Consider the following 52,530-nt stretch of genomic DNA (forward strand, 5'->3'; position numbering starts at 1 on the left):
ATGATAGATTTGCCATCGTTCAATGGCTGTCATCATTATAAAGGAGGGGGCATAGTTAACTATAGTTTATCGAAGTCCGTTCGCCCCGCAACGCGTCCGTTTTGCTTCGCAAAACTGTCTGTTGGAGTCCGCAGAATGCAAATTATATGTATTACCATAGAAACAAAAAAATTAATTCTAAATTTTATTGTAAATTTATCATCTCGTATTTTTATTAATTCAGAGCAATAATTGAACTATAGTCAAGAAAAAGGACACGGTTTTTAATGATTTTTTACTGGAACCAGAAAATATCAGGCCTGATTCCAGTAAAGATCTTCCATCTCATTTGGAGTTAAATATCCCAGTGAACCATGTGGACGCCTGGTGTTATAGAAACCCTCGATGTACTCGAAGACAGATTGATGGAGTTCAGTATAGGTTCTGAAGTTGTGACGGTTGGTTTCTTCTTTTTTCAGATATTTGAAGAAGGACTCGCATACAGCATTGTCAAAAGGATAGCCTTTCTTAGAAAACGATTGCACAACATTAAGAGAATCTAATAACCTTCTGAATGCAAAGGCGGTATATTGAGATCCTCTGTCTGAATGGAACATAAGGCCATATGGAGCTTTTCTTGCGGAATAAGCTTTTTTGAAAGTAGTGATCACTAAATCGACATCTGGCTTGTTTGAAATATGCCAGGAAATTACCTTTCTGGAGAATAAATCTATAATTACGCAAAGATAATACCACTTATCACCGGCTTTGATATAAGTGAAGTCACTGACCCAGACAAGATTCGGAGCATTCTGAATGAATTCCTGATTTAAGTGGTTTGGACAAGCGCCGTTTTCATTTGAAGTGTTGTGTCGTTGTCTGGGTTTGTCTGTTGACATTGAGGGAAGCTGCATATTTTTCATCAGTCGGTACACTCGTCCGACACTGATGTGAATGCCATAATCACGTCTGAGGATATATGTAATCTTATAGGCGCCGAAACGTTTGTTATAATCAGCATAAATGTGCAGAATCATAGACTTGATGTATTGATTTTCGCTGGTGCGGGGAGCTGGCTCTGAATGGTAGTGTTTGTAGTAAGTGCTTCTATTTACACCAAGGATTCTGCAGAGAGTCTTGATATTATGTTGAAATCTAAGTTGATGAACGGCTTTTAGTCTTTCTGAGAGTGTGGCGTGAAGATGGCAATCGCTTTTTTTAGGATCAGATTTTCTTCTTCTAGCTGTGCATTGCGGCGCTGAAGTTCTTTGATCTGTTTGGCGGTAAGAATTTCGCCGTCTTCTGTTTCAACAGTTGAATACTGCTTAATCCAACGGGTAAGAGCAGTTTGAGAAATACCGTATTCTTTGACAATAGAAGACTGGGTTTTGCCATTTTGATAAAGTGAAACGAGGGATTTTTTGAAATCTTCATCGTATCGATTTCTGTGTTGATTGGACATATGGATACCTCCTTTTTGTGTATGATTTATTGTAACAACTATTTATAAAATGTGTCCACTTTTTTAATATAGATCCAGGTTATGACGACTGGGCGGCAGAGGCGATTTATGCCGCCGTGGATGAATATGATTGTGATATCATCAATATGAGTTTTGGCGAGGGGATACCCTCTACAGTTTTTATGGAAGCAGTGGAGTATGCTTATGAAAAGGGTGTCATCATGGTGGCCGCTGTTGGGAATTATGGTTCCAAGACTGAACTCTTTCCTGCGGCCTTTGACGAAGTGATCGGCGTAGGGGCCGTTGGAGCAGAGAAAGAATGGTGTGATTTTTCCCAGTATAATGAATCTGTTTTTATTACTGCTCCCGGTGATTTGATGGTAACGGCTGAAAAAACAGCATCTGATGCATATGAAACAGACCGAGAAGGAACATCATTTTCTTCTCCCTGTGTTGCAGCGATTGCTGCGTTAGCCCTTCAGGTGGATAATACATTGACACCAACCGAGTTCAGGGATCTGCTGAAGGAAACGGCAGAGGATCTAGGGGATGCAGGATATGATATTTATTATGGCCATGGTTTGGCGGATATAGAGGCTCTGCTGAAGGCTTTGGAGGTGTCTTTGGGATCCTGTTACAGCCAAAGAGAAGGCCTCTGAGACGGATGTATCCGGCTTCATAGAAGGGTTTCAGCCTATGGAAGGAAAAAGATTGATCATCGCAGGATATCAGACGGATGGGAGAATGCTTGCAGTAGCGATTCCTGAAATTTATCAGGCAGATAAAATCGGGGTTCTGGACATCAGAGAAACTCTGGAAGAAGATTTCAGCGCTTTTTCCGAAGTCAGATTGTTTTGGCTGACGCTGGCCGCAGATTTCCCTGTGCCGGAGAAACTTTTTGAAGAAATTATTATGGAACAGTAAATAAATTCTTTGAGTGAAAGTAAGAGGTTAACAACAGAATGCCTTGAAATATGAAAGGAGAATGGCGTATCATGCCATTCTCCTTTTTTACTTACTTCATTCAACAGGTGGTTATGATTTATGGTTCTATTATGTTAAATGCGGAAAAACTTCCTGTGGACAATTCTGTCAGATTGGAAACAAACAGGTTTAATTTTTCTGCGTCACCCTTAATTTGAGCAGATTTCTGGAATGCTGCCATGTTTCCCTGCATGAAATAAAGCAGCGCATTCTTTTTCGTAGTGATTTCGATATCAGCATCATGGATAGATGTGTTTTCATATACCAGAACAACGCCATTTTTGATTTGTAACAAATATTGTTCTTTTGTATCTACAAGATTAAAACCAATCGTAAAATTCTGATCAGCCATGTTCTGTTTGTTCAATATAATACTGATATAATCGAAGAGCATGGAAGCAGTCATTTCTTTCTGTACATCTCCGTTGGAAACAGCCTGTACAGCGAGTGCTGCAGAATTTCCGTTTCTCAATTCCAAAGCTGCAGTCAGGTAAGCATTACGCCAAGGCCCGGATTCAGACTGGTAACCAAGCTGTTCCAATGCATCAGCACACAAAAGGCGTGCAGCTTTATTTTCCGGATCAGCAAAAATAATCGTATTGGTAATTTCTGCTACCCATTGGTAATTACCGGCATCATAATCGGCTTTTGCCATACGCAGTACTGCATCAGTATCTCCTAAATATTCTACCCATTTTTGTGCACTTTCGGAAGGGGTCAGTGGATTCAGATTTACAGGGTTGGCATCATACCATCCCATATACTTCTGGTAAACTGCCTTGGAATTGTGGGCGACGGTACCATAATACTGTCGAGTATACCAGGTTTTAGCCAATTCCTTTGGAAGTTCGATCATGTTGGAAATTTCGTCAGATGTATAACCTTGATTGATATAAGTAAGGGTCTGATCGTTGATAAATTTATACACAGCCGCAGTGTTGACCAGATACTCATTTACCACAGCATTTCCCCAATGAGGCCAGTTGTGTGACTGGAAAGCAATCTCAGCCTGTTTACCATAGCGAGAAATGGTTTCTGTAATGTATTTCGCCCAAGCAGCGCCATCACGAACCTGTGCGCCGCGTAAGGTATAAAGGTTATGCAGGGTTCCGGTACAGTTTTCAGCCATCCAAAGAGCTTTGAACTGAGGGAACCAGGTATTCATTTCTGCAGGAGCCTCTGTTCCCGGAGTTAGTTGAAATTCCATTTCAATACCATCGATCACAAAGGTTTGTCCAGTCTGAGAAATCTCATAAGTTGGTGCAATGAAAGAAATAGTACCTGTAGATTGACCCATACCGATACCCATAGCAACTTTCCCGTTCAATCCGGGTTCCAACAAAACGCCGTATTGGTAATTTGCACGACGGCTCATAGCTTTTCCGGCATAAACATTTTCAGAAACAGCGTGTTCCATAAATCCTTCCGGTACGATGACAGGAACTTTTCCGCTTGCAAGCTGCTGTTCAATAGACAGTTTTTCGTCAGCAACATTTTCTTCAGATAAAATACCTTTGATACCACCATAGTGGTCTACATGGGTATGAGAAATAATAACAGCTTTTACAGGACGCTGTCCCAGATTTTTTTCTACCAACTGCATGGCCGCTTGGGTACATTCTACGCTCATCAGCGGATCAAATACGATCCAGCCTGTTTCACCTTCGATCAGTGTCAGGTTCGCCATATCGTAACCACGTACCTGATAGATCTTATCTGTTACCTTAAATAAACCATAGGCATGATTATTACGGGTGTTTTCCCATAAGCTTGGGTTCACAGTATCAGGAGCGGATTTATAGTCTTCCAGAAAAGCATACGCTTTCTGGCTCCAGATAACATCTCCATTGGCATTTTTTAATTCTAATTCTTTGGGTGCATCGATCAGCCCGCGAGTAGCATTTTTATATTCACTGGTATCTTTAAAGTCCAAAATAGAATATAATGCGGAATTAGCTTCGATGGTATAACTGGACGCCGGTTTGCTTTCAGAGGTCAATTCTAGCTCATCAATCAGGTTTGATCCAGTTTCACCTCTGACTACTTGACCGTGTCCCATAACAGGTAATATTAAGCCTGTAATAAGAAGGGGTGCTATTATTTTACGAACAGCTTTTTTCATGTTATTCCTCCTTGCAGAGTATCTTAAGATATCACTTGATTTGATAATGGATTATCCTGTTATCATATTATCATAAGAAAAAATAGCATTCAAGGAAATGACCGCGATAATGATCTGGATGGCTAAGTGAGAGTGGCTGATTTGGCAAATTCGTTCGGTTGCGTCTATAGAGGAAGAGAGATATAATATAGTTGTATGCAAAACCAGATCTCCAAAGGAGGTCTAGGAAATGGATATTTTTAAAGTAAGAGAAGAAATGAGATATCGGTCGATTCGTGATATTCCTCTGAGGGTGACTTATTATGCCCGTGTCAGCAGTGAAAGAGATGAACAGTTGAATTCCCTGAACAACCAGCAGTTGTACTATGAGGAATATATCAAATCCAATCCACGCTGGGAATTTGTTGCCGGATATGTGGACGAAGGGATTACAGGTATCACAACAAAGAAAAGAGAAAATTTCCACCGAATGATTGAAGATGCCGTAGCAGGTAAATTCGATTATATCGTGACGAAGGAGATTTCTCGTTTTGCAAGAAATACATTGGATAGTATTGGTTATACCAGAAAGTTGCTTGCAAATGGCGTTGCAGTTTTCTTCCAGAATGACAACATCAATACCCTGGATGAAGACAGTGAGTTCCGATTGACCATCATGGCTGGTGTAGCCCAGGACGAAGTCAGAAAGCTATCCAGCCGTGTCAAGTTCGGGCATAAACAGGCAATCAAAAACGGTGTTGTGTTGGGAAATTCTCATTTTTATGGCTACGATAAAGAAAAAGGAAAATTGGTCATCAATGAAAACGAAGCTGAGATGATCCGCTATATTTTCGAAACCTATGCTACAGGGGATTCTTCTACAAACAGGATCGAAGAAGAGCTCTATAAGATGGGCTATCGCAGCTATAAAGGCGGTAAAATCAACAGCAATGTGATCAAAAACATTATCCGCAATCCGAAATATAAGGGATATTATTGCGGCAATAAAGTAAAAATCATCGATATGTTTACCAAAAAGCAGCACTTTTTACCGGAAGATGAGTGGGTCATGTATAAGGACGAGGAGGGCGAAGTTGTTCCTGCAATCGTAAGCGAAGAATTGTGGGAAGCAGCCAACAGAGTCTATCGTGTGCGGAGTGACATGGTCAAAGGCAGAAAAAGTTCCTGTAAGAAGGAAAAACTGTTTACAGGGAAAATTATCTGTGCAGAGCATGGGGTGCCTTACTGGCTGAAAGCAAAAACAGACCGTTCTGGCAATGCAAATGGTACATGGCTTTGCAGCCACAGGATCAAAAATGGCATGACATCCTGTGATTCGATCCCTTTGAAGGATAACGAATTGTCGGAGATTCTCTCGGATGTTCTGAAAGAGATCACAGATGATTTTGATATAGTGGCAGAACGATATATCCAGCTCTATGAAGATGCTGCAGAAGCGGCAGACCATAGTGAAGAGATTGAAAAGTTGGAACAGGAACTGGAACAGATCAATCGTAAGAAAGACAAGCTTCTGGAATATAGCCTGGCTGGTCAGATCAAAGACAGGGAATATCTTCGCCGAAATGCATTATTGAATGAAGATGCAGATAAGATTGAAGACAGGATCGCAGAATTGAAAAGTCAGCAGACAAATACAGGATTGCAGCTGGAAGAGGTTTACCGCTTAAAAAAAGAGTTGAAGAATTATGATTGCATTGCCCCGGAAGACTTTACACAGGGCATCATCAATCTTCTGATTGATAAGATTTATGTAGAACCCATCGGTTCTTCGGAAGATTGCAGAATGCGTCTGAAAATCGTGCTGAACACCGGTGAACTACGCAGAAAAGTGTATGAAAGGGAAAAAATGGCGGAAAATCAAGGTCTGCGTTCGGGCCAACTGTTTTTGAACAAATATGGGGAACGTATTACCACCCGTGGTATCTCTGGGCAGCTGAAAAAACTGGCGGTGAAGTACGGAATCAATCCTGCGGTCGTGTATCCGCACTCGTTCCGTCACAGGTTTGCTAAGAGCTTCCTTGATCGTTGTAATGATATAGCGTTCTTGGCTGATCTCATGGGGCATGAAAGCATCGAAACCACCCGTATTTACCTCAGAAAATCAGCCACCGAGCAACAAGAAATCGTTGATACAATCGTAGATTGGTAAAGAAAAGGCATACACTTCGGATTGTTGAAGTGTATGCCTTGTGCTTTATAAATTACTGTAAATAGCGAAAGCAGTCTTTAGTTTTTCGACAATACGAATTTGTTCTGCCAATGGAGGTATTGCAATCAGAGTGTTTGAAATGTCTCGCATTACCCAGTTTTTATTGCCTACACCACGGGTATTTTCTTCTGCCTGTCGTTGCACTAAAGGTGAATTTATCAGATGCATCAAATATTCATTGTACAGCAATTCTTGATTAAATTTCAGAAGCGCTACGCTTACAAACAAGCTATACTCATCCGTTGTAGTTTAACATCAGGGTTTTTAACATCAAATAATAAACCAATATTTTTCTATAACAGAATCAGAAAAACGTACACTGAGAGTGTGTTAAGCTTGGAAATCTCAGCTTTTGCGTCATCAAAATTAACATGTGTATAAGTGTTCAATGTTACGCCAATGTCAGAATGACCCATTAATGTTCTTTGCTGTACTCTGTTCTTTATTACAATATGCCGCGTGAATGTCGTTATAAAATAGTTCAACTCCGGTAAATACTTGATATTGAGATATGGCACCAATACCCGTATTGCTTGTAATGTGGAATATTTTACACGATGTTTCTGTATCGCGTTGATGAGCTACATTCCCATACAAATGGATTCCGCGAAAAGAAGATTTATCATCATCAAAACTGCGTTCGCTCAGAATTTGAGATAAAAGCGTAACTGCGTTTTTATCACTCATACAATCACCTCCTTAAGGTGGTTAGTCAAAGTTAACAGATATTACTATACCATTTTTATGCGTCTAAATCCAGAACATTTTGTTACTTTTCAAAAGAGAGAGTCGATAATCCTTGACTAATGGTAAGGAGAATGTAAATGCCATCATGGTAGATGGGTGATATTTTGTCTGTTAAACCTTTACCACCTTCGGTTAACCGCGGTGATATCTATTTTGCGGATTTATGCGATATTGAACCAACTGGCTTTGTGATTGAAAAGAGAATAACTGAATCCGATTTGCCGAGCACAACAGCTAGTATTCCTTTCTGAAATCGAACAGTACATAGTTTCACATTCTAAAACAAAAAATCCCACAGTCCACTCTCTGAAAAGAAGAGAGAAGACTGTGGGATTTTCAATGCCGCACGCATGGAATGATTTTGGTTAATCACAAAGGGAATTCTCAGCTCATATTAAATCGCAGCAGCCTGCTGAAGACGTTCATCGCCATAGCTGTTCAGCTCTTAGCATACAACCAGAACCTGTGATTTCAGTTTTTCCAGCTTAACTCAGCACTCCAGCATTTCCAGTGTACAGATCTTAGCGATGCTCTGACGAATGGCGGCACGAACAGGCAGAACAGCAGCGGGAGAAACGGACAGTTCATCGATGCCCATAGCCAGGAAGGTAGGCAGCATACTGATGTCTGCGCCTAGCTCGCCGCAGATACCGATCCAGATACCGGCCTTATGAGCTGCATCGGCAGCCATCTTGATGGCACGCAGCAGAGCGGGATGATGGGGATCGTAGAACTTGCCCAGATTATTTGCCTGACGGTCACAGGCCAGAGTGTACTGAGTTAGGTCGTTGGTTCCGATGGAGAAGAAATCCACCAATTTCGCCAGCTCTTCTGCAACAAAAATGGAAGCGGGAGTTTCAATCATGATACCCAGTTCGGTATCCTTATCATAGGGAATGCCCTCTGCCTCCAGCTCATTCATGACGCTCTGGCAGGCACGTTTGCATTCCTTGACCTCCCAAACAGAGGTAATCATGGGGAACATAATGGCAATCTTACCATATACGGATGCCCGGTACAGCGCCCGGAGCTGGGTACGGAATATTTCGGGGCGATTCAGACAGATACGGATCGCACGAACACCCAGCGCAGGATTTTCTTCCTTCTTCATATCGAAGTAGTCCACCTGCTTGTCAGCGCCGATGTCAAGTGTGCGGATAACCACCCGCTTGCCATTCATGGCGGAAGCAACGGAGCGGTAGGCTTCAAACTGTTCGTCTTCACTGGGATAATCGGAAGCGCTCAGATACAGGAATTCAGACCGGAACAGACCGATGCCCTGTCCATCATTGGCCTGGACAGCAGCAACATCCTCAGGAGAGCCAATGTTACAGTATAACAGCAGTTTCTTGCCGTCCAGAGTCACATCTTCCTTGCCTTTCATGGTTTCCAGAAGACGCTTGGTTTCCTGCTGCTTTTCGAACTTTTCTTTCAGAGCAGCCAGAGTCAATGCATCGGGATCGATGATCAGCTGACCAGTTTCGCCATCGATGTAACTGGCGCGGCCATGGTAGTTTTCTTGCAGAGCTTCCCCTGCACCGCAGATAGCGGGGATGCCCATAGTACGGGCCAGGATAGCGGTGTGGGAGTTGCCGGAACCGCCCTGTGTCACAAAGCCCAGAATCTTGGATTTGTCCAGCTGTAAGGTCTCGGAAGGAGCCAGATCGTCAGCAGCCAGAATGACAGGAACATCAGAGTTGATACCGCCGTCCACAACGCCCAGCAAGTTATTCAGGATGCGCTTGGTAACATCCTTGATGTCAGCAGCACGGGCCTGCATATAGGAATCGTCCATTGCTGCAAACATGGCGGAGAATTGTTCTCCGGCTTGTTCAACGGCATATTCTGCGTTGCAGGATTCTTCCTCGATGAGAGAGGTTATGTATTCGACAAAATCCTCATCCTCCACAAACATAGCGTGAGTCTCAAAGAGGGTCGCCATTTCCTCGCCGGCATCTTCCTGACACTTCTCTACCAGGATGTTCAGCTGTTCGATAGAAGCTGCCTGAGCAACAGCGAGGCGAACTTTTTCGGCTTCGATATCAGTAACAGTCTTCTGGGTAACCGTCGTATCAGGACGCTGGAAGAAATAGAGCGGGCCTTTTGCAATGCCCTTGGATACGCCTTTACCTTGAATTGTGATCATATTTCAGTGTCCTTTCTATATTGAAAGAGATGGGGAAGCGCCGAATGGTATGGTAGGAGGCCGGCGCTTCCCTGTAATCAGGAACAATCGATCTTACAGATTATTGTTTAAAAAATCGGAAATTGCCTTGATAGCAGCATCTTCGTTGGTACCTTCTGCGGCAACAGTGACAACGTCGCCTTGCTTGACGCCCAGGCTCATGAGTTTCATCAGCTGGGTAGCCTTAACGGTGGTACCACCCTTGGTAATGGTAACTACGGTGTCAGCAAAAGCCTTTGCTTCCTTAACCAGCATACCGGCGGGACGGGCATGAATGCCCAGAGGATCTCTTACGGTAAATTCAAACTGTTTCATAATGATTTCTCCTTTTTATTTATTCTTCTTTTTATTTAACATTTAACAGGTCGGTGCCGTTCTGGATGGTACCGGAAGTCAAAACACGAATGGATGCATAATCATCGGTATTGCAGATGATCATGGGAGTGGTCAGAGGGTATCCTTCAGCCTTGATGGATTCCATGTCGAAGGAAACCAACAGATCGCCTTTTTTGACCTTCTGTTCGGGAGCAACGTGAGCCTCAAAATACTTGCCGCCCAGTTTGACAGTATCGATGCCGATGTGCATCAGCAGTTCTACACCGTCGTCGGTGGTCATGCCCACAGCGTGTTTGGTATCGAAAACAGTCTCGATTACACCATCAGCAGGAGCATACAGTTTGCCTTCCTTGGGCTCGATGGCAACGCCGTCGCCCATCGCACCAGATGCAAATGCTTCGTCATCCACCTCACACAAAGCCAGAACAGTACCGTTCATGTGGGCAGCCAGGACAGCGGCCTTGGCTTCCTTGGCAGGTGCAGCAGGGGCTTCAACAACGGGAGCTGCAGCTGCAACTGCATCCATGTTATCGGACTCAGGGGACTCCATGAAGTCAACCAGATTGGATTTGATAACAGCGACCTGGGGGCCATAGATAACCTGAATACCGTTACCCTTATGAATAACACCGGATGCGCCGGATGCCTTCAGAGTCTTATCATCCACCTTACCCTCGTCCACAACAGTGATACGCAGGCGGGTAGCACAGCAGTCCACATCGGAGATGTTCTTCTTGCCGCCCAGACCTTGCAGGATCATAGGGGAAACAGGATCGGAAACGCCAGCGTTTGCACCATCGGGGCCGATACCAGTCTTAGCCTTGTAGTCGGAACGGGTGAACAGCTTGGGATCTACATCGTCGGATTCTCGGCCGGGAGTTGCCAGATCCATCTTTGTAATCATAATACGGAAGGTAAAATAATACAGGAAGAAGTAGACAACACCAACAATGACAACCCAGATCCAGTTTGTTCTGGCGTTACCCTGCAGGATACCGAACAGTGTCAGGTCGATCAGACCGCCGGAGAAGGTCATGCCGACACCGACATTGAAAATGTGCATCAGCATGTAGGAAAGACCAGCATAAACGCAGTGGACAACATACATCAGAGGTGCAACAAACAGGAAGGTGAATTCCAGAGGCTCAGTGATACCGGTGAGCATGGAAGTCAGAGCTGCAGACAGCAGCAGACCGCCCACAACCTTCTTCTTTTCGGGGCGAGCAGTGTGGTACATAGCCAGTGCAGCACCCACCAGACCGAAGATCATAAAGGGGAACTTACCGGACATGAAGCGGGTAGCAGAAACAGAGAAAACAGTAGTAGACTTAGAAGCCAGCTCTGCAAAGAAGATATTCTGTGCGCCCTGAACGACAACTTCATCGACGATAGCAGTGCCGCCCATAGCCGTCTGCCAGAAGGGCATGTAAAACACATGGTGCAGGCCGAAGGGAATCAGGGCACGTTCAGTGATGCCGTAGATCCAGGTGCCGATGTAACCGGAGTTAATTACCAGATTGCCCAGCATTGCGATGCCCTGCTGTACAATAGGCCATACGTAGAACATTGCGATACCAACCACCAGATAGACTGCCGTACAAACAATGGGAACGAAACGGGTACCGCCGAAGAAGCTCAGAACGGTGGGCAGTTCAATCTTATAAAATTTGTTATGCAGAGCAGCAACGCCCAGACCAACGATGATACCGCCGAACACACCCATCTGCAGGGTAGTGATGCCCAGCATAGAAGTAGTAGAGTTGGCAGCCATAGCTTCCACGCCGCCGTTGGCATTGATCATGGCACTGATAGCAGTGTTCATGACCAGATATGCGATGGCACCGGACAAAGCAGCGACTTCCTTTTCCTTCTTTGCCATGCCGATGGCAACGCCCATGGCAAACAGCAGAGCAAGGTTATTGAAAACTGCACTGCCGCACTGGTTCATGATGTCCAGAATGGTGTACAGAATACTGCCGGGGTAAATGATGGCGGTCAGCCCATAGGCCTCCAGCATGGTTGCGTTGGTGAAGGAGCTGCCAATACCCAGCAGCAAACCTGCTGCGGGCAGCAGTGCGATAGGCAGCATAAAGGAGCGGCCTACACGCTGCAAAATACCGAAAATCTTGTCTTTCATTGTAATCCTCCTGAGTTCATAATAGTATTTATTTGAAATATATATAAAAAAACCCATACCAAGGGCGTAATATGCATCTTACGTCCTTGGTATGGGTTTAGCTCACATCATTTTTGTGTGATAACTATCCCATCGCCCTGTACTTTACAGGGGAGGATATTTTATTGCTTAGACCCCAGATTGATCCGCTTTAAGTGGATCGTCAGATAGGTCAGTTCTTCATCAGAGAGATTCTTCTGATATGCATTCTTGATGTAGTCTGCAATGCACTGGGCACATTTATAGTGTTCCTTACAGTTCTTCATGATCAATTGATGGAACAACTCATCCTGCTCTTCCTGGGCATCCTCCGTGATCTTGCCCTGGAACAGCCGCTGGGCAAAGTAACGCAGATGTACCACGAAACGGTTAAAGTCCAGCGATTCCCGGTCAAACTGCTTCTGGTAGAAGTATTCCACAACAGAGATCGTATCCTCAATGAGTTTGGTGATCTCATACATCTCGCTCATGTTGGTGTTCAGCTCTGCATTAACAATATGAAGTGCAATAAAGGCGGCTTCATCTTCATGGAGGGTAACATCCATCTGCTCACGAATGATCCTCAGGCAATACTGTCCCAGATGGTATTCTGTAGGATAGTAACACATAATGGAGCCCTTCAAGGGATTGCTGAACTCCACTCCCTGTGCCTTGCGCAGAATGGCAAAGCTGATGTGGTCAGCCAGGGTAATCAACAGGGATTCGTTCAGCTTCTGAGGAATCTGAGACGTTATATGCTCAATCAGGCTTTCCGTTAAGGTTAGGTGTTCGATTGGGATTTTCTCCACCAGCTCCTGCAGCTTCCGCTGGCCGGTCTTCTCCTCCATACGGTAGGTATGTTCTATTAGGGATGTGTCAATAATCTCGCCCCGATGACGCTGAAAACCGATGCCTCGTCCGGTGACGATCAGTTCATTTCCCTTTTCATCCACAGCGCAGAGAATGTTATTGTTGATGATTTTCTTGATTCGCATTTTCGCGCTCACCCCAATTTTGCGTAAAAAAAATAACCAGCTCCATCCAATACCCCAACCTTGAGATACTAAATAAAGTTGGTCAAGCCCGCACTACCGGTTACATTCCAACATTTTTCTGCAGAAATTGTAACATGGAATACTGTTCCTGTCAACTGGATAAAAATAGATTATGAACATTTTGTGACTTTGTATAATTTTGTAGATATTTTTTTAGCTATTTATCCTACCCACGGGATAATTCTATTGCGGAGCAGTGTTTCGCTAATATTTATAAGAAATGTATGAAAATCCCCAACTGCCGAAGCGGTTGGGGATTTCATGTCTTTCAAATGAATTGTTTTAATTTTGGTATTCCCTTTTATAAAATCGTTTTCCATTGACTGCGCTTAATTTTGCGATGATCTGTGACCAGAAATCAGCTTTGAAGAAGATCGTCAGCAGGAGAGACATGAGCAATACCTCTGCAACAGCGATATATTCATTCCGGCTCAGGATGCTGTAAAAGCCGCCGTAAATCAGGAAGTCTTTAAAAAGACGGTGGAACACATAAATTCCAAGAGTATTTTTCCCTGCTTTAGCGAGGAAGGTGCTCTTTTTTGGGCAAAGAGCAAAAAGACCAAACAGAATGAGCATGGTGACTGCCATCCAGAGAATGCAGGTCAAAGGTGCGATGCTGTAGTAAAAATCAGATAACTTGAGCAGCTTTTCATAGGGGGAGACCCCGTAGAAGAATACCCCCAGCCATTTCTGCACAGCACGCCCGTTGGGAATGATGAGGAGGGCGGAAAGGATAAACACAGCGGAAAGGATTTTCTTGCCGCTGGTATGATTCACGATTTGGTCAAATCGCTCTTTCGTCATGTAAAAGCCAAACAGGAAGAACGGCATGAAGTTGATCGTACGGGACAAACTTAAAAATTTGTCGACGTTTTCCTGATAACCTATCACAGCGGCAAAAATGATCGCTGTTGTTAAGACGTACTTTGGCTTCATATGCCTGGTCAGGTAAAGGACGATGTGCCACCATACAAGAGCAAGCAGATACCATGGCGCGGCGCCTACGGTAAAGACATTTACCTTTAGCAGAGAAATGCCGATAACGAGCAGGATAAATACGGGCTGAAACTTTGGAAAACGGCTGTATATCATAGATAAAAGCCAGATGCCGAAACAAATTAGCGCCACGATCAGAATCAGTTCCATGGTATGGCTGTTGCCTTCGAAATAGGGCCGTTTGAAAATAAAGTGCACCAGATCGATGGCATCTTTGAATAAAAGGTAAAGCCAGGCATAGGAGAGCAGTTTTTCGCCTTTGTATTGCTTTTTCGGAAATCCTTTCGCCAGATAGCCCGACATGAAAATGAAACCGGGCATATGGAAAAAGTAGATAAAGGCTCTCACGCCGATGGCGAGGGTGGAATTTGCTTCCTGCAGAGTGCTGATCAGATGACCGCAGACGACCAGAAAGATGAGCACGCCTTTGATGTTGTCAATATGATGATCTCTTGTATGGGAAACGACCGCAGTCGGTTTTTGTTCCATAGTGATTCTCCTATTTCAAAGATGCATCAGGACTGCATCAGTTTCAAAAAAACCTGCATGGAGGGTTCCAGCAGTGCATCGGGATATTCATAATGTTCTGTATGGAGGGGAGGGTGGGCTTCTCCTGCGCCGATGCCGAAAAAGGCACCCTTACAATGGTTCAGATAATGGCCAAAGTCTTCGCTCCAACGCATGGGAACGGAAAGCAGTTCGCCATTGCAAAGTTCCAAAACTTTTTCAGCACATGCGGGAGTGTTTTCAGTGGCGGGGAAAACGTCCTGTACTTCATGAGAGAAGGTAAGATGATATTCTTCCGCCAACTGTTCGGAAAGAGCCAGAATACTTTCATGCAGAGAGGCTAAATCACAGTCATGTTCCGCTCTTAATGTTAGCCACACTTCTGCATTTTCCGCAGATGCTCCGAAGGCTTTTTCGCCCATTTCCATGCCAATAACAGTGCAAAGCGTCATACCTGTATATTTTTCGGGCGCAGATAAAACGGGAATCTCGCAAAGCAATCGGCCAACAGCAGTAGCGGGGGAGATGCCATTTTCGGGATATGCCGCATGGGCGGGCTTTCCTTTCAAATGAAGTGTGACACCGCGGGACGCACAGGCGAAGGTATCGGGGCGTGTAGTCACCAGACCCAGAGGAACACCGGGCAGATTGTGCGCGCCGTAAATTTCGTCGATTGTTTCTTTCCGGAACAATTCACAGCAGGGCTCTGCGCCGGCTCCTGTTTCTTCTGCGGGCTGGAAGAGGAAAAAGATGTTTCTGTCAAATTTTTTCCCTTCTGCCATCAGTGCTGCGCCGCAAAGGGCGGCAGCATGACCATCGTGGCCGCAAAGATGGCTGGCAGAACCGTCAGGCATAGCCAGGGCGTCATAATCGGCACGAAGGGCGATAGTTGGCTTCGTTGCATTTTCTTCTCTGTGGGCGGCGTAGAAGCCATCACCGCAGGGGCAGAGTTCCAGCGTTGTATTCTTCTTCAGATAGTCCATCAGAAGGGCTTTCGTTTTTTCTTCCTTGCCGGAGATCTCCGCGCAGTTATGCAATTCTGTTCTGAGTTGCGTTATTTTTTCGAGTATCATAAAAACACCTTCTTATTCTGCATGGTGTTTTTTCCAAAGAGAGTGGTACAGTTCGGGTTTTCTGTCGGCCTTCAGAGGGAAGCTCTGACGGTATGCATCTACTTCACCGGGGTTGATGTCCACGATGGTCAGGCCGTTGCCGCCTTCCACGTGAGCCAGCACATCACCTGTGGGGGAGACTGCCATACTGTCGCCGATATAGGACAGGCCGCCGCCTTCGCCGCTGCGGTTCACGCCGATGATGAAGCATTGATTTTCGATGGCACGGGCTTTCAGCAGAGTCATCCAGTGTTCACGGCGAGGTGTGGGCCAGTTGGCGATGACTGTGATGATCTTGCTCTTTTCAGATGCTACCTGAAAGGGTTCGGGGAAGCGCAGGTCATAGCAGATAAAGGGAGAAAGAGGAACGCCCTTTACTTCGCAGAACTGCAGTTCACTGCAGCCAATGTAATGTTCGGATTCTGCACCGAAGGAGAAGGGGTGGATCTTGCCGTAATCCGCCAGCTGTTCGCCGTTTTCATCGAAAATAACGCAGTGATTTGTGGAAACACCGTCTTCATGGACGGGCAGACCAAAGCAAACTGCTACGCCGTTTTTCTTTGCTTCTTCTTTGAAAAATGCGATAGATTTGCTGTCTTTTCTGTTTTCTCCGTAAATTTCGGGCTGCATGGTAAAGCCTGTCAGTGTCATTTCGGGGAAGACCACCAAATCTACGCCTTTTTCTTTGGCTTCGGCCATCAGCTGACTGCACAGAGCCATTGTTTTTTCCTTTTCTTCAAAACCCATATCGATTTGTCCGAGTGCGATTCTCATAATTTTTCCTCCTGACTTTTCTTTTGTCTTATTCCCAGTTTTTCCAGATATCGGGGCAGTAGCCCAGTGTGAATTCCTTTCCGTTGCGTACGATGGGGGTAGCGAACAGTTCGGGGTTTTCAAAGAGGGTTGGCTCCCGTTTGGTTTCGTCGATATAATCCATGTACAGTTTGGTGTAAGCCTTGGCCTTGCGGTCGATCATATCCTCTACAGGGATGCACTTTTTCGCCGCTTCGAACACAGCCTTTGCCATGCCAAACTGATGCAGGTCGATATATTGATATTTTACTTTCCGTTCCTTGAAATAACGCTCCGCCTTTTTGGTGTCGAAGCATTTTTTGGAACCATAGATCTGGATATTCATAAACAAAACATCCTTTCTGTAGATTTCTTTTCTAATACTTCATTTTATAATATTTTCTGCTATGGGGCAAGACAAAGGCGACATGTTCTGTTATACTTATGTTACTTTCAACAAGAGGAGGTAATGAAAAATGAGAATGATTTCCTGGAATGTTAACGGTTTAAGAGCCGCTGTGGGCAAAGGCTTTCTGGATTACTTCAAAGAAGCCGATGCAGATATATTTTCTCTGCAGGAAACAAAACTGCAGGCAGGACAAATTGACTTGGAAACAGAAGGATACCACCAGTATTGGAACTATGCGGAAAAGAAAGGCTATTCCGGCGTGGCGGTGTTTACGAAGAAAGAACCTATTTCTGTGACATATGGCATCGGCGTGGAAGAACATGACCATGAAGGCCGTGTCATTACTTTGGAATTTGAAGATTTCTACCATGTGACCGTATATACACCTAATTCTCAGCAGGAAAATGCCCGTTTGGCGTACCGTATGGATTGGGAAGATGCATTCCGTGCATACGTAAAAGGATTGGATGAAAAGAAACCCGTCATCATCTGCGGCGACCTGAATGTTGCCCATAATGAAATCGATCTGAAAAATCCTAAAACAAACCGTAGAAGTGCTGGCTTTACAGATGAAGAACGCGGCAAATTCACGGAACTGCTGGAAGCGGGATTTGTGGATAGTTTCCGTCATTTTTATCCCGATGTGGAAGGTATTTACTCCTGGTGGAGTTACCGTTTCAAAGCAAGAGAAAAGAATGCCGGATGGAGAATCGACTATTATGTGACTTCCGAAAGCCTGCGGGAAAAACTGGTAGATGCAAAAATTCATACACAGGTGATGGGTTCTGACCATTGCCCTGTGGAACTGGAAATCGAACTGTAAGAAGGTGAACCTATGAAATTTAAAAATCCTTTGCTGGTCGTTTCTGATATGGAAAAATCCAAGAATTTTTATAAAGATGTCCTTGGTCTGCGTGTCATCTTGGATTTTGGTGCCAATGTGACGCTGACAGGCGGCCTTTGTCTGCAGACAAAGGAAACATGGATGCAGTTTATTGACGCAAAGGAAGACGAAATCTCTTTTGGTGGAAATAACGCTGAGATTTATTTTGAAGAGGATAACTTTGATGCTTTCGCAGATAAACTGAAAACGGTGGATGGTATTGCATACGTCCATCCTGTCATTGAGCACCGCTGGGGACAAAGGGTGGTTCGCTTTTATGACCCCGACAGACATATCATCGAAGTGGGCGAAAATATGAAAATCGTCTGCAAGCGTTTTCTTGACAGCGGTATGACCGATGAAGAAGTGGCAGAAAGAATGGACGTGCCTCTGAAATTTGTAAATGCCTGTAAGAAATAAAGGAATTAACTATGGAACAGTATTATTACAATACCCTGACAAAACCACAACAGAATAGTTATAATGCCATCAAGGCAGGGCTGCAGTCTTTGGCGCCGTCTTTTCCTGTTCCTTTGCTGGAAAACAGGGAACTTTCCGATGTGTTTATGAAGGTGCGTCTGGATCATCCCCAGCTGTTTTATGCAGGAACCTTCAAATATCGATATTATCCCGACAGCGGCAATGCGGAAATGGTTCCTGAGTATCTTTTCGAAAAGGGAAAGATCAAAGACCATCAGAAGGCGCTGCAGGCGAGGGTGGAAAAGCTGGCGCGACCCATGATGAAGGCAACGGATATGGAAAAACTTTTGTATATCCATGATTTCATCTGCCAGAATGTTCATTACGATAAGTTGAAAAAGCAGTATTCCCATGAGATCATCGGCCCTCTTGGGCATGGCGTGGGGGTCTGCGAGGGGATTGCGAAGTCCGTGAAGATTTTGTGTGATACGCTGAATATCTGGTGTGTCATCGCCCTTTCTGAAGCAAACCCTGAGAATGGCACGAAATACCGCCATGCATGGAATATTGTGAAGGTGGATAAAAAGTATTATCACATCGATTGTACCTTTGATAATTCCCTTGGCAATCCCGAAGAGATTCGCTACGATTATTTCCTCCTGCCTGATAAGCAGATTTTCCGCGATCACGAAAGACTGGTCTGGAAAATGCCTGTCTGCGAGGATGGGGACAGATTCTATTACAAGGAAAAGAAATTGTCTTTTACAAAGATGGAGGATGTGCGGAAACGATCTCAACAGGCGGTGAAAAAGGGGAAAACACTGCTGTTTCACTGGCGGGGCGGCTACATGACCAGAGAAATCGTGCAGGAATTTCTTCAAATCTTCAAAGAAGAAGCAGCGAAGAAGGACAAGCATGCAAAAGTATTCCTGAACTGGGCCCAGGCCGTAGTGAAGGTGCAGTTCATCGAACAGGTACCTGTGGAAGAACTGACCATGGAAGAAGCCAATGAAGGGGAAAAGGATTAAAAGATAAATTGGGATTTGCGGAGGTGCAAGATGAATGAAAAAATATGAATATGTAAATGTTAGCATCAACAAATTTATTGGTGCAAAATCAGAAGAACATCGACAGATTATTGATTAATATGCTGCAAAGGGATATCGATATGTTGGATTTGTACCTACGAACATCAGCGACTACGGAAAAATCAAAGAGATGGATTTGATTTTTGAAATCGACCAGTAAATTCCAATTTTTCATCGATTTTATAAAAATTCAGAGACAACAGAACGAAAATAAAAGACCGTAGATGGATTTTCCATCAACGGTCTTTTTCATATTAAGAAGAAGGATAGTTACCTTGCGGTATCAATTTTATGTTTATGCTTCCAGTTCAGCCAGTCTTTCCAGCAGCAGATTGCTTCTGTCGATGAAGGCTGTTATTTCATCGGAATTCAGGGGGCGATGGCTCATCAGTGCCAGGTCATAGAGCTGGTGGCACAGCAGAGAGGCATCCTCTTTCTTTTCTTCCTTGCCTGCCATGGAAAGCAGTGCTTTTACCAGCTTGTTGTTTTTATTCAGCACCAGAGTTTCGTCGGGCTTCATATTTGCAAACATTGCCTGGAATTCGGCGTTATTTGCGTATGCTTCCATCATTTCCATCATACGTCTGGATTCTTCGGAAAGGAGCATCATGGCGGAAACTTTTTCTGCTTTTAGTGCTTCCAGTTTTACGTTCAGTTTTTCGTTGGAAACAGCGGCGCGGAACATGTCCTGCATCTGGTTCTTTTCGAATTCTGCAGCCTGTTTCTTCGCTTCGGAAACTTCTTCGTCTTTCTTTTCCTGCAGGGATTCGATGTCTGCATCTACACGCTGTACCTTCAGCTTGATATCCTGATTTTTGTATTCCAGGAAGGAAACGAAGGGTTTATCCACAGGCGTATTCATGATGGCTGCTTCCAGACCCTGTTCCTTGAACAGACGGATATACTGTGCCTGCTGGTTTTCGTCTGTAGCAAAGTAGATCACATTTTCATGTTTTTCCTTGTTCTTTTCCAGATATTCAGGGATGGTTTCGTAAACACCGTCTGTTGTTTTCAGCAGCAGTGTGTCTTTTACTTTGTCGTACAGTTTTTCTTCACGCATACAGCCGTATTTGATGAAGATATTGATATCATCCCAGAAACCTTCGAAAGCAGGACGGTCGTTTTTGAACATCTGGTTCAGCTTGTCCGCTACTTTCTTTGTGATGTAGGCGTTCATTTTTTCCACGTAGCCGTCATTCTGCAGGGCACTTCTGGAAACGTTCAGGGGCATATCGGGGCAATCCAGTACACCTTTCAGCAGCAGCAGGAATTCAGGAACCACTTCTTTTACGTTGTCTGCAATATAAACCTGATTGCAGTACAGTTTCACTTCGCCATCCATCATATCCATCTGTTCCACCAGCTTGGGGAAGAAGAGGATACCTTTCAGACGGAAGGGGTAGTCCATGTTCAGATGAATCCAGAACAGGGGATCATTGATATCGCCAAATACTTTATGATAGAAGGCTTTGTAGTCTTCGTCTGTACATTCGCTGGGTTTTCTCTGCCACAGGGGATTTGTGTCGTTTAGGGGCTTTGGTTCTTCTGCTTCCGCCTCTTCTGCGGCTTCCTTCTGCTCCTGCAGCATATCCATAGCCGTTTCCTTTGTCAGGTTTGCAGCATCCTCGGGGGAAATATGCAGTGTGTTTTCTGCTTTTTTCGCAGCGGCTTTCTCTTCTTCTGTTTCTTCTTTTACAACATCTACATAGATGGGCACGGGCATGAAGGCACAGTATTTTGTCATAGCAGCGTAAAGGGGTGCTTCGTTCAGGAATTCTTCGCCGTCTGCGCCGATGAACAGTGTGATGGTCGTACCTCTTGTTTCTCTGGTGCCTGTTTCCATTTCGTAATCAATACCGCCTTCACAGCGCCATTTTGCGGCCTCTGCGCCTGCCTGATAGGAGAGGGAATCGATCTCTACGCTATCTGCGACCATGAAAGCAGAATAGAAGCCCAGACCGAAGTGGCCGATGATCTCATTTTCGCCTTCGCCTTTTTCCTGGAATTTGGACAGGAAATCTGTTGCGCCGGAGAATGCGATCTGGTTGATGTATTTTCTGATCTCATCTGCAGTCATACCAATACCGTTATCGATGATCTGCAGTGTTTTATTGTCCTGATCCAGAACAACGTGAATTTCAAATTTTTCATCTGTGGGGATGTCTGCTTCACCCATCATATTCAGCTTCTGCAGCTTTGTCACTGCATCGCAGGCGTTGGATACCAGTTCACGGATAAAGATATCCTTATCTGTATAGAGCCATTTCTTGATGATAGGCATAAAATTTTCACTATTGATGGAAAGATTGCCTTTTTCCTGCATATTGATTACCTCCTGAAAGATTTTTTTGTAAATGGAAAGCGGCGAAATCGCCGCTGAAATTGTCTCACATATAACATTGTATCACTCAAAAATGAAAAGTCAAGAAAAAATTAGCACTCATTCAGAATGAGTGCTAATAATGCATTTTATATCCAGTTTTTCTGCTTGAATAGAATTGTTTTTTCTTTTAAATTTACCTTTACAATTTTATATCCTGCCTCCATCCGGCTGTAGGCTTTCGTACTGCGGTGCAGTTTGCCCAGAATTCCCGATATTGATAGGCGGATGAATCAAGGGGAAAGCCTATAATATCCCGGATTTGGGAAAGGGTCAGGTTGATTTCTTTTTTTTCCTGTGCTTTTATATTTCCTTGTAAATATAAACCGGAATCGGCGGGTCACCGATACGGTTATGGAATGTATTGACAATGACCGTATATTTTCTGTTGTCGATTGTTGCAAGGTATTCCAGCAATGCATCTCTCTCTTCATAGCCGCTTTCGCCGCCGTAGTAAATGCATAAAGACATGATACCGCCCGGTTTTAAAAGCCGCAATCCAGCCTCTATGGCGGGAATACTGGTGTCGGGATGGGTGAAGATTTTGTGATTGCCGCCAGGCAGCCAGCCGAAATTAAACATAATACAATCAACGGTTTCAGGTGCGGCATATTGTTCCATGTTTGAATGGCTGTCAAGAATCACGGATGCAATCTGATGATATCCGTGCTCGGATATCAAAGCTTGCGTCTGTGCAATTGCTTCGGGCTGGATGTCGAAGGCAAGCACTTTGCCGTTTTCTTTCACAAGACTACATAGAAATACTGTGTCTCTGCCTTTGCCGGCGGTTGCGTCGATGCAAAGATCGCCCGGTTTCACGTGTTCAGAAACAAATTTATGTGCAAGAAAAAGAGTATTGAGTCCCATTCTGCGTTCCTCCTTATTGTTGTAGCACTATTATACGAAAATGGGAAAGCAGAATCAAGGAGGCAGAAGAAGCCGACAAAAGCCAACATTTTCATTGGCTGATGATTTTTGCGTACTTCTATGGTAAAATTGTGATATTCCGAGGGGAGGTATACCTATGAAGCTGATCGCACCTGATTATTATACGAAGTTTCAATGTATCGCTGGACAGTGCAGACACAACTGCTGCATCGGTTGGGAGATCGATGTCGACCCTGATACACTGGAATATTACCATAGTGTCACAGGACCACTGGCCGAACGTCTGCAAAAAGGCATCGACGAAAGGGGGAAAACGCCCCATTTTATTCTGGGAGAACAGGAACGTTGTCCATTTTTGAACCAGAATAATTTGTGTGATCTGATCCTGGGATTGGGCGAAGGCAGCCTTTGTCAGATCTGCCGAGACCATCCCCGCTATCGCAACTTCTTTTCCGATCGTACTGAAATCGGCCTTGGCCTCTGTTGTGAAGCGGCAGGGCAGCTGATTTTGAAACGACAGGAAAAAACGACGCTGATTGTTCTGGAGGATGATGGAAAAGAGGAAGAATTGGACGTTCCTGATGAATCTCTGCTTGTTTGGCGAGAGAAGCTGATCGAACTTGCCCAAGACAGAAGCCGGACCATCGAAGCACGTGTCGCTGACATCTTGAAAGCGGCAGAAATGACGATTCCTGAGAGAACTTCATCTGAATGGGCTGACATTTATCTGGAACTGGAACGGCTTGAGGATAGCTGGACAGAACGCCTGCAGGAATTTAAGCATACAGACATTTCCCACACATTTCCGTTGGATACGCCTGAATGGGAGATGGCCTTCGAGCAGCTTTTGGTCTATTTCCTTTATCGTCAGCTGTCTTTTGCCCTGGATGATGGCGAATACGAGGGACGTGTCGCTTTTGCGGTGCTGAGTTATTTCATGATCAGAGACCTTTGCCGTACCCGCGCTGTCTTGCATGGCAGTGTCGATCTGGACGATCTGGTAGAGATCGCCCGTCAGTATTCGGCTGAGATCGAGTATTCCGATGAGAATGTAGAGGCTCTGCTGGATGCCCTGTTTGAAGAATAAAAGAATAGAAAAAGCCACCCAAAAGGTGGCTTTTACTATGATTTGATTATCCAAGGATGCCATCGAGGAATGCGACCATACCTGCAACCATTTCATCTTTCAGGTCGCTGTAGTTATGGATTTCATGGCGATAGCCTTCGTAAATTTTCGTTGTTACGGTATGGCCTGTTTCTTCCAGCCATTTGGAAACCAGCTCTACGCCTTCGCCGAAGGAACCGCAGGGGTCTTCCGCGCCGGCTACGTTATACAGCGGAATATTGGGAACCTGTTTTGCCCAATCCAGTGTGTTTACTTCCTTGATCATTTCTACGAACTGCAGCAATGCTTCGTTGGAAGTGGGTTTTGTGAACGCATCAAAGGGGTCATTTGCATGATCCAACTGTACATAAGGATCGTGGCAGATCCATTCGTTGCCGATTTTCACTTCTTCGATACGGGAAAACAGACCGCCCAGCAGACTGCCAAGCAGATCAGGGTCAGCTTCTGCGCCTTTGCCTGCATCAACCAGAGGCTTCAGCAGTTCAATACCTTTATCGCAGGGAACGGCATCAGGGCCGACGGTACCGCAGATGATAGCACCAGCCAGTTCACTGCCGTATTTTGCCAGGAACTGACGAGCGATGATGGAGCCCATGCTGTGACCGTACATGAAATAGGGCACATCGGGATATTTTTCCTGAACAAGCTGTTTTAACGTATGTTCATCTTCCATCATGGTCTGACAGCCTTTTGTGCCCCAGTCACCCCATGTGTTGTTCTCCAGTGCTGTTTTGCCATGGCCAACATGGTCATCCGCAGCCACCACATAGCCTGCTTCCATGAATTTAACGATCATGTGGAAATATCTTCTGGAATGTTCCCCGAAGCCGTGTACCAACTGTACAACGCCCTTTACCTTTGCGGCAGGCACATAAATCCAGCCATATACATCGTCGCGTTCATTGTAGGATAAAAATTTCACTTCATGTAACATACGTTTCCCTCCTGTTCTTTTTCTTCCTTGTTTATTGTATATTCCAATTTGTATTTACGAAAATAGTATCAATTTTCCTGCATCTGAATACCGATACCATTCTTTTTAAAAAATTTCAGCACATATTCTTCCCAGAGCTTTTCGGCACTTTTGTCCAGAGAAAAAGTTTCCTGGGAAATAGCTGTGGTACAGAGGATAGTATTCTCTTTGAAGAGGATATTCAGAAAGGCGGCTTTCGTATTAGGCAGGTTGGTGGTCTTCTCTTCGGAAAGGGAAAAGACTAGCTTAATGTGTTTTGGCAGTTTGCTGCCCTTGATAGCTTGGAAAACAAAGGGGCGCATCTCTTCCCAGCGGACATAGCGGGAAAGACCCTGTTCCACCTCTTCGGCGGTATAAAAATCCATATTGCGCTTGCCTTCGATGACAAAAGAGGCAAAAGTGGTCAATTCCCCCTGGCGAAAAAGGAAGGGATCGAAGGTATCGCCCTTCAAAAGAAGATTCATAAAAGATTTTGTGTCATTGACGGTGAAAGCAAGCATAAAAGAAATCCTCCTAAGATTGATAAAATTATTTTACAATCTTTCGGAGGATTTTTCAATTACTTCATTTATTTAAAGGAAATGATGAGCTTGCCGTCATCCCATTGGATGAATTTGGATTCATTCAAAACAGGCTTTGCGCTGTCCTGATAGACTTCCCCTGTGCGGAAGGTAGAAAGCAGGATGCCTGCCAGAGCCATATGAATGACCAGAGCCGTGCCGCCGTAGGAAAGGAAGGGTAGGGCAATGGGGGCGATCAGAGGATAGCCCAGATTTGCTGCGATATAAAGCAAAATTTCTGCTGCGAAAGTGCAGAGAATAGAAAGAGAAACCATCTGACCCAAAACACTTTTCTGTTTCAGGCATTTACGGAATCCGACCCCTAAAAATACTGCCAGCAATGCCACTAAAAAGATAGAAATAGCCCAGCCGTATGTATAGGTCAGATATGTCAGCAGAGAATCTGTGCGGAATCCGAAGTGGTCTAAATATTTTGTTATATCTCCGTCTAAAAAAGTATTTCCGTGTCCGAAAAATACAGAGTTTTCCAGCATACCGCGAAGGATAGATGGCTGATATCCAGAGCCTGCAGGGTCTGTTTCTGGATGCAGGATACCTCCAAGATGTGACAGGCGATAGCGGAATGGAATGGTAGTCAGCAAAATAGCGATACAAAGAATAGCTGCCAGAATAAAGAAAAGCAGAACAGGCTTTGTTTTTTCGCCAAACCAATTTTTCCATGCAGCAACTACCATCAAAATACCAGCGGCGCAGACGAAAACAACAAGACCACCTGCGCTATGGCAGGTCAGCAGCAGGCAGCAAAAAAGGGCTGCGATGACACCGCTGCGGAAGTATCCATTTTTCCCCTTTTCACGTAAACGATAGAACATCCCACAGAAAGCGAGGGGAAACAACAGAGATAGGGAGGCGGAGCTGACGCTGAATGGCCCAAGGATGAACCATCTTTGCCCATACACGCTTGTGCCGAAAATCTGCGTCCAAAAGTCCATGCCCAGAAGTAACACAAAAAGTAGATAAGGATGTTTTCTGATAAGGGAAAAGTCCAGAAAATAAGCCCCGATAAAAACCAGCAAGGCAACGCCAAACATGGCAAATTGATAGGGGATAGAGCCGCTTTTTACTTCCAGAACGGTGTTCACAGTAGTCAGTTTATATTGAATGACGAAACCAAGGAAAAACAGTATCATCAGCAGAAGGAGCATCCCTTTCTGTGGTGCGGGCTTATGGGTGTTATCCAGCGCTGCCCCTACAGCCACAGGGTCGCCCATCTGCAGAAGAGCCTTTTCTTCTGCTATACTTTCGCTGTCGCCCATATCCATATAGGCGGCTTTCTGGTCGATCAGGTGGTTTTCAATTTCCTTAGCCACCATGCCGTGGGCCTTTTTCCAGCGGATCTGTTCGCATACTTTTTCTGTATAATATTTGAATTGTTCAGAAGAGTTCACAGGCGAGCCTCCCTTCCAGAACTTTAGAAACGGCGGAGGAATATTCCTTCCATTCGTCAGTCTTTTCTTTCAGATGTTTTTTACCTTTATTTGTCAGGCGGTAATATTTGCGGATGCGGGCAGAGTCGGCATTTTCTTCGTAGGATTCCAGCAGACCCTTTTTCTCCAGACCATGCAGGAGAGGGTAGAGGGTACCTGCCTTTAATTGGAAGGTATTGTCGGAACGGCGTGCCAATTCTTCAATGATCTGATAACCGTACATGTCTTGTCCGTCCAGTAATTTCAGAATAAGTGTTGCGGTGCTTCCCGCCAGTAATGTCTTATCAATTGTCATGGTATCACCTCTTATATATAGATGTTCGATCTATTTATAGTTTGATTATATATAGAATATCTATATATGTCCAATTAGAAATTTTTATCATAAAGCATATATCGATAATCTATATATTTGCGATGAAAAAAAGTTTTACAGTTTCTTGCCATCAATTTCATATTAGGGTATAATTATATATCATTAATTTTTAGTAAAAAATTTCAAATGAATGAAAATACAGGAGGGCGACCAATGGCTGAAGAAAAAATCATGGAAAACAACAGCGGTCTGGGTGCAACTGGTAACTTTATCCACAATTACATCCAGGAAGACCTGAAGGGCGAACTGAATAAAATCAACACAAGATTCCCGCCCGAACCCAATGGCTACCTGCACATCGGTCATGCAAAATCCATCTGCCTGAACTTTGGTCTGGCAAAACTTTATGGCGGTAAATGTAACCTGCGTTTTGACGATACAAACCCCACAAAAGAAGATGTGGAATATGTAGAATCCATTCAGGAAGACGTTAAATGGCTGGGCTTCGACTGGGAAGACAGACTGTACTACGCTTCCAGCTATTTTGATAAATACTATGAAGTGGCAGTCAAACTCATCAAGGAAGGAAAGGCTTTCGTTGATGAACTGACAGCAGAAGAAATGAGAGAATACCGCGGTACTTTGAGCACACCCGGTAAAGAAAGCCCTTACCGCAACAGAAGCGTGGAAGAAAACCTGGATCTGTTCGAAAGAATGAAAGCAGGCGAATTCCCTGACGGCTCCAAGACACTGCGTGCGAAGATCGATATGGCTTCTCCTAATATCAACATGAGAGACCCCGTTATCTACCGTATCTCCCATTCCACACACCATACAACAGGTGATAAATGGTGTATCTACCCTATGTATGACTTTGCACATCCCCTGGAAGATGCCATCGAAGGTATCACACACTCCATTTGTACCATGGAATTCGAAGACCACCGTCCTCTGTATGACTGGGTGGTTAGAGAGGCTGGCTATACAGTAAATCCTCCCAGACAGATCGAATTTGCACGTCTGGGCATGACAAATACAGTTATGAGTAAGAGAAAACTGCGTGCGCTGGTAGAAAATGGTCTGGTTGACGGCTGGGATGACCCTCGTATGCCGACCATCAGTGGTCTGCGCCGTCGCGGCTATACACCCGAATCCATTCGTGATTTCTGCGAAAGAATCGGTGTTTCCAAAGCAAACAGCATGGTTGACAGCGGCCTCTTGGACTATTGCATCCGTGACGACCTGAAGGCGAAAGCAAAAGTCGTTATGGCTGTTCTGGATCCTCTGAAAATTGTTATCACAAACTATCCTGAAGGTCAGGCAGAAATGATCGAAGTGGAAAACAACCCTGAAAATCCTGAACTGGGTACAAGAGAAATTCCTTTCACAAGAGAAGTGTATATCGAAAGGGAAGACTTCATGGAAGAACCTGTAAAGAAATTCTTCCGTCTAGCTCCCGGCAAGGAAGTGCGTCTGAAAGGTGCTTACTTCGTAACATGCACAGACTTCGTGAAAGATGAAAACGGCGTTGTGACAGAGGTTCACTGCACATACGATCCCGAAACAAGAGGCGGCAACGCTCCTGACGGCAGAAAAGTAAAAGGTACTCTGCACTGGGTAAGCGTAAAAGAAAATGTACAGGCAACAGCAAGACTGTATGATTACATGATGCTGGACAACCCTGAAGATCCCAATGGCGAAATGCTGATGAACCCCAATTCTCTGGAAGTGAAAGAATGTTTCATCGAACCTTCTATCAAAAATGCAAAGAAGGGCGACAGATTCCAGTTTATGAGAAACGGCTACTATATCGTAGATACAAAAGACACAACAGACGAACATCTGGTATTCAACCGTATCGTTCCTCTGAAGAGCTCCTTCAAACTGAAATAAGAATCACAAAAGGGCGAACCGAAAGGTTCGCCTTTTTTAATTTTGTTGACAAATACAAACATGCACAAGATTCGTTGACAGAAAGCATGTGCTTTTAGTATAATTTTCTAAGTGGTTTTGGAAACTATATAAAATGGTAAAAGTTGCCGTTGGTTTGACATGCAGGAGGTTTTTGGAATGAAATTAGAAGCACTTTCTTTTGGTGGTATGACAGCAAGACGCCCCATTGTGCAGGGCGGTATGGGCGTTGGCGTTTCCCTTTCTTCTCTGGCAGGGAATGTGGCAAAGCATGGTGGTGTTGGTACTATCTCCGGTGTACATCCCGGCTACAGAGAACCTGATTTCAAGGAAAACCCCTTCAAAGCAAACATGAGAGCCATTGGCAAGGAACTGGAAAAGGCAAAGGAAATTGCCCCTGATGGTATCATTGGCTTCAACTATATGACGGTCATCAATCATTACGAAGAATATGTAAAAGAAGCTATGGCGGCTGGTGCGGATTTCATCGTTTCCGGTGCAGGTCTGCCTGTGAATCTGGCGAAATATGCGGCTGGCACAAAATCTGCCATCCTGCCCATCGTTTCTTCCGCAAGGGCGCTGAAACTCATCGTGAAAAACTGGCAGCGCGTGGACAGACTGCCTGATGCGGTGGTAGTGGAAGGTCCTCTGGCGGGCGGCCATCTGGGTTTTAAATATAGCGATATGGTGGGCGGTACCTTCGACTCTCTGGAAGATTGCCTGACAGACGTATTGGGGTATGTGAGAGAGCTGGAAGAAGCCAATGGCGTGAAAATTCCTGTTATTGCCGGCGGCGGCGTGCGTACCCATGCAGATGTGGAAAGACTGGTGAAACTGGGTGCAGCCGGTGTGCAGGTAGGCACAAAATTTGTTGCTACAGAGGAATGTGATGCGGCTCTGCCCTTCAAACAGGCGTATCTGAACAGCACCCCTCAGGAGGTCAGACTCATTGAAAGCCCCGTTGGTCTGGCGGCTCGCGCCATCGATAATCCTTTCCTGCAGAGGGTAGATGAAATGGGTCGTATTCCTGTGCAGAAATGCTATCAGTGTATGAATCATTGTAAGCCTGCGGAAACAAAATACTGCATTTCTCAGGCGCTGATCGATTCTGTGCAGGGGAAGGAAGGTCTGGTGTTCTGCGGTGCAAATGCCCATGAACTGAAGGAACTTTCCACTGTAGAAAAAGTGATGAAAGAGCTTTGCGGCGAATAAAAAATAAAAAAGAACGTTATTCTGAAAAGGAATGACGTTCTTTTTGTTTGGGAATTCTTTTAATATTCTTAATGTAAAATTCCTTTTTCATAGAAGAAAAATGGTGTATACTATAAAATGAGGAGAAATTTACAAAAGAAACGGAGCTGAAACTTGTGAGAGAAGAGTTGAAAGACTGTAAAAGAATCGTAGTAAAGGTAGGCACATCTACCATTACATATCCCAATGGCAGACTGAACCTGAAGCGTATCGAGGAACTGGCATGGGTGTTGACAGACCTCAGAAACCGCGGCAAGGAAGTCGTTCTGGTCACCAGTGGTGCCATCGGCGTTGGGGCGGTGCGTATGAATATGAAGGAACGCCCTACCATTACCAAGGAAAAACAGGCGGCCGCAGCCGTTGGACAGGCGATGCTGATGCAGATCTACCATAACTTTTTTGACAGATATAATCAGACCGTTGCCCAGATCCTGCTGACAAAGGAAGAACTGAGCAGCGACAGCAGATATGAAAATACAAAGAACACTTTGGAAACACTATTGGAAATGGGCATGCTGCCTATTGTCAATGCTAACGATACGATTTCCACATATGAAATCGAAATTTCTGATAATGACCGCCTTTCTGCCATGGTAGCAGAAATTATCAAGGCAGATCTTCTGATCTTGCTGACAGATATCGATGCTCTCTATGATAAAGATCCTCGTCATAATGACGATGCGAAGCGAGTATCCCACGTGGCAGTCGTAACAGATGAAGTGAAGGCCATGGCGGGAGAAAAGAAAGGCTCAGAATTCAGTGTTGGCGGCATGAAGACGAAGCTGCAGGCAGCAGAAATTTGTTTGAATGCCGGTTTGCAGATGGCCATCGCCTTGGGGGAAGACCCGAAGGTGGTTCATCGTATCATTGATGGTGAAGATGTGGGCACCTTGTTTGGGTAAGCCTGTAAATGAAAATAAGATTAGGAGTGAAAAGAAATGAGTTATTGCCCCAATTGCGGCAGACAGATCATGGATGAAAGTCTGGGCTGCCCTGTTTGCAACGTAAAAAATAATATTGCCCCCGGCGAACCTGTGACCGACGGACAAGCGGAAGAAATCAAGGCGGAAACTGTGGATACATTTACAGTGGAAGATAATGATGGCAAGACCCATCATTTTGAAAATAACGAAGAAACAGGCGATGCGGAATATAAGAGAAAAGAAAAGGTTTCCGCCGATGCGACCATCCATCCTCTGCTGAAGGTGCTGGTCATCGTGCTGATCGTGATGGTGGGCGGTTTTGGGGCTATCGCAGGTTGTGTTGCCGGCGTTGCTCTGAGCAAAAGCCCCTCTGAGGATTACCGCAGATTCGGTAAGCTGATGATGACAGTCAGCATCGTGATGCTGGTGCTGAATTTCCTGTGCTGTGCGGTTGGTACAGGCATGGGTTTGTTCTCTAACCTGCTGTATTATTGATATGGATTTTTTGGAAAGAATGGGCTCTGCTGTCTGTCATCAGATGGCGGAGCGCAGTTTTATATGGGGCGCGGGAACGATGCCCCTTTGCGCCCGCTGCACGGGCATTTATATGGGTGTGTTTTTTGCTCTGTGCTTCTTCCTTTGGAAAAAGCGGTTGGATGGAAATAAACCCTTTACCACAAAGCAGAGCATGTTGATGCTTTTGTGCATCGTCCCCATGGCGGCGGATGGCTTCTGCAGCTACGCTGGGCTGTGGGAAAGCAATCAGTTTCTGCGTATCCTGACGGGCAGCCTCATTGGGGCGGTAGTTCCGGGATTGCTTCTTCTGGCAGGGAATTTCGACCCTGTTGGAGAAAATGAGAAGCCGATTTATGAAAGCACAAAAGAATCCATTTTCCTGCCTGCTTTCAGCGTAGCCTTTGGGCTGAGTATTTGGGCGGGATTGCCTTTTCAGGCCATCGGTGCAGTGCTTTCCATCGCAGGGGAAGTCTGCCTTTGGGCTGGCGTGCTTTGGCTAGTTTTGAAAAGTCTTTTTTGGAAAAATTTGCGGATGCTTTCCCTGGTGTTGGCTTTCGGCGTCATTTTTATTGTAGGAGGGCTGATTTCGTGAAAAAAGAATTGAGAAAAGAAGCCCTAGCAAAACGAGATGCCATGTCCTTGGAAGAAAGAGAAGAAAAAAGCAGACGAATCACGGCGCACATCCTGCAGAGCGAAGCATATGAAAATGCAAAAAGAGTTTTTACTTTTGTGAGCATGGGTTCTGAAGTGGAAACAAGAGAAATCATGGCTCAGGCATGGAAGGATGGAAAAATCGTTGCTGTGCCGAAAACAGAAAAAGGTAGAGAGATGTATTTCCTTTCAATTGAATCTCTGGAAGATTTGAAAGAAGGGCGCTTCGGCGTGATGGAGCCTTTGGGCGAAAAAGAGGATGCATTGATTCCTGAGAAGGGCGATCTGTTCCTTGTGCCGGGGGCATTGTTTGACAGAAAGAAAAACCGCATTGGCTATGGCGGCGGTTATTATGATACTTATTTTGAGAAATACAAAGGATACGGGAAAATCGGACTGGCATTTAAAATGCAAATGTGCGAAGGATTCCTTCCAATGCAGGGATTCGATATCCCATTGGACGGAATCGTAACGGAAAATGGTTGGATGGGAGGAATGAAAGATGAGTAATCTGGTTGAAATGGGCAAAAAGGCGAAGGATGCGGCAGTAGTTCTGGCGACCCTGTCTACGCCTAAGAAAAATAAAGCCTTGCTGGCTTCTGCCGATGCCCTGCTGGCGGCTCAGGCAGAAATTCTGGCGGCAAATAAAGAAGACGTGGATGCGGCTGTAGCAAGCGGCATCAAGGGTGCTTTTATCGACAGACTAACTCTGACAGAAGCCCGTGTGGCGGATATGGCTGATGGGCTGCGTCAGGTGGCAAAACTGGATGACCCTGTGGGAGAAGTGCTCTCTATGAAAACACTGGACAACGGTCTGGTGGTAGGTCAGAAAAGAGTACCTATGGGTGTCATCGGTATTATTTTTGAAGCCCGCCCCAATGTAACAGCCGATGCGTTTGGTCTGTGCCTGAAAGCAGGCAGCGCAGTCATCCTGCGCGGCGGCAAGGAAGCCTTCAAAACAAATCAGGCAACTATCAAGGCACTGCGCTCTGCCCTGGCGGCGGAAGGTCTGCCTGAGGATTGTGTGCAGATGGTGCCCGATACTTCCAGAGAAACAGCAAACGAAATGATGCGTTTGAATGGCTACTTAGACGTTCTCATTCCCAGAGGCGGCGCAGGTCTCATCAACAGCGTGGTGCAGAACAGCACTGTTCCTGTCATCCAGACTGGTGTGGGCAACTGCCATGTTTATGTGGATGAAAGCGCAGATTTTGAAAAAGCGGCGAAGATCGTCATCAATGCAAAAACACAGCGCCCCGGTGTTTGCAATGCCTGCGAAAGTCTTCTGGTACATGAAAAGATCGCAGAAGCTTTCCTGCCTGAAATTGGCAAGGCTCTGCAGGAAAAGAAAGTGGAAATCAGAGGGGACGAACAGACGCAGAAACTGGTAGACGGTTCCGTTGCGGCTACAGAAGAAGACTGGGGCACAGAATATGCCGATTACATCATTTCCACCAGAGTGGTAAAAGATATTGATGAAGCCATCGATCATATCAGAAAATATTCCACAGGCCATTCCGAAGCCATCGTAACAGAAAACTATACCAATGCCCAGCGTTTCCTGAATGAAGTGGATGCGGCGGCGGTGTATGTCAATGCGTCTACCCGTTTCACAGACGGCGGTCAGTTCGGCTTTGGTGCGGAAATCGGCATCAGTACGCAGAAACTGCATGCCCGTGGTCCTATGGGGCTGAAAGAATTGACAACAACAAAGTACATCATTTACGGTGACGGTCAGATCAGAGAATAACGAGGAGGGAACCCTATGCAGGATACCCGTTATATGGATGCATGGATCCACGTGCCTCTTTGCAAAAAAGGCGATAAACTCTATCATTATACTACGGCGGAAGGCATCCGTGGCATTGTGGAAAATCGGGAATTTATGGCGACAAAAAGCGATTTTCTCAATGATAAGCTGGAGTTCCAGTATGCCTTGGAGGTCATGGAGCGGTTGACAGAAAAATATATCGTGAACGAAAGCCTGCGGGAACGTTTCTTTTCAAAATTAAAGGCAGAAATAGATTCCCTTGGTATTATTACCCCCTCTTGCTCTGTTGATGGAAATTGTGACACGGATGAAATGAGTTTTTATGTGGTCGCCTTTTCCAAACAGCAGAACAATGCCCTGCTATGGGCAGAATTTACGGATTTTAAGGGCTACTGTCTGGAATTCGATTATGAAACGCTGGTGAAGGGCTTCCAGAATCGGGTGTTCCTTCACGGTACGGTCATTTATGACGAGGAAGAACAGACGAATGGTCTGCTGGAAAGCTTGCTTTCCTGTATTCGAAATCTGGTTGATGAAGGGGCAAAAGACCTGGAAGGCTTTTTTGAGGAAGAAGCAGATCCATCCGAGGCATCTTTGGATAAATTGGCAGATGAAATGGCTGTGGTTTGTTCTGTCTATGCCATGTTTTTTAAGAAAAGCTTTTTCGAAGGGGAAGAAGAATACCGCTTTGTTTTCCCGCCTCTGATCAACAAATTGGAGACAAATAAACCGAAATTCCGTCTGCTGGATCAGATGTTTCTGCCCTATATCATGGTGGAATTCGAAGGGGGAAAAGAGAATGTGCCTTTGGAAAGTGTTATGGTCGGCGCGAAGAACAATAGTGACATCACAGTGCGCGGCATGAAGTATTTCCTGAGAACACAGGGCATCGATATCCCTGTGCTCCTTTCGGATATTCCATTGCGCTATTAAAAATGAGAGCCTGTGTCGATAATTCGATACAGGCTTTTTTATCGGGATTTGACTAATCCAAGTCCTTCGGGTACAATAATATATTATGGTATTTTTGCAATTCACCTTGGAAAGGATTTGAGCATATGGAACAGATGGATACATTACTGGTCATGCTGTTGGGCATTCCCGGTATTATCGTGGCAACAACGGTACATGAATTTACGAGAGCACTGCTTTCCACGATTTTTGGGGATAACTATCCCAAAAGCAAGGGGAGAGTAACACTGAATCCCGTGAAGCATTTCGAGCCTATTGGTTTTCTGATGATGTTTTACAGCGGCGGTTTTGGCTGGGGCAAGCCTGTGGAAACAAGTGCATTGTATTATAAAAACAGAAAAAGAGATACTCTTCTGGTGGCGATTTTGCCTTCGGTAGTAAATCTGATCCTGGGTATTCTTTTCCTGTCTGTCTATATGAGGACAGGAGGCAGTCACCATCTTTCGGTATTGTTCAATTACATGGCATATTACAACGTGGGTCTGGCGGTGTATAATCTCCTGCCTGTAGCGCCCATGGACTGCGTGAAGGTGCTGGCGGTGCTGATGCCTGCCAATCAGTATTTCAGATACATGCAGAATGAAAAGTTGATTCAGATGATCTTCCTGTTCCTGCTGTTCTTCGGTTTGATCACAGGCTTTATGGATGGCATCATTTATGGTGTTTTGCATCTGTTTGGCATGCTTTTTGGTATGGCATAAGAAAGGGTAAGACGCATGGAAGGAATTAATATCAGACTGGATGCCTTTGAAGGCCCTTTGGATCTGCTGTATCACCTGATCGAAAAAAATGAAATTGATATATACGATATCCCTATTGCTTCCCTGACGGAACAGTATATGGCCTATCTGGATGCGGCGGAGGACAGGGATATGGACGGCATGAGTGAATTTCTGCTGATGGCGGCGACACTTTTGGAGATCAAGAGCAAAATGCTTCTGCCCAAGCCGAAAACAGAAGAAGAGGAAGGCCCTGACCCTCGAGAGGAACTGGTACAGAGACTGTTGGAATATAAGAAGATCAAAGATGCCACGGAGACCCTCAAGGAAAGGGAAGAAGAAGCTGCCCTGGTTTTCTATAAGGAAGCCGATGCTTCTGTGCAGAAATTGAAAGAACAGTCTCCCCAGGAATTGGAGGATCTTCTGCAGGGCATCACCATGGATGACCTGTATCTGGCATTTCAGCAGGTGATGGCGAGAAAGGAAACAAAAGTGGATAAAGTCCGCAGTTCCTTCCGTTCTGTGCCAAAAGACCTGTTTACTGTGGGGGAAAAGATGGAATATATCCGCGATCTGTTGATTTTACGCCCCCATGGCGCAACGGCCTTCCATACGATTTTCCGTGAAAACGCTGGCAAAATGGAAAAAGTCGTGACATTCCTTGCCTTGCTGGAACTCATCAAGCAAAAGGAAGTGCAGATCACTCAGGAGAAAAACTTCGGGGAAATCCTGATTATGAAATATAGGGAAGGGGAAACCGAATGAGATTATCAGAACTGGAAGCAGTAGTGGAATCCCTGCTTTTTATCGCAGGAGATGCAGTACCCTTGGCATCCATTGCCCAGACCATCGAGCTGGATAAAGCAACAGCCAAGGCAGTTGTCCTTGCCCTGGCAGATAAATATGAAAAGGAAAAACGGGGCCTGCGTATTGTGGAGATCGAAGGTTCCTATCAGATGTGTACGGCGGCGGAATGTTTTGAATATATCCGAAATATGTATAAAAGCCCCCAGAGACAGGGGCTGACCCAGTCTTTGCTGGAAACACTGGCGATCGTGGCCTATAAACAGCCCATCACCCGCGCCCAGATCGAAGAAATTCGCGGTGTCAGCTCCGACCATGCTGTGGCGAAGCTGGTGGAAAAGCGTCTCATCTGCGAAGTGGGCAGAGGGGATACCCCCGGCAGACCCATTCTGTTTGGGACAAGTAATGAATTTCTGCGTTATTTCGGCTTCAAGAGTATTGGCGAACTGCCCCCTCTGGAAGAAGAAACAGACGAAGAAAACGGCGACATACTGACTACATAAATTGAATAAAAATAGCAGGAGGAGGAATGCCTATGAAGCGGATGACCTTGTTACTCCTGCTTTTTTTATTGTCTGCAACGCCGGTTTTTGCCAGTGAACCAAACGTGGCCGCTCAGGGGGCGGCGCTGATCGATGGGAAAACAGGACGTCTTTTATGGGAGAAAAATGGGGAAGAACCCTTTGCTATGGCGAGCACAACAAAAATCATGACGGCGATATTAGTTTTGGAAAATACAGATTTGGAGGATATCGTTACCATCAGCAAAAATGCCGCCCATCAGCCGGAGGTACATATGGATTTGAAGGAGGGCGAACAATGGAAGGTGGGCGATTTGCTTTCGGCCATGATGCTCCGTTCCTATAATGATGCGGCGGTGGCTTTGGCGGAGCATGTTTCGGGGGATGTAGAAAGTTTTTGTGAGAGAATGACAGAGAAGGCGAAGGAGATCGGCGCAATGGAAACGGTCTTTGGTTCGCCTAATGGTCTGGATAGCCATTTGACAGATGAACAGCATCATTCTACGGCCTACGATATGTCCCTCATTGCGGCTTATGCATTGGAAAATGAGACATTTCGGGAAATCATTGCCCAAGGGGAAATCAATGTAGCAGATCTGGAAGGAAAGCATCTCTGCAACGTGACCAATGCTGACCGCTTTTTGAAGGAATATCAGGGAGCGCTGGGGGTGAAAACAGGCTATACCAACAAGGCGGGGCATTGTTTTGTCGGCGCAGCGGAACGGGAGGATGTTCTGCTGGTTTCCACTGTTCTCGGTAGTGGCTGGGGCACGGCGGGGAAAGAGAAAAAATGGACGGATACAAAGGTTTTGATGGACTATGGATTTGAAACTTTCCATACATATGAAGCGGTGAAAGCGGAACAGATTTTTGGAGAAGTGAAAATCGCTGATTCTCCGACGGAACTGGTGGAAACGGTTCTGGCGGAAGGCTATACGGCGTTGTTTTCGGAAGAGGAGATAGAAGAATTGCGATTGGAAGCAGATTTGCCGAAGGAGGTGGAAGCTCCTGTGGAAAAAGGCGAGAAACTGGGGAAAGCTACCCTTTGGCTGGAGGATGAAAAACTGGCTGAAATAGATCTTCTGGCACTGGAAACAGCGTATTCCTATACATTAAGAGAAAGACTCTGGCGTCTGGCGGAAAACTGGTTGACATGGAGAAAGTTTTGACTTTCCTCATATCCTCAGGTATACTGTTCTCAATACTGGTTTTGAAAAATACTTTTGACAGAACGGAGATTTAGATATATGGAAGAAAGACTGCAGAAATTCCTGGCGGAAGCCGGCGTAGCATCCCGTAGAAAGGCGGAAGAGTTGATCGCCCAGGGGAAAGTAAAAGTAAATGGAAAGGTAGTCACAGAAATGGGCATGAAAATTGACCCTGCCAAAGATGAAGTGACTTATCTGGATAAAAAAGTGAGCAAAAAAGATACAAAAATGGTCTATATCATGCTGTATAAACCCGAAGGCTATGTGACAACGGCGAAGGAACAGTTTGGCAGACCTGCTGTTGTAGACCTGATCAAAGGTGTGAACGAGCGTATCTTCCCTGTAGGCCGACTGGATTACGATACATCTGGCCTGCTGCTGCTGACAAACGACGGTGACCTGACCTACAAACTGACACATCCCAAGCATGATGTGGATAAAACTTATATTGCGAAACTGTACGGTATTCCCGATGAAGGGGCTCTGCAGAAATTCCGCAGAGGTGTGGTCATCGATGGTGTAAGAACAAAACCTGCGAAAATTCAGATCATCGATAAGGAGAAAGACGGCCGCTTCTGCACAGCGGAAATCATCATCCACGAAGGCAGAAACAGACAGGTGCGTAAGATGTGTGAAGCCATCAAACATCCTGTTGCGCAGCTGAAAAGAGTGGCGACAGGCGACCTGAAGCTGGGCGACCTGCAGAAGGGAAAATATCGTCATCTGACAGAAAAGGAGATCAAATACCTCAAGAAGCTGTGATGAAAAGACCTCGAAAGAGGTCTTTTTTATTTACTTGAAAGGCAGGCTTTCTTGACGTATAATATATAGTTAGGAAAAAGTAGATCAAATGGAGGGAGAGAACCTCATGGAAAATAAAAAAACGAGATTTTACCTGATCCGCCACGGGGAGACGGATTGGAACAAAGGCGGCCGCTATCAGGGCTGCACGAATATACAGTTGAATGACGCGGGCAGAGAACAGGCACGCCTGCTGGGGGAACGTTTCAAATATCTGCCTTTGGATGTGGTGTATGTTTCTCCTCTGGACAGAGCGGTGGCAACGGCAGAACCTTTGGCGGCTGCCCATGGGCTGACACCCATTAAAGATGCCCATTTCAGAGAGATCAATTTCGGTGAATGGGAAGGGCATACTATCGCAGAATTGTCTGAAAAATATGGCAGAGCCTATACAGATTTCTTTGCCAATCCCTTCGATCATCCCGTTCCCGGGGAAGGCTCTTTCCAGAATGCTATGGATCGTGCCATCGAAGGCTTTGATATTCTTGCAGAAAGACACAAAGGCGAGAACGTTGCCATCGTTTCCCACGGCGGTCTGCTGCGTGTGATGTTGGTAGGTCTTTTGGGCATGGGCGATGAATTTTATCGCAAAACATGGATGACCAATACATCCATCACCATGCTGGACGTGATGGAAGATGGCAGAAAGCTTCTGATGACTTTGAATGACAAAGCGCATCTGGAAATGGCAGAACTCTTTAAAAAAGGAGAGTAACTATGAAAAAGAAAATCATCGTGGTAGGCGCAGGGGCGGCAGGCCTGATGGCAGCGGGCCATGCGGCGGAAAAAGGCCACGAAGTCCATTTATATGAAAAAAACAACCGAATCGGGAAGAAAATTCTCATCACCGGCAAAGGCCGCTGCAATGTGACCAATGACAGTGACGTGGAAGGTCTGCTGGATAATATCCCCGGCAACCCGTACTTCATGTATAGCTCTTTCTATCAGCTGGACAGCTTCGGTCTGCAGGAATTTTTCAAAAATCTTGGCCTGGAACTGAAAGTGGAACGCGGTAAACGTGTTTTCCCTGTTTCCGATCGTTCTTTGGACGTGGTTCTGGCGCTGGAAAAATATCTGAAGAAAAATAAGGTGAAACTACATCTGGAAAGCCCTGTGGAAAGTATCCTCATTGAAAACGGTAAGGCGGCAGGTATCCGCCTGAAAAACGGCAAAGAAGAACAGGCGGATGGCGTCATCGTCTGCACAGGCGGTCTTTCCTATCCTGGGACAGGCTCTACCGGCGATGGCTATCGCTTCGCGAAAGCGGCGGGCCATCATGTAACGAAGCTGTATCCTTCTCTGGTGCCTTTGAAAACAGCGGAGGAATGGTGCCATGAACTGATGGGGCTGAGCCTGAAAAATATCGAGATCACTATCAAAAATAAGAAAGGCAAAAAGGTTTATACTGATTTTGGGGAAATGCTGTTTACCCATTTCGGTGTTTCCGGCCCTGTGATTCTGAGTGCCAGCAGACATATCATCCTGACCATCGAAGAAGGTTACAAGCTCTATATCGACCTGAAGCCTGCCATGGATGAAAAGAAGTTGGATGCTCGTTTGCTGAGAGATTTTGAAAAATACGCAAATAAGGATTTCGCCAATGCTCTAGACGATCTGCTTCCCCAGAAGCTGATCCCTGTTATCATCCAACTGGCAGAGATTGACCCTCGCAAGAAAGTCAATAGTATCACCAAGGAAGAAAGAAAACGCCTTTGCGGTCTGCTGAAAGCACTGCCTCTGACCATTACAGGCACAACAGGTTATAACGAAGCGGTCGTGACCTGCGGTGGCATCGAAACAGACGAGATCGACCCTTCCACCATGGAAAGCAAACTGGTGAAAAATCTGCATTTTGCGGGGGAAGTTTTAGACGTAGACGCATATACAGGCGGCTTCAATCTGCAGATCGCTTTCTCCACAGGCTACACAGCCGGGGAATTCATCTGTCAGGAATAAGGAGGAAATAAAATGAAACGATTTGCCATTGCGGTGGACGGGCCTGCGGGTTCCGGCAAAAGCACTGTTGCAAAAATGGTTGCCAGAAAACTTGGCATTATCTATGTAGATACAGGCGCAATGTATCGCACCGTCGCGCTGCACTGCACGCAGGAAGGGATTTCTCTGGAAGATGAAGCGGCAGTTGTTGCTTCTCTGGATGGCCTGAATATGCGCATCCAGCCCAATGAAGACGGACAGAAAATTTTTCTGAATGAAGAAGATGTGACAGCAAAAATCAGAACGGCAGAGATCGGCAAAGGTGCATCCACTGTTGGCGCATATCAGAAGGTACGCGAACGCATGGTGGAGCTTCAGCAGGAAATGGCCAAAGAACTTTCTGTTATTATGGACGGCAGAGACATCGGCACGGTCGTTTTGCCTGATGCGGAAGTAAAGATTTATCTGGATGCAGATGCAGGCGAAAGAGCCCGCCGTCGTGTAGGTGAACTGGAAGCCAAAGGCGAAACAGCTGATTTCGAAGAGATCAAAAAAATGATCATCCAGAGGGATTATAATGACATGAACAGAGAGCACAGCCCTCTGAAAAAAGCAGAGGACGCCATCAGTCTGGATTCCACTGGAATGAGCATTGAAGAAGTACAGCAGGCGATCCTGGATATTACTGCGGAAAGGGTGAAAGAATAATGAAGGGTGAATCCTGGTTTTGCAGACTGGCAGTTGCACTTGTAAAAGTTTGGTTTGCAATTATGTTTAAAGTAGAGATCATTGGCAAAGAAAACATTCCTGAGGACGGGAATGCGATCATTTGCTGTAACCATTACAGCAACTATGACCCCTTTGCGGCAGCCATCTATCTGAACAGACTGCCCCATTATATTGGCAAAAAGGAATTGTTCAAATATAAGATCGTAGCATGGGCTTTGAATGAAGTTGGGGTATTCCCCATCGACAGAAAGGCTTCCATGGATATGAAGGCTGTAAAAACAGCATTGAAAATTCTGAAGGAAGGCAAGATCCTGGGGATTTTTGCGGAAGGCAAGCGTGTCAAAGAGGGGGAAGAAGTAGACGCAAAGGGCGGCGTGGCTCTTTTTGCCATGAAGGGGAATGCACCTGTTATCCCCTGCGCTATCAGCGGCAAATATAAATTCCGCAGCAAGATCACTGTGGAATATGGCAAACCTCTGACACTGGATGAATATCGCAGCCAGAAACTGACAACTGATCTTATGGGCGAGATCACAGAAGTCATTATGGACAGAGTCGAAGAAATGAAGGTGAAGGCATGAGCAATGTAAAACTGGCGGAATCCGCAGGTTTTTGTTTTGGTGTGAAGCGTGCCATTGAAATGGCCTATGCAGAAATCGAAAAAAATGACGGTGAACCTTTATATTCCTATGGCCCTTTGATTCATAATAAAGAAGTGACAAATGATTTAGAAAAAAAAGGTCTGCATATCATTGAAAGTCTGGATGGCATCGAGAAAGGGACTGTAGTCATCCGTTCCCACGGCGTTGGCAAATTCCTTTATGATGCACAGGAAGAAAAAGGCATGAAAATGGTGGATGGCACCTGTCCCTTCGTGAAAAAAATACATACTATCGTGAACGAGGCATGGAACAACGGCAAAAGCGTTATTATTGCCGGTGACGGAAAGCATCCCGAGGTTATGGGCATTAATGGCTGGTGCGGTAACAGTGCTGTTATTCTGGAAAGCCCCGAAGAAGCTCAGGCGGCAGAAATGAATGCGGACAAGGAATATGTCGTAGTTGTGCAGACTACCTTCCGTCAGAGCAAATTTGACGATATGATCGACATTCTGAAAGACAAAGGCTTAAAGCTGGATATTTCCCAGACTATCTGCTCTGCAACGGAGAAAAGACAGAAGGAAGCCATGGAGCTTTCCAAAACAGTAGATAAAATGATCGTCATTGGTGACAAAAAAAGCTCCAATACGCAAAAACTGGTGGAGATATGCAAAAAAAATTGTGAGAATACCGTTCATATTGAAACAATTTGCGATTTGGTGTTGAAAACTTTTGCAAAAAATGATAAGATAGGTATAACTGCAGGTGCGTCCACACCGCCTGCAATAATTAAGGAGGTAGTAGTTACTATGAGCGAAGAAAATGTAAAAGTTGAAGAAATGAGTTTTGAGCAGATGTTGGAAGAATCTCTCGTTACACTACACACTGGTGATGTTGTAAAAGGCACAGTTATCCAGGTAGTTGGCGAAGAAGTTTCCGTTAACCTGGGTTTCAAATCTGATGGTGTTATTCCCAGAGGCGAATTCAGCAGAGATACAACAGTAGTTCCCAGCAAAGTAGTTCAGCCCGGCGACGAAATCGAAGTTTTCGTTGTACGTGTTAACGATGGCGACGGCAACGTTCTGCTGTCCAGAAAACGCATCGAAGAACAGAAGGGCATGGAAGATATCGAAAAAGCTTTCAACGAAAAAACAGTTGTTACAGGTACAGTAACAGACGTTGTAAAAGGCGGCCTGATCGCAGTTGTAAACGGCGTAAGAGTATTCATCCCCTCTTCCCAGGTTTCCAATAGATTCATCGAAGATCTGAGCGTATTCAAAGGCCAGGAACTGGAATTCAATATCATCGAAATGGACAGAGTAAAACGTCGTATCATCGGCGGCAGAAAAGCTCTGGTTGAACAGGAAATCGCAGCAAAGAGAGCAGCTCTGTTCGAAACAATCGAAGCTGGTTCCAAGATCGCTGGTACAGTATCCAGACTGACAGATTTCGGTGCATTCGTTGATCTGGGCGGTGTTGACGGTCTGATCCACATCTCCGAAATGAGCTGGGGCAGAATCTCCAACCCCAGAGAAGTTCTGAAAGAAGGCCAGGCAGTTGAAGTATTTGTTCTGGATGTAGACAAAGAAAAAGGCAAAATCAGCCTGTCCCTGAAAGATGCAAACATGAACCCCTGGAAACTGGCTGCTGACAAATATGCAGTTGGCACAATCGTGGAAGGTAAAGTAGTTCGTATGGTACCTTTCGGTGCATTTGTTGAACTGGAACCCGGCGTAGATGGTCTGGTACACATTTCTCAGATCGCTAACAAACACGTTGTAAAACCCGAAGATGAACTGAAGGTTGGCGAAGTGATCAACGTGAAAGTTCTGGAAGTAAATTCCGAACAGAAAAAGATCAGCCTTTCCAAGAGACAGGCAGATGCTCCTGTTGAAGAAGCTCCCGCAGAAGAAGCTCCCGCAGCAGAATAATCCCGTGTGCAAGAACTCCCATTGTGGCGTGTCCACGATGGGAGTTTTTTCATTGCCATGAAAAAGGATATATAAAGAAAATTTTTATGGATATTTTATATGAGATCTGATGAAAAATTTTCATGTGAGATAAAAAAGCTCCGAAAATGGGACTTTTCTTTATTTTTCAGGCAAAAACAGAGATTCTATTGGTATTTTTATATATGCAGGTTTTTAATAATATTAAAATTTTTCATAAAAAAGTCTGATTTATAGAAAAACCTTTGGAAAATAATAAAAAAACCGGCATTGTTATGCCAGTGATTTTGTGATATACTTTTTAAGTAATTTAATGGGATAAAGGAGGAAAGTACATGGAAAAGCATGAAATTTTCCAATATATTGACCATACATTGCTGAAACAGGAGGCGGTTTGGGAACAGATTCGTGAAATTTGCCTGCAGGGTATGGAATGTGGTACAGCTTCCGTATGTATCCCGCCTTCTTTTGTGAAACAGGCGGCTGATTTTGTAGAAGGAAAACTTCCTATCTGCACAGTTATTGGTTTTCCGAATGGATACCAGACCACGACGGTAAAGGCTTTTGAAGCGGCAGAAGCAGTGAAGGATGGCGCAGATGAGATCGATATGGTCATCAATATCGGCTGGGCAAAGGCAAAAAGATATGATGATATCCTGACGGAGATTGATGCAGTCAAGGATGCCTGCAATGGAAAGCTTTTGAAGGTCATCGTCGAAACGTGCCTTCTGACAGAAGAAGAAAAGATCGCCCTTTGCGATGTGGTGAGCCGCTCCAAGGCGGAATTCATCAAGACCAGCACAGGTTTTGCTGGAGGTGGAGCTACACTGGAGGATATCCGGCTGTTCAAAAAATATGTAACAGAGGATACGAAGATCAAAGCAGCAGGCGGCATCAAATCTGTTGCCGATGCGGAAGCTTTTCTGGCGGCAGGTGCTGACAGATTGGGAACCAGTTCCCTTCTGGCTATGCTAAAAAAGGAGATCGAAAAATAAGCCCATAGATATGCTGAAAAATGCAAGGCATATTTCAATAAAAGTAACTTGAAATGGGAAACAGAAAAAAGGGAGGAATTTACAATGAGTTTATTCAAGAAATTTGCAGCAATGGCAATGGTAGCAGTTATGGCTTTCGGTGTAACAGCTTGCGGCGGCTCCGAAGAAGCAGCAGATGATGCAGCAAAGAAATACATCATTGCTACAGACACAACATTTGCACCTTTCGAATTCCAGAACGAAGCAGGCGAATACGTTGGTATCGACATTGAACTGCTGGCAGCAATCGCTGAAGATCAGGGCTTCGAATATGAACTGCAGGCTCTGGGCTTCAACGCAGCAGTACAGGCTCTGGAAGCAGGCCAGGCTGACGGCGTTATCGCTGGTATGTCCATCACAGAAGAAAGACAGCAGAAATTCGATTTCTCTGAACCTTACTTCGATTCCGGCGTTGTAATGGGTATTGCAGCAGACAATGAAGAAATCAAATCCTATGAAGATCTGGCTGGCAAAAAAGTAGCAGTGAAGATCGGTACAGAAGGTCAGGCTTTTGCTGAATCCATCAAAGATCAATATGGCTTCGAAACAGTAACATTCGATGATTCCAGCGCAATGTATCAGGATGTAATCGGCGGCAACAGCGCAGCTTGCTTCGAAGACTACCCTGTAATGGGCTATGGCATCACACAGGGTGTTGCTCTGAAAATGGTAACAGATAAAGAACAGGGCAGCTCCTATGGTTTCGCAGTAGGCAAAGACCAGAACACAGAACTGCTGGAAATGTTCAACACAGGTCTTGCTAACCTGAAAGAAAACGGCAAATATCAGGAAATTCTGGATACATACATCCAGGGCTAATTTCCTTGTAAGGAGTAGTGCCTCATGAGTGGTTTTTTTGAGTATGTAGGACAGTGTATGCCTCAGCTGATGACTGGGCTGAAGCTGACACTTATTATGACAATTTGCGCCTTGATCCTGGCAGTGGTGATCGGTCTGATCGCCTGCTTGTTCAGCATCTCCAAGGTGAAACCTCTGAACTGGCTCTCCGGTATTTACCTGAGTGTCATCCGTGGTACACCTCTGTTAGTACAGGCGTTCTTCATCTACTTTGGTTTGACTTCCGCACTGGGACTTAGAATCCCTGCTTTCAATGCAGCGATCATCGTTCTGTGCCTGAATGCCGGCGCATATTTGTCTGAAATCTTCAGAAGCGGTATCGCGGCGGTAAATAAAGGCCAGATGGAAGCAGCTCGAAGCCTGGGTCTGCCTTATGGCGTTGCGATGAGAAAAATCATCCTGCCTCAGGCGATCCGTATCGTTATCCCTTCTGTACTGAACCAGTTCATCATCACATTGAAGGATACATCCATCCTGTCCGTTATCGGTTGTGGTGAACTGATGCGTCAGGGTCAGCAGATCGTAGCGCGTAATTTCCGCAGCTTCGAAACATATGCTATCATTGCGGTTATGTATTACGTAGTCGTAATTTTCCTGACAAAGGTCTTTCAGATCGTTGAAAGGAGGCTGGCAAACAAATGATCAAGGTAAAAGTAGAACAATTGAAAAAAAGCTTTGGCAGCCTGGAAGTATTAAAGGGTATCGACCTGGAAGTCAAAGAAGGGGAAGTAGTTTGTCTGATTGGTCCTTCCGGTTCCGGCAAGTCTACCTTTCTGCGTTGCCTGAATCGTCTGGAAGAAACGACTGCAGGTACTGTTATCGTTGATGACAACGATATTACTGATCCCAAATGCAATATCAATAAGGTGAGAGAAAACATCGGTATGGTGTTCCAGCAGTTCAATCTGTTTCCTCATCTGAATGTTTTGGAAAATATCATGCTGGCGCCTGTGGACAGAAAGAAAATGTCCAAGGAAGAAGCAAAAGCGACTGCTGAACGCCTTCTGGCAACAGTAGGCCTGGCGGAAAAAGCAGGAGAATACCCTCCTAACCTTTCCGGCGGTCAGCAGCAGCGTGTTGCCATTGCCCGCGCACTGGCGATGAACCCTGATATCATGCTGTTTGACGAACCCACATCTGCCCTTGACCCTGAAATGGTAGGCGAAGTTCTGGAAGTAATGAAACAGTTGGCAAAAGATGGTATGACTATGATCGTAGTTACACACGAAATGGGCTTCGCGAGAGAAGTTGCAGACCGTGTCATCTTCATGGATGGCGGCTACATCGTAGAACAGGGGACACCCGCGGAAGTATTTGGTAACCCTCAGAATAAGAGAACACAGGATTTCCTGAATAAGGTTCTCTAAGTTTAAAAATCAAAGCCTCAAACAGAGATGTTTGGGGCTTTCTTTTTATTTTTAAATGTATTTATTTATGGACAAACACGTCGAAAAGTGGTACGCTTTCATACATAACATCGCGAAAGAAAAGAGGAGAAAAAATGATCGCAGTCATTGTAAATACCCTGACGGTACTGATCGGCAGTGCCATCGGTTTATTATTGAAAAAAGGTATCCCTGAGAGAATTACAGACACCCTGATGAAAGGTCTGGGGCTTTGCACGCTATATATTGGCTGGAGCGGTACGCTGAAGGGCGAAAATACACTGGTGCTGATTTTGTCTATGGCTATTGGTATCATTATCGGCGAAGGTCTGGATTTGGACGAAAAACTGAATCGTTTTGCAACGGGGCTGGAAAATCGCTTTAAAAAAGGCGGGAACGAGATTTCCCTGGCGGAAGGTTTTGTTACAGCATCTCTGGTGTTCTGCGTGGGGGCAATGACTATCGTTGGCTCTTTGCAGGCAGGTCTTTCCGGAGATTATGAAATGCTGTATACGAAATCCGTATTGGATCTGATCTCCTCTATGGTGTTTGCATCCTCTCTGGGTATTGGCGTTATGCTGGCAGGTGGTTTTGTTCTGGTTTTCCAGGGAGCAATCGTGCTTTTGGCGCAGTTCGTAGCGCCTTTCCTGACAGATGCGGTCATTGCGGAAATGGTTTGTTCCGGTTCCCTCATCATCTTTGCGCTGGGGCTGAATATCGTAGGCATTACAAAGTTGAAGGTCATCAATTTTCTGCCTGCCATTTTCCTGCCTGTTTTGCTTTGCCCTGTTTTGGGTATGTTTGTTTAAAAATAAAAGAGTCCGTTTGGACTCTTTTTTATTTTCTTATTTTTCATCGATAAAGAATTGTTTCGGCATAGGCTGGCTGGCGAAGAAGAGAGGAGCCAGGCTGTAAGCATAGCTGCCGGCGTGGTTGAAGGTCACCAAGTTCCCGATGTTGCCTTTCTTTACAGTGACATCCCTTGCCATCATATCTGCTCCGGAACAAAGGTGGCCTGCGATATCCACCACTTCTGTTTCACTGCTTTCAGAAAGAACGTTGATTTCGTAACTATCGTTTTCCGTAGCGAAGGGTTCATAGGATGCGCCGATGTGGTCAGGATGGAAGGGGAGAAGTATCTGCCGCAGAACGGGCTTGAAGAACCCGTTGGCGCCATTTTTGACGATATAGAAGGTTTTGTCGTGGGATTGCTTGATGTCCACGATTTCTGTTACATAAGTGCCGCAGTCGCAGGCGAGAAATCGGCCGCTTTCCAGCAGGAGTTTGGCAGAAAGTTCATTTGCATATTTTTCTTTGGCGGAAGAAGCTGCCTTGCGCAGCTTTTCATAATCCAGAGGAGATTGCTTCGCTGCATCGTAGACCTTGCCAACGCCGCCGCCGAAGTTGATATATTCCAGTTTTGTGTCAAGGAATTTCTGTAAACGGACAGCCAGACCCATCACGTTGTCGTAATATCTGCCCAGCTGTTCTGTATCCAGAACCTGAGAACGTATATGGACATGGAGCCCATCGATGGTCAGGTGAGGGTATTCTTTTTCAAAAGCTGTTTCCCATACAAAGCATTCATCAATGCCGAATTTGGAAGGCATCTGAGGCATACCGTCCATCGTAAAGTCGGGATGGATACGTAAGCCGACCGCCAGTTTCAGGCCGCGGAAGGCGGCTGCTTCCTCCAGAAGGGAAAGCACATGGAAGCTGTCAGCAATAATGTGACATTTTCCAAGCACGTGGGTGATATCTTCTTTCGTAGGGGCGGGGCAGGAATAATAGATGTTTTCCACAGGCATGCCCGCTTCCAAGGCTAAATCTACTTCCTTTGCGGAAGCTGCGTCAGCACCGATGCCCAGGGATGCCATTTTTTGCAGCACAGGCATAAAAGGATTTGCCTTTACAGAAAACAGGAATCCAAAATCAGGAAAGGTGGTTTTCAGGATAGATGCCTGTTCTGAAATCACTTTTCCGTCATAGATATAGAAAGGGGAGCCGTGCTCCGCTCTGATTTTCTCAAAAGTATGCATAAAATTTCCTCCTTTGGGGAATGGTATAGACAAACGTCTTTCCATCATCATATATCAGGTGGAAAATCTTCGCAAGAAGGAAGTTATTTTCTCGAAAAACCTTGCAAATCAAGGAAAAACGTGGTATAGTAATCTACAGTAATGATATAAGTTGTCGGTGAGAAGAGTAGGTGAATGAACCTGCTCTTTGTTATTGTAACGGTAAAAATTTTTGAAAAAGAGGTGTAAAAATGGCGAAAGCAAACAACACAGAAGCAAAAGTGCTGCCTCTGCTGGAACCTATCGTAGAGGCCAATGGTCTGGAACTGGTAGATCTGGAATTTGTGAAGGAAGGCGTGAACTGGTACCTGCGTGTCTATATCGATAAGGACGGCGGCGTGAATATCGATGACTGCGAACTGGTAAGCCGTGCGCTGGAAGCGAAGCTGGATGAGAAAGATCCCATCGAGCAGGCATATATCCTGGAAGTAAGCTCTCCCGGTATCGACAGACCTCTGAAAAAAGAGGCTGATTTCGTAAAATATCAGGGTGAGATCATCGATGTAAAGCTGTATAAAGCAAAGGACGGTAGCAAGCAGTATCAGGGCAAACTGCTGGGGCTGGAAAATGGTGTGCTTTCCATCGAGGAAGAAAACGGCAATGTAGTAACTTTTGAACACAAAGATACAGCCAGCGTGAGACTGGCAGTGATCTTCTGATAAGAGGGAGGAATCTGGAAAATGGATAGCAAAGAATTTTTGACCGCATTGGAACTGGTTGCAAAGGAAAAAGGTATCGATAAAGAAATCATTTTCGAAGCGATCGAAGCGTCTCTGGTTTCTGCATGCAAAAAACATTTTGGCACAAGTCAGAATATCAAAGTAGACATGAACAGAGAAACTGGTGAAGTAAAATGCTTTACACAGAAAACGGTTGTGGAAACAGTGGAAGATCCTCAGCTGGAAATTTCTCTGGAAATGGCAAGAGTGCTGAACCCCAACTATGCTGTTGGCGACATCGTAGACATTGAAGTAACCCCCAAGGATTTCGGCAGAATTTCCGCACAGACAGCAAAACAGGTAGTCGTACAGAAATTCCGTGAAGCAGAAAGAGAAATCCTGTTCAATCAGTACATCACAAAAGAACGTGAAGTGGTAACAGCCATCGTTCAGAGAAAAGAACGCAGAAATGTGATCGTTCAGATGGGCAAGATCGATGCAGTTCTGTCTGCAAACGAACAGATCCCCGGCGAACAGTATAACTTCATGGATCGCGTGAAAGTATACGTTCTGGAAGTAAAACAGACAACAAAAGGTCCCCAGATCTTTGTTTCCAGAACACACCCCGAACTGGTAAAACGTCTCTTTGAACAGGAAGTGCCTGAAGTACATGATGGTACAGTGGAAATCAAGAGCATTGCCAGAGAAGCAGGCAGCAGAACAAAAATCGCTGTTAATTCCAAAAATGAAAACGTTGACGCACTGGGCGCTTGCGTAGGTCAAAATGGTTACAGAGTAAACGTGATCGTAAACGAACTGGGCGGCGAAAAGATCGACGTCATCAACTGGTCTGAAGATCCCAGAGAATTCATTGCTGCAGCTCTGAGCCCTTCCAAAGTTCTGGAAGTTAAACTGAACGAAGCAGAACAGAGCGCAAAGATCGTTGTTCCCGACCATCAGCTGTCTCTGGCCATTGGTAAAGAAGGCCAGAACGCAAGACTGTCCGCAAAACTGACAGGCTGGAGAATCGACATCAAGAGCGAAACACAGGCAAGAGAAACAAACTTCCTGGCTGATGAAGAACCTGTGGTAGAAGAAGCTGCAGAAGAAGTTGACGCTCTGGAAGCGATCGATGCAATCGAAACTGCCCCCGAAACAGAAGAATAAGAGGGAGGAGAGCGTATGAAGCAGAGAAAAGTACCTCTCAGAAAATGTACCGGTTGTCAGGAAATGAAAAATAAAAAAGAACTCATCCGCATCGTAAGAAACGAAGAAGGTGAGTTCTCCTTAGACCGCACGGGCAAAAAGCCCGGCCGTGGCGCATATATTTGTCCCAATGGGGAATGTCTGGCGAAAGCACAGAAATCCAAAGGGCTGGAACGCTCCTTCAAGGCACCTGTGCCCAAGGAAGTGTATGAACAGCTGCTGAAGGAACTGGAGGAAGAAACGAATGAATAAATTCCTTTCCCTTCTGGGGCTTTGCAAGCGGGCAGGCAAGCTTGCCGCAGGCGAAGTGGCAGCTGAGCAGGCAGTGCGCGGCAAAAAAGCGTTTTTGCTGATTTTATCGGAGGATGCCTCCAAAAATACGAAAAAGAAATTCAGAAATTCCGCAGCTTACTACGAACTGCCCTTGGCAGAGATCGGAACCAAGGAAGAACTGGGCAGGGCCATCGGCGCAGATATGCGATCCATCATCGCCATCACCGAAGAAGGCTTTGCGAAAAAACTGAAGCAGCTGGCGGAAGATATCATAGAGAACAGAACGAAGGTCGGTGAAGACTGATCATCGAGAAAGACGAGGTGTTGTGGAATGTCCAAAATTCGAATTTATGAACTGGCAAAGCAACTGGGCGTTGCCAATAAAGATCTGATGGAAAAAATTCACAGTGTTGGTATCGAAGCAAAAAGCCATATGGCTATGCTGACAGAAGAAGAAGCGGCGAAAGTAACAGCGCTGTATCAGCCTAAAAAAGAAGAACCCAAGAAAGAAGCGCCTAAGAAGAAAGCACCTAAAAAAGACGCTCCCAAGCAGGAAGTAAAAAAAGACGCTCCTAAACAGCAGCATGCACCCAAACAGGATGCACCTAAGAAAGATGCTCCTAAGAAAGATGCGCCTAAACAGGA

Annotated in this window: 55 protein-coding genes; 35 read left to right on the plus strand and 20 right to left on the minus strand. The window is 45.3% G+C overall.

Features of this window, described 5'->3' with window-relative positions; translation table 11 throughout:
- Nucleotides 1–293: 293 nt before the first annotated feature.
- Nucleotides 294–1,441, minus strand: a protein-coding gene (locus IJ369_RS05005; RefSeq protein WP_290716726.1) for an IS3 family transposase whose coding sequence is annotated in 2 segments (ribosomal slippage) — nucleotides 294–1,189 and nucleotides 1,189–1,441 — 1,149 coding nt in all. Because the reading frame shifts where the segments join, the coding sequence is not laid out codon by codon here.
- Between the two features lie 68 nt (nucleotides 1,442–1,509).
- Here IJ369_RS05005 and IJ369_RS05010 point away from each other — a divergent pair.
- Both IJ369_RS05010 and IJ369_RS05015 read left to right on the plus strand, forming a co-directional pair.
- The gene (locus IJ369_RS05010; protein ID WP_290716847.1) at nucleotides 1,510–2,100 is read left to right on the plus strand and encodes a S8 family peptidase; all 591 of its coding nucleotides are present in this window, start codon (nucleotides 1,510–1,512) and stop codon (nucleotides 2,098–2,100) included.
- Nucleotides 2,101–2,137: 37 nt separating this feature from the next.
- Nucleotides 2,138–2,365: a hypothetical protein gene (locus IJ369_RS05015; protein ID WP_290716729.1), complete on the plus strand. Its 228-nt coding sequence runs from the start codon at nucleotides 2,138–2,140 to the stop codon at nucleotides 2,363–2,365.
- A 118-nt stretch (nucleotides 2,366–2,483) separates the two neighbouring features.
- Here IJ369_RS05015 and IJ369_RS05020 read toward each other — a convergent pair whose 3' ends face one another.
- Nucleotides 2,484–4,547: an alkyl/aryl-sulfatase gene (locus tag IJ369_RS05020; RefSeq protein WP_290716732.1), complete on the minus strand. Its 2,064-nt coding sequence runs from the start codon at nucleotides 4,545–4,547 to the stop codon at nucleotides 2,484–2,486.
- Nucleotides 4,548–4,776: 229 nt separating this feature from the next.
- Here IJ369_RS05020 and IJ369_RS05025 point away from each other — a divergent pair, with 229 nt between their 5' ends.
- Nucleotides 4,777–6,696 (plus strand): recombinase family protein, encoded by a 1,920-nt coding sequence (locus IJ369_RS05025; RefSeq protein WP_290716734.1) that lies wholly within the window; start codon nucleotides 4,777–4,779, stop codon nucleotides 6,694–6,696.
- 45 nt (nucleotides 6,697–6,741) lie between these two features.
- Here the strand turns inward: IJ369_RS05025 and IJ369_RS05030 are convergent, their stop codons facing one another.
- From IJ369_RS05030 to IJ369_RS05075, 10 genes are all read right to left on the minus strand, one after another.
- The gene (locus IJ369_RS05030; RefSeq protein ID WP_290716736.1) at nucleotides 6,742–6,984 is read right to left on the minus strand and encodes a restriction endonuclease subunit S; all 243 of its coding nucleotides are present in this window, start codon (nucleotides 6,982–6,984) and stop codon (nucleotides 6,742–6,744) included.
- A gap of 174 nt (nucleotides 6,985–7,158) precedes the next feature.
- Nucleotides 7,159–7,443 carry a hypothetical protein gene (locus IJ369_RS05035; protein WP_290716739.1) on the minus strand — a complete coding sequence of 95 codons (285 nt, stop codon included), beginning with the start codon at nucleotides 7,441–7,443 and terminating at the stop codon, nucleotides 7,159–7,161.
- A gap of 550 nt (nucleotides 7,444–7,993) precedes the next feature.
- Nucleotides 7,994–9,649 carry a phosphoenolpyruvate--protein phosphotransferase gene (ptsP, locus tag IJ369_RS05040; protein ID WP_290716742.1) on the minus strand — a complete coding sequence of 552 codons (1,656 nt, stop codon included), beginning with the start codon at nucleotides 9,647–9,649 and terminating at the stop codon, nucleotides 7,994–7,996.
- Between the two features lie 93 nt (nucleotides 9,650–9,742).
- Nucleotides 9,743–10,003: an HPr family phosphocarrier protein gene (locus IJ369_RS05045; RefSeq protein WP_290716744.1), complete on the minus strand. Its 261-nt coding sequence runs from the start codon at nucleotides 10,001–10,003 to the stop codon at nucleotides 9,743–9,745.
- A gap of 31 nt (nucleotides 10,004–10,034) precedes the next feature.
- Complete coding sequence (locus IJ369_RS05050; RefSeq protein WP_290716747.1) at nucleotides 10,035–12,161, minus strand: PTS transporter subunit IIABC; 2,127 nt, start codon at nucleotides 12,159–12,161, stop codon at nucleotides 10,035–10,037.
- A 161-nt stretch (nucleotides 12,162–12,322) separates the two neighbouring features.
- Nucleotides 12,323–13,174 (minus strand): BglG family transcription antiterminator LicT, encoded by an 852-nt coding sequence (gene licT, locus IJ369_RS05055; RefSeq protein ID WP_290716749.1) that lies wholly within the window; start codon nucleotides 13,172–13,174, stop codon nucleotides 12,323–12,325.
- A gap of 342 nt (nucleotides 13,175–13,516) precedes the next feature.
- Entirely contained in the window at nucleotides 13,517–14,719 is a 1,203-nt protein-coding gene (locus IJ369_RS05060) for an acyltransferase family protein (protein WP_290716751.1), read from the minus strand.
- Nucleotides 14,720–14,745: 26 nt separating this feature from the next.
- Nucleotides 14,746–15,810 (minus strand): M20/M25/M40 family metallo-hydrolase, encoded by a 1,065-nt coding sequence (locus IJ369_RS05065; RefSeq protein WP_290716753.1) that lies wholly within the window; start codon nucleotides 15,808–15,810, stop codon nucleotides 14,746–14,748.
- 12 nt (nucleotides 15,811–15,822) lie between these two features.
- Nucleotides 15,823–16,623, minus strand: coding sequence for a nitrilase-related carbon-nitrogen hydrolase (locus IJ369_RS05070; protein WP_290716754.1), 801 nt, complete (start codon nucleotides 16,621–16,623; stop codon nucleotides 15,823–15,825).
- Nucleotides 16,624–16,651: 28 nt separating this feature from the next.
- Nucleotides 16,652–16,987, minus strand: a complete 336-nt coding sequence (locus tag IJ369_RS05075; RefSeq protein WP_290716756.1) for an arsenate reductase family protein — start codon at nucleotides 16,985–16,987, stop codon at nucleotides 16,652–16,654.
- Between the two features lie 130 nt (nucleotides 16,988–17,117).
- On the opposite strand from IJ369_RS05075, the gene IJ369_RS05080 reads away from it, so the two are divergent.
- Genes IJ369_RS05080 through IJ369_RS05090 form a run of 3 tightly spaced genes read left to right on the plus strand, consistent with a single transcriptional unit; the run spans nucleotide 17,118 to nucleotide 19,381 of the window.
- Entirely contained in the window at nucleotides 17,118–17,873 is a 756-nt protein-coding gene (locus IJ369_RS05080; protein ID WP_290716758.1) for an exodeoxyribonuclease III, read from the plus strand.
- Nucleotides 17,874–17,885: 12 nt separating this feature from the next.
- Nucleotides 17,886–18,353, plus strand: a complete 468-nt coding sequence (locus IJ369_RS05085) for a VOC family protein (protein WP_290716760.1) — start codon at nucleotides 17,886–17,888, stop codon at nucleotides 18,351–18,353.
- A gap of 11 nt (nucleotides 18,354–18,364) precedes the next feature.
- On the plus strand, nucleotides 18,365–19,381 hold the full coding sequence (locus tag IJ369_RS05090; RefSeq protein ID WP_290716762.1) for a transglutaminase domain-containing protein: 1,017 nt from the start codon (nucleotides 18,365–18,367) through the stop codon (nucleotides 19,379–19,381).
- A 355-nt stretch (nucleotides 19,382–19,736) separates the two neighbouring features.
- On the opposite strand, the gene htpG is transcribed toward IJ369_RS05090, so the two are convergent.
- The 3 genes from htpG to IJ369_RS05100 form a co-directional block, all read right to left on the minus strand.
- The gene (gene htpG / locus IJ369_RS05095; RefSeq protein ID WP_290716764.1) at nucleotides 19,737–21,764 is read right to left on the minus strand and encodes a molecular chaperone HtpG; all 2,028 of its coding nucleotides are present in this window, start codon (nucleotides 21,762–21,764) and stop codon (nucleotides 19,737–19,739) included.
- 199 nt (nucleotides 21,765–21,963) lie between these two features.
- Nucleotides 21,964–22,128, minus strand: a complete 165-nt coding sequence (locus IJ369_RS10950; RefSeq protein WP_442859669.1) for a DUF7662 domain-containing protein — start codon at nucleotides 22,126–22,128, stop codon at nucleotides 21,964–21,966.
- Nucleotides 22,125–22,688, minus strand: coding sequence for a tRNA (mnm(5)s(2)U34)-methyltransferase (locus IJ369_RS05100; RefSeq protein ID WP_290716766.1), 564 nt, complete (start codon nucleotides 22,686–22,688; stop codon nucleotides 22,125–22,127). The genes IJ369_RS10950 and IJ369_RS05100 overlap by 4 nt, the downstream gene beginning before the upstream one ends.
- Before the next feature lie 157 nt (nucleotides 22,689–22,845).
- Between IJ369_RS05100 and fliB the strand changes: the two genes are divergently transcribed.
- Entirely contained in the window at nucleotides 22,846–23,796 is a 951-nt protein-coding gene (gene fliB, locus IJ369_RS05105) for a flagellin lysine-N-methylase (protein WP_290716768.1), read from the plus strand.
- A 46-nt stretch (nucleotides 23,797–23,842) separates the two neighbouring features.
- Here fliB and IJ369_RS05110 read toward each other — a convergent pair whose 3' ends face one another.
- The 4 genes from IJ369_RS05110 to IJ369_RS05125 form a co-directional block, all read right to left on the minus strand.
- Nucleotides 23,843–24,769, minus strand: coding sequence for an alpha/beta fold hydrolase (locus tag IJ369_RS05110; protein ID WP_290716771.1), 927 nt, complete (start codon nucleotides 24,767–24,769; stop codon nucleotides 23,843–23,845).
- 68 nt (nucleotides 24,770–24,837) lie between these two features.
- On the minus strand, nucleotides 24,838–25,308 hold the full coding sequence (locus IJ369_RS05115) for a DUF5721 family protein (protein WP_290716773.1): 471 nt from the start codon (nucleotides 25,306–25,308) through the stop codon (nucleotides 24,838–24,840).
- 68 nt (nucleotides 25,309–25,376) lie between these two features.
- Nucleotides 25,377–26,777, minus strand: coding sequence for an FtsW/RodA/SpoVE family cell cycle protein (locus IJ369_RS05120; protein WP_290716776.1), 1,401 nt, complete (start codon nucleotides 26,775–26,777; stop codon nucleotides 25,377–25,379).
- Nucleotides 26,764–27,111 (minus strand): PadR family transcriptional regulator, encoded by a 348-nt coding sequence (locus IJ369_RS05125; protein ID WP_290716778.1) that lies wholly within the window; start codon nucleotides 27,109–27,111, stop codon nucleotides 26,764–26,766. Before IJ369_RS05125 ends, IJ369_RS05120 begins: the two co-directional genes overlap by 14 nt.
- Before the next feature lie 234 nt (nucleotides 27,112–27,345).
- Between IJ369_RS05125 and IJ369_RS05130 the strand changes: the two genes are divergently transcribed.
- The 23 genes from IJ369_RS05130 (at nucleotide 27,346) to IJ369_RS05240 (ending at nucleotide 48,478) form a co-directional block, all read left to right on the plus strand.
- A complete protein-coding gene (locus IJ369_RS05130) occupies nucleotides 27,346–29,025 on the plus strand; it encodes a glutamine--tRNA ligase/YqeY domain fusion protein (RefSeq protein ID WP_330612938.1) in 1,680 nt (559 codons plus the stop codon).
- Nucleotides 29,026–29,202: 177 nt separating this feature from the next.
- Nucleotides 29,203–30,255, plus strand: a complete 1,053-nt coding sequence (locus IJ369_RS05135; RefSeq protein WP_290716780.1) for an NAD(P)H-dependent flavin oxidoreductase — start codon at nucleotides 29,203–29,205, stop codon at nucleotides 30,253–30,255.
- A gap of 155 nt (nucleotides 30,256–30,410) precedes the next feature.
- Nucleotides 30,411–31,196 carry a glutamate 5-kinase gene (proB, locus tag IJ369_RS05140; RefSeq protein ID WP_290716783.1) on the plus strand — a complete coding sequence of 262 codons (786 nt, stop codon included), beginning with the start codon at nucleotides 30,411–30,413 and terminating at the stop codon, nucleotides 31,194–31,196.
- 36 nt (nucleotides 31,197–31,232) lie between these two features.
- Entirely contained in the window at nucleotides 31,233–31,712 is a 480-nt protein-coding gene (locus tag IJ369_RS05145) for a hypothetical protein (RefSeq protein WP_290716785.1), read from the plus strand.
- Between the two features lies 1 nt (nucleotide 31,713).
- A complete protein-coding gene (locus tag IJ369_RS05150) occupies nucleotides 31,714–32,325 on the plus strand; it encodes a DUF2085 domain-containing protein (protein WP_290716787.1) in 612 nt (203 codons plus the stop codon).
- Entirely contained in the window at nucleotides 32,322–32,894 is a 573-nt protein-coding gene (locus tag IJ369_RS05155; protein WP_290716789.1) for a 5-formyltetrahydrofolate cyclo-ligase, read from the plus strand. The genes IJ369_RS05150 and IJ369_RS05155 overlap by 4 nt, the downstream gene beginning before the upstream one ends.
- The gene (locus tag IJ369_RS05160; RefSeq protein WP_290716792.1) at nucleotides 32,887–34,134 is read left to right on the plus strand and encodes a glutamate-5-semialdehyde dehydrogenase; all 1,248 of its coding nucleotides are present in this window, start codon (nucleotides 32,887–32,889) and stop codon (nucleotides 34,132–34,134) included. The genes IJ369_RS05155 and IJ369_RS05160 overlap by 8 nt, the downstream gene beginning before the upstream one ends.
- A gap of 15 nt (nucleotides 34,135–34,149) precedes the next feature.
- Nucleotides 34,150–35,088 carry a DUF2971 domain-containing protein gene (locus IJ369_RS05165; RefSeq protein ID WP_290716794.1) on the plus strand — a complete coding sequence of 313 codons (939 nt, stop codon included), beginning with the start codon at nucleotides 34,150–34,152 and terminating at the stop codon, nucleotides 35,086–35,088.
- 125 nt (nucleotides 35,089–35,213) lie between these two features.
- On the plus strand, nucleotides 35,214–35,828 hold the full coding sequence (locus IJ369_RS05170) for a site-2 protease family protein (RefSeq protein WP_290716797.1): 615 nt from the start codon (nucleotides 35,214–35,216) through the stop codon (nucleotides 35,826–35,828).
- 15 nt (nucleotides 35,829–35,843) lie between these two features.
- Nucleotides 35,844–36,611 carry a segregation and condensation protein A gene (locus IJ369_RS05175; protein WP_290716799.1) on the plus strand — a complete coding sequence of 256 codons (768 nt, stop codon included), beginning with the start codon at nucleotides 35,844–35,846 and terminating at the stop codon, nucleotides 36,609–36,611.
- Complete coding sequence (gene scpB, locus IJ369_RS05180) at nucleotides 36,608–37,153, plus strand: SMC-Scp complex subunit ScpB (RefSeq protein ID WP_290716802.1); 546 nt, start codon at nucleotides 36,608–36,610, stop codon at nucleotides 37,151–37,153. Before IJ369_RS05175 ends, scpB begins: the two co-directional genes overlap by 4 nt.
- A 32-nt stretch (nucleotides 37,154–37,185) precedes the next feature.
- A complete protein-coding gene (locus IJ369_RS05185) occupies nucleotides 37,186–38,340 on the plus strand; it encodes a D-alanyl-D-alanine carboxypeptidase family protein (RefSeq protein ID WP_290716805.1) in 1,155 nt (384 codons plus the stop codon).
- Nucleotides 38,341–38,418: 78 nt separating this feature from the next.
- On the plus strand, nucleotides 38,419–39,141 hold the full coding sequence (locus IJ369_RS05190; protein ID WP_290716808.1) for a pseudouridine synthase: 723 nt from the start codon (nucleotides 38,419–38,421) through the stop codon (nucleotides 39,139–39,141).
- Between the two features lie 106 nt (nucleotides 39,142–39,247).
- Entirely contained in the window at nucleotides 39,248–39,895 is a 648-nt protein-coding gene (locus tag IJ369_RS05195) for a histidine phosphatase family protein (RefSeq protein WP_290716811.1), read from the plus strand.
- A 2-nt stretch (nucleotides 39,896–39,897) separates the two neighbouring features.
- On the plus strand, nucleotides 39,898–41,136 hold the full coding sequence (locus IJ369_RS05200) for a BaiN/RdsA family NAD(P)/FAD-dependent oxidoreductase (protein WP_290716813.1): 1,239 nt from the start codon (nucleotides 39,898–39,900) through the stop codon (nucleotides 41,134–41,136).
- Between the two features lie 12 nt (nucleotides 41,137–41,148).
- The gene (gene cmk, locus IJ369_RS05205; RefSeq protein ID WP_290716816.1) at nucleotides 41,149–41,823 is read left to right on the plus strand and encodes a (d)CMP kinase; all 675 of its coding nucleotides are present in this window, start codon (nucleotides 41,149–41,151) and stop codon (nucleotides 41,821–41,823) included.
- Nucleotides 41,823–42,425: a lysophospholipid acyltransferase family protein gene (locus IJ369_RS05210; RefSeq protein ID WP_290716819.1), complete on the plus strand. Its 603-nt coding sequence runs from the start codon at nucleotides 41,823–41,825 to the stop codon at nucleotides 42,423–42,425. The genes cmk and IJ369_RS05210 overlap by 1 nt, the downstream gene beginning before the upstream one ends.
- A complete protein-coding gene (locus IJ369_RS05215; RefSeq protein ID WP_290716821.1) occupies nucleotides 42,422–44,374 on the plus strand; it encodes a bifunctional 4-hydroxy-3-methylbut-2-enyl diphosphate reductase/30S ribosomal protein S1 in 1,953 nt (650 codons plus the stop codon). Before IJ369_RS05210 ends, IJ369_RS05215 begins: the two co-directional genes overlap by 4 nt.
- Before the next feature lie 353 nt (nucleotides 44,375–44,727).
- Nucleotides 44,728–45,387: a deoxyribose-phosphate aldolase gene (deoC, locus tag IJ369_RS05220; RefSeq protein ID WP_290716823.1), complete on the plus strand. Its 660-nt coding sequence runs from the start codon at nucleotides 44,728–44,730 to the stop codon at nucleotides 45,385–45,387.
- A gap of 84 nt (nucleotides 45,388–45,471) precedes the next feature.
- A complete protein-coding gene (locus tag IJ369_RS05225; RefSeq protein WP_290716826.1) occupies nucleotides 45,472–46,245 on the plus strand; it encodes a transporter substrate-binding domain-containing protein in 774 nt (257 codons plus the stop codon).
- Nucleotides 46,246–46,269: 24 nt separating this feature from the next.
- On the plus strand, nucleotides 46,270–46,926 hold the full coding sequence (locus tag IJ369_RS05230) for an amino acid ABC transporter permease (RefSeq protein WP_290716828.1): 657 nt from the start codon (nucleotides 46,270–46,272) through the stop codon (nucleotides 46,924–46,926).
- Nucleotides 46,923–47,651: an amino acid ABC transporter ATP-binding protein gene (locus IJ369_RS05235; protein ID WP_290716830.1), complete on the plus strand. Its 729-nt coding sequence runs from the start codon at nucleotides 46,923–46,925 to the stop codon at nucleotides 47,649–47,651. Before IJ369_RS05230 ends, IJ369_RS05235 begins: the two co-directional genes overlap by 4 nt.
- A gap of 134 nt (nucleotides 47,652–47,785) precedes the next feature.
- Nucleotides 47,786–48,478, plus strand: a complete 693-nt coding sequence (locus IJ369_RS05240; protein ID WP_290716832.1) for a DUF554 domain-containing protein — start codon at nucleotides 47,786–47,788, stop codon at nucleotides 48,476–48,478.
- A 36-nt stretch (nucleotides 48,479–48,514) separates the two neighbouring features.
- Here IJ369_RS05240 and IJ369_RS05245 read toward each other — a convergent pair whose 3' ends face one another.
- Nucleotides 48,515–49,708: a diaminopimelate decarboxylase gene (locus tag IJ369_RS05245; RefSeq protein WP_290716834.1), complete on the minus strand. Its 1,194-nt coding sequence runs from the start codon at nucleotides 49,706–49,708 to the stop codon at nucleotides 48,515–48,517.
- 230 nt (nucleotides 49,709–49,938) lie between these two features.
- Here IJ369_RS05245 and rimP point away from each other — a divergent pair, with 230 nt between their 5' ends.
- The 5 genes from rimP to IJ369_RS05270 all read left to right on the plus strand — a co-directional run.
- Nucleotides 49,939–50,406: a ribosome maturation factor RimP gene (gene rimP / locus IJ369_RS05250; RefSeq protein ID WP_290716836.1), complete on the plus strand. Its 468-nt coding sequence runs from the start codon at nucleotides 49,939–49,941 to the stop codon at nucleotides 50,404–50,406.
- Between the two features lie 21 nt (nucleotides 50,407–50,427).
- A complete protein-coding gene (nusA, locus tag IJ369_RS05255) occupies nucleotides 50,428–51,573 on the plus strand; it encodes a transcription termination factor NusA (protein ID WP_290716839.1) in 1,146 nt (381 codons plus the stop codon).
- 15 nt (nucleotides 51,574–51,588) lie between these two features.
- Nucleotides 51,589–51,864, plus strand: coding sequence for an RNase P modulator RnpM (gene rnpM, locus IJ369_RS05260; protein WP_290716841.1), 276 nt, complete (start codon nucleotides 51,589–51,591; stop codon nucleotides 51,862–51,864).
- On the plus strand, nucleotides 51,857–52,189 hold the full coding sequence (locus IJ369_RS05265; protein ID WP_290716844.1) for a L7Ae/L30e/S12e/Gadd45 family ribosomal protein: 333 nt from the start codon (nucleotides 51,857–51,859) through the stop codon (nucleotides 52,187–52,189). Before rnpM ends, IJ369_RS05265 begins: the two co-directional genes overlap by 8 nt.
- Before the next feature lie 27 nt (nucleotides 52,190–52,216).
- On the plus strand, nucleotides 52,217–52,530 hold a 314-nt coding region (locus tag IJ369_RS05270), incomplete at its 3' end, for a translation initiation factor IF-2 N-terminal domain-containing protein (RefSeq protein ID WP_290716846.1).

Source organism: Anaerotignum sp., assembly GCF_017483025.1.
GTDB lineage: Bacteria > Bacillota > Clostridia > Lachnospirales > Anaerotignaceae > Anaerotignum_A.

What these genes read in the sequence shown, in the direction of transcription:
- IJ369_RS05015 (WP_290716729.1), top strand. Translation starts at nt 2,138, where the DNA reads ATGGAAGGAAAAAGATTGATCATCGCAGGATATCAGACGGATGGGAGA.
- IJ369_RS05020 (WP_290716732.1), bottom strand. Translation starts at nt 4,547, where the DNA reads ATGAAAAAAGCTGTTCGTAAAATAATAGCACCCCTTCTTATTACAGGC.
- IJ369_RS05025 (WP_290716734.1), top strand. Translation starts at nt 4,777, where the DNA reads ATGGATATTTTTAAAGTAAGAGAAGAAATGAGATATCGGTCGATTCGT.
- IJ369_RS05035 (WP_290716739.1), bottom strand. Translation starts at nt 7,443, where the DNA reads ATGAGTGATAAAAACGCAGTTACGCTTTTATCTCAAATTCTGAGCGAA.
- ptsP (WP_290716742.1), bottom strand. Translation starts at nt 9,649, where the DNA reads ATGATCACAATTCAAGGTAAAGGCGTATCCAAGGGCATTGCAAAAGGC.
- IJ369_RS05045 (WP_290716744.1), bottom strand. Translation starts at nt 10,003, where the DNA reads ATGAAACAGTTTGAATTTACCGTAAGAGATCCTCTGGGCATTCATGCC.
- IJ369_RS05050 (WP_290716747.1), bottom strand. Translation starts at nt 12,161, where the DNA reads ATGAAAGACAAGATTTTCGGTATTTTGCAGCGTGTAGGCCGCTCCTTT.
- licT (WP_290716749.1), bottom strand. Translation starts at nt 13,174, where the DNA reads ATGCGAATCAAGAAAATCATCAACAATAACATTCTCTGCGCTGTGGAT.
- IJ369_RS05060 (WP_290716751.1), bottom strand. Translation starts at nt 14,719, where the DNA reads ATGGAACAAAAACCGACTGCGGTCGTTTCCCATACAAGAGATCATCAT.
- IJ369_RS05065 (WP_290716753.1), bottom strand. Translation starts at nt 15,810, where the DNA reads ATGATACTCGAAAAAATAACGCAACTCAGAACAGAATTGCATAACTGC.
- IJ369_RS05070 (WP_290716754.1), bottom strand. Translation starts at nt 16,623, where the DNA reads ATGAGAATCGCACTCGGACAAATCGATATGGGTTTTGAAGAAAAGGAA.
- IJ369_RS05075 (WP_290716756.1), bottom strand. Translation starts at nt 16,987, where the DNA reads ATGAATATCCAGATCTATGGTTCCAAAAAATGCTTCGACACCAAAAAG.
- IJ369_RS05080 (WP_290716758.1), top strand. Translation starts at nt 17,118, where the DNA reads ATGAGAATGATTTCCTGGAATGTTAACGGTTTAAGAGCCGCTGTGGGC.
- IJ369_RS05085 (WP_290716760.1), top strand. Translation starts at nt 17,886, where the DNA reads ATGAAATTTAAAAATCCTTTGCTGGTCGTTTCTGATATGGAAAAATCC.
- IJ369_RS05090 (WP_290716762.1), top strand. Translation starts at nt 18,365, where the DNA reads ATGGAACAGTATTATTACAATACCCTGACAAAACCACAACAGAATAGT.
- htpG (WP_290716764.1), bottom strand. Translation starts at nt 21,764, where the DNA reads ATGCAGGAAAAAGGCAATCTTTCCATCAATAGTGAAAATTTTATGCCT.
- IJ369_RS05100 (WP_290716766.1), bottom strand. Translation starts at nt 22,688, where the DNA reads ATGGGACTCAATACTCTTTTTCTTGCACATAAATTTGTTTCTGAACAC.
- fliB (WP_290716768.1), top strand. Translation starts at nt 22,846, where the DNA reads ATGAAGCTGATCGCACCTGATTATTATACGAAGTTTCAATGTATCGCT.
- IJ369_RS05110 (WP_290716771.1), bottom strand. Translation starts at nt 24,769, where the DNA reads ATGTTACATGAAGTGAAATTTTTATCCTACAATGAACGCGACGATGTA.
- IJ369_RS05115 (WP_290716773.1), bottom strand. Translation starts at nt 25,308, where the DNA reads ATGCTTGCTTTCACCGTCAATGACACAAAATCTTTTATGAATCTTCTT.
- IJ369_RS05125 (WP_290716778.1), bottom strand. Translation starts at nt 27,111, where the DNA reads ATGACAATTGATAAGACATTACTGGCGGGAAGCACCGCAACACTTATT.
- IJ369_RS05130 (WP_330612938.1), top strand. Translation starts at nt 27,346, where the DNA reads ATGGCTGAAGAAAAAATCATGGAAAACAACAGCGGTCTGGGTGCAACT.
- IJ369_RS05135 (WP_290716780.1), top strand. Translation starts at nt 29,203, where the DNA reads ATGAAATTAGAAGCACTTTCTTTTGGTGGTATGACAGCAAGACGCCCC.
- IJ369_RS05145 (WP_290716785.1), top strand. Translation starts at nt 31,233, where the DNA reads ATGAGTTATTGCCCCAATTGCGGCAGACAGATCATGGATGAAAGTCTG.
- IJ369_RS05150 (WP_290716787.1), top strand. Translation starts at nt 31,714, where the DNA reads ATGGATTTTTTGGAAAGAATGGGCTCTGCTGTCTGTCATCAGATGGCG.
- IJ369_RS05160 (WP_290716792.1), top strand. Translation starts at nt 32,887, where the DNA reads ATGAGTAATCTGGTTGAAATGGGCAAAAAGGCGAAGGATGCGGCAGTA.
- IJ369_RS05165 (WP_290716794.1), top strand. Translation starts at nt 34,150, where the DNA reads ATGCAGGATACCCGTTATATGGATGCATGGATCCACGTGCCTCTTTGC.
- IJ369_RS05170 (WP_290716797.1), top strand. Translation starts at nt 35,214, where the DNA reads ATGGAACAGATGGATACATTACTGGTCATGCTGTTGGGCATTCCCGGT.
- IJ369_RS05175 (WP_290716799.1), top strand. Translation starts at nt 35,844, where the DNA reads ATGGAAGGAATTAATATCAGACTGGATGCCTTTGAAGGCCCTTTGGAT.
- scpB (WP_290716802.1), top strand. Translation starts at nt 36,608, where the DNA reads ATGAGATTATCAGAACTGGAAGCAGTAGTGGAATCCCTGCTTTTTATC.
- IJ369_RS05185 (WP_290716805.1), top strand. Translation starts at nt 37,186, where the DNA reads ATGAAGCGGATGACCTTGTTACTCCTGCTTTTTTTATTGTCTGCAACG.
- IJ369_RS05190 (WP_290716808.1), top strand. Translation starts at nt 38,419, where the DNA reads ATGGAAGAAAGACTGCAGAAATTCCTGGCGGAAGCCGGCGTAGCATCC.
- IJ369_RS05195 (WP_290716811.1), top strand. Translation starts at nt 39,248, where the DNA reads ATGGAAAATAAAAAAACGAGATTTTACCTGATCCGCCACGGGGAGACG.
- IJ369_RS05200 (WP_290716813.1), top strand. Translation starts at nt 39,898, where the DNA reads ATGAAAAAGAAAATCATCGTGGTAGGCGCAGGGGCGGCAGGCCTGATG.
- cmk (WP_290716816.1), top strand. Translation starts at nt 41,149, where the DNA reads ATGAAACGATTTGCCATTGCGGTGGACGGGCCTGCGGGTTCCGGCAAA.
- IJ369_RS05210 (WP_290716819.1), top strand. Translation starts at nt 41,823, where the DNA reads ATGAAGGGTGAATCCTGGTTTTGCAGACTGGCAGTTGCACTTGTAAAA.
- IJ369_RS05215 (WP_290716821.1), top strand. Translation starts at nt 42,422, where the DNA reads ATGAGCAATGTAAAACTGGCGGAATCCGCAGGTTTTTGTTTTGGTGTG.
- deoC (WP_290716823.1), top strand. Translation starts at nt 44,728, where the DNA reads ATGGAAAAGCATGAAATTTTCCAATATATTGACCATACATTGCTGAAA.
- IJ369_RS05225 (WP_290716826.1), top strand. Translation starts at nt 45,472, where the DNA reads ATGAGTTTATTCAAGAAATTTGCAGCAATGGCAATGGTAGCAGTTATG.
- IJ369_RS05230 (WP_290716828.1), top strand. Translation starts at nt 46,270, where the DNA reads ATGAGTGGTTTTTTTGAGTATGTAGGACAGTGTATGCCTCAGCTGATG.
- IJ369_RS05235 (WP_290716830.1), top strand. Translation starts at nt 46,923, where the DNA reads ATGATCAAGGTAAAAGTAGAACAATTGAAAAAAAGCTTTGGCAGCCTG.
- IJ369_RS05240 (WP_290716832.1), top strand. Translation starts at nt 47,786, where the DNA reads ATGATCGCAGTCATTGTAAATACCCTGACGGTACTGATCGGCAGTGCC.
- IJ369_RS05245 (WP_290716834.1), bottom strand. Translation starts at nt 49,708, where the DNA reads ATGCATACTTTTGAGAAAATCAGAGCGGAGCACGGCTCCCCTTTCTAT.
- rimP (WP_290716836.1), top strand. Translation starts at nt 49,939, where the DNA reads ATGGCGAAAGCAAACAACACAGAAGCAAAAGTGCTGCCTCTGCTGGAA.
- nusA (WP_290716839.1), top strand. Translation starts at nt 50,428, where the DNA reads ATGGATAGCAAAGAATTTTTGACCGCATTGGAACTGGTTGCAAAGGAA.
- rnpM (WP_290716841.1), top strand. Translation starts at nt 51,589, where the DNA reads ATGAAGCAGAGAAAAGTACCTCTCAGAAAATGTACCGGTTGTCAGGAA.
- IJ369_RS05265 (WP_290716844.1), top strand. Translation starts at nt 51,857, where the DNA reads ATGAATAAATTCCTTTCCCTTCTGGGGCTTTGCAAGCGGGCAGGCAAG.